General features: G+C 35.1%; 48 protein-coding genes, 1 tRNA gene, 1 riboswitch and 1 other annotated feature (1 of these 51 running past the window's edge). Of the genes, 44 read left to right on the top strand and 5 right to left on the bottom strand.

What is annotated here, in order from left to right:
* Positions 1–52 precede the first annotated feature (52 nt).
* Positions 53–125: transfer RNA gene (locus tag GF867_RS02075), tRNA-Asp, on the top strand.
* Between the two features lie 148 nt (positions 126–273).
* The gene (locus GF867_RS02080) at positions 274–861 is read left to right on the top strand and encodes an acetate uptake transporter (RefSeq protein ID WP_153831468.1); all 588 of its coding nucleotides are present in this window, start codon (positions 274–276) and stop codon (positions 859–861) included.
* Between the two features lie 87 nt (positions 862–948).
* Here GF867_RS02080 and GF867_RS02085 read toward each other — a convergent pair whose 3' ends face one another.
* Positions 949–1,653: a hypothetical protein gene (locus GF867_RS02085; protein WP_153831469.1), complete on the bottom strand. Its 705-nt coding sequence runs from the start codon at positions 1,651–1,653 to the stop codon at positions 949–951.
* A gap of 193 nt (positions 1,654–1,846) precedes the next feature.
* Positions 1,847–1,938: riboswitch (SMK box riboswitch) on the top strand.
* On the opposite strand from GF867_RS02085, the gene metK reads away from it, so the two are divergent.
* Positions 1,936–3,126, top strand: a complete 1,191-nt coding sequence (gene metK, locus GF867_RS02090) for a methionine adenosyltransferase (RefSeq protein WP_153831470.1) — start codon at positions 1,936–1,938, stop codon at positions 3,124–3,126. (Overlaps the previous riboswitch by 3 nt.)
* Before the next feature lie 59 nt (positions 3,127–3,185).
* On the opposite strand, the gene mnmM is transcribed toward metK, so the two are convergent.
* On the bottom strand, positions 3,186–3,752 hold the full coding sequence (gene mnmM, locus GF867_RS02095; protein ID WP_153831471.1) for a tRNA 5-(aminomethyl)-2-thiouridylate-methyltransferase MnmM: 567 nt from the start codon (positions 3,750–3,752) through the stop codon (positions 3,186–3,188).
* Positions 3,753–4,018: 266 nt separating this feature from the next.
* Here mnmM and GF867_RS02100 point away from each other — a divergent pair, with 266 nt between their 5' ends.
* The 18 genes from GF867_RS02100 (at position 4,019) to GF867_RS02185 (ending at position 29,313) form a co-directional block, all read left to right on the top strand.
* On the top strand, positions 4,019–5,866 hold the full coding sequence (locus GF867_RS02100) for a muramidase family protein (RefSeq protein ID WP_153831472.1): 1,848 nt from the start codon (positions 4,019–4,021) through the stop codon (positions 5,864–5,866).
* A 32-nt stretch (positions 5,867–5,898) separates the two neighbouring features.
* Positions 5,899–6,109 (top strand) — a binding site (T-box leader).
* A 63-nt stretch (positions 6,110–6,172) separates the two neighbouring features.
* Positions 6,173–8,590 (top strand): leucine--tRNA ligase, encoded by a 2,418-nt coding sequence (gene leuS / locus GF867_RS02105; protein ID WP_366927723.1) that lies wholly within the window; start codon positions 6,173–6,175, stop codon positions 8,588–8,590.
* 98 nt (positions 8,591–8,688) lie between these two features.
* Positions 8,689–11,550, top strand: a complete 2,862-nt coding sequence (locus GF867_RS02110) for a putative polysaccharide biosynthesis protein (protein ID WP_172973931.1) — start codon at positions 8,689–8,691, stop codon at positions 11,548–11,550.
* Between the two features lie 4 nt (positions 11,551–11,554).
* A complete protein-coding gene (locus GF867_RS02115; RefSeq protein WP_153831475.1) occupies positions 11,555–12,280 on the top strand; it encodes a pseudouridine synthase in 726 nt (241 codons plus the stop codon).
* 25 nt (positions 12,281–12,305) lie between these two features.
* Positions 12,306–13,709 carry a dipeptidase PepV gene (gene pepV, locus GF867_RS02120; protein ID WP_153831476.1) on the top strand — a complete coding sequence of 468 codons (1,404 nt, stop codon included), beginning with the start codon at positions 12,306–12,308 and terminating at the stop codon, positions 13,707–13,709.
* Between the two features lies 1 nt (position 13,710).
* A complete protein-coding gene (locus GF867_RS02125; RefSeq protein WP_153831477.1) occupies positions 13,711–14,499 on the top strand; it encodes a TrmH family RNA methyltransferase in 789 nt (262 codons plus the stop codon).
* Positions 14,500–15,234: 735 nt separating this feature from the next.
* On the top strand, positions 15,235–15,804 hold the full coding sequence (locus tag GF867_RS02130) for an HD domain-containing protein (RefSeq protein ID WP_153831478.1): 570 nt from the start codon (positions 15,235–15,237) through the stop codon (positions 15,802–15,804).
* Between the two features lie 312 nt (positions 15,805–16,116).
* On the top strand, positions 16,117–17,184 hold the full coding sequence (gene pheS, locus GF867_RS02135; RefSeq protein WP_153831479.1) for a phenylalanine--tRNA ligase subunit alpha: 1,068 nt from the start codon (positions 16,117–16,119) through the stop codon (positions 17,182–17,184).
* The gene (pheT, locus tag GF867_RS02140; protein ID WP_153831480.1) at positions 17,184–19,607 is read left to right on the top strand and encodes a phenylalanine--tRNA ligase subunit beta; all 2,424 of its coding nucleotides are present in this window, start codon (positions 17,184–17,186) and stop codon (positions 19,605–19,607) included. The genes pheS and pheT overlap by 1 nt, the downstream gene beginning before the upstream one ends.
* A gap of 80 nt (positions 19,608–19,687) precedes the next feature.
* Positions 19,688–20,380 (top strand): HAD family hydrolase, encoded by a 693-nt coding sequence (locus tag GF867_RS02145; protein WP_153831481.1) that lies wholly within the window; start codon positions 19,688–19,690, stop codon positions 20,378–20,380.
* A 445-nt stretch (positions 20,381–20,825) separates the two neighbouring features.
* Positions 20,826–21,260 (top strand): cell division protein ZapA, encoded by a 435-nt coding sequence (locus tag GF867_RS02150; RefSeq protein ID WP_153831482.1) that lies wholly within the window; start codon positions 20,826–20,828, stop codon positions 21,258–21,260.
* 9 nt (positions 21,261–21,269) lie between these two features.
* Entirely contained in the window at positions 21,270–21,821 is a 552-nt protein-coding gene (locus tag GF867_RS02155) for a CvpA family protein (RefSeq protein WP_153831483.1), read from the top strand.
* A gap of 108 nt (positions 21,822–21,929) precedes the next feature.
* The gene (locus GF867_RS02160) at positions 21,930–24,287 is read left to right on the top strand and encodes an endonuclease MutS2 (RefSeq protein WP_366927725.1); all 2,358 of its coding nucleotides are present in this window, start codon (positions 21,930–21,932) and stop codon (positions 24,285–24,287) included.
* Between the two features lie 95 nt (positions 24,288–24,382).
* Positions 24,383–24,694, top strand: coding sequence for a thioredoxin (gene trxA / locus GF867_RS02165; RefSeq protein WP_153831484.1), 312 nt, complete (start codon positions 24,383–24,385; stop codon positions 24,692–24,694).
* A gap of 191 nt (positions 24,695–24,885) precedes the next feature.
* Positions 24,886–25,995 (top strand): alanine dehydrogenase, encoded by a 1,110-nt coding sequence (gene ald / locus GF867_RS02170; protein WP_153831485.1) that lies wholly within the window; start codon positions 24,886–24,888, stop codon positions 25,993–25,995.
* Positions 25,996–26,135: 140 nt separating this feature from the next.
* Positions 26,136–26,831, top strand: coding sequence for an MgtC/SapB family protein (locus GF867_RS02175; protein ID WP_153831486.1), 696 nt, complete (start codon positions 26,136–26,138; stop codon positions 26,829–26,831).
* 205 nt (positions 26,832–27,036) lie between these two features.
* On the top strand, positions 27,037–28,128 hold the full coding sequence (gene serC / locus GF867_RS02180) for a 3-phosphoserine/phosphohydroxythreonine transaminase (protein ID WP_153831487.1): 1,092 nt from the start codon (positions 27,037–27,039) through the stop codon (positions 28,126–28,128).
* On the top strand, positions 28,129–29,313 hold the full coding sequence (locus tag GF867_RS02185) for a 3-phosphoglycerate dehydrogenase family protein (protein ID WP_153831488.1): 1,185 nt from the start codon (positions 28,129–28,131) through the stop codon (positions 29,311–29,313).
* 826 nt (positions 29,314–30,139) lie between these two features.
* Here GF867_RS02185 and pdxR read toward each other — a convergent pair.
* Complete coding sequence (pdxR, locus tag GF867_RS02190; RefSeq protein ID WP_153831489.1) at positions 30,140–31,552, bottom strand: MocR-like pyridoxine biosynthesis transcription factor PdxR; 1,413 nt, start codon at positions 31,550–31,552, stop codon at positions 30,140–30,142.
* A 114-nt stretch (positions 31,553–31,666) separates the two neighbouring features.
* On the opposite strand from pdxR, the gene GF867_RS02195 reads away from it, so the two are divergent.
* The 8 genes from GF867_RS02195 (at position 31,667) to GF867_RS02230 (ending at position 40,769) form a co-directional block, all read left to right on the top strand.
* Positions 31,667–32,524 (top strand): bifunctional hydroxymethylpyrimidine kinase/phosphomethylpyrimidine kinase, encoded by an 858-nt coding sequence (locus GF867_RS02195; protein WP_153831490.1) that lies wholly within the window; start codon positions 31,667–31,669, stop codon positions 32,522–32,524.
* 1 nt (position 32,525) lies between these two features.
* Positions 32,526–33,071 (top strand): ECF transporter S component, encoded by a 546-nt coding sequence (locus tag GF867_RS02200; protein ID WP_153831491.1) that lies wholly within the window; start codon positions 32,526–32,528, stop codon positions 33,069–33,071.
* Between the two features lie 90 nt (positions 33,072–33,161).
* Entirely contained in the window at positions 33,162–33,851 is a 690-nt protein-coding gene (locus tag GF867_RS02205; RefSeq protein ID WP_153831492.1) for a hypothetical protein, read from the top strand.
* Between the two features lie 138 nt (positions 33,852–33,989).
* Entirely contained in the window at positions 33,990–35,651 is a 1,662-nt protein-coding gene (locus GF867_RS02210) for a hypothetical protein (RefSeq protein ID WP_153831493.1), read from the top strand.
* A gap of 442 nt (positions 35,652–36,093) precedes the next feature.
* Positions 36,094–37,119, top strand: a complete 1,026-nt coding sequence (locus GF867_RS02215; protein ID WP_153831494.1) for a TPM domain-containing protein — start codon at positions 36,094–36,096, stop codon at positions 37,117–37,119.
* Positions 37,120–37,143: 24 nt separating this feature from the next.
* The gene (locus tag GF867_RS02220) at positions 37,144–37,821 is read left to right on the top strand and encodes a PspA/IM30 family protein (RefSeq protein ID WP_153831495.1); all 678 of its coding nucleotides are present in this window, start codon (positions 37,144–37,146) and stop codon (positions 37,819–37,821) included.
* Between the two features lie 763 nt (positions 37,822–38,584).
* The gene (locus GF867_RS02225; protein WP_153831496.1) at positions 38,585–39,493 is read left to right on the top strand and encodes an ABC transporter ATP-binding protein; all 909 of its coding nucleotides are present in this window, start codon (positions 38,585–38,587) and stop codon (positions 39,491–39,493) included.
* Positions 39,486–40,769, top strand: coding sequence for an ABC transporter permease (locus GF867_RS02230; protein ID WP_153831497.1), 1,284 nt, complete (start codon positions 39,486–39,488; stop codon positions 40,767–40,769). Before GF867_RS02225 ends, GF867_RS02230 begins: the two co-directional genes overlap by 8 nt.
* A 58-nt stretch (positions 40,770–40,827) precedes the next feature.
* Here the strand turns inward: GF867_RS02230 and GF867_RS02235 are convergent, their stop codons facing one another.
* Positions 40,828–41,220: a type II toxin-antitoxin system HicB family antitoxin gene (locus tag GF867_RS02235; protein ID WP_153831498.1), complete on the bottom strand. Its 393-nt coding sequence runs from the start codon at positions 41,218–41,220 to the stop codon at positions 40,828–40,830.
* Positions 41,221–41,435: 215 nt separating this feature from the next.
* On the opposite strand from GF867_RS02235, the gene racE reads away from it, so the two are divergent.
* Genes racE through cbpB form a run of 4 tightly spaced genes read left to right on the top strand, consistent with a single transcriptional unit; the run spans position 41,436 to position 43,894 of the window.
* On the top strand, positions 41,436–42,284 hold the full coding sequence (gene racE, locus GF867_RS02240) for a glutamate racemase (protein WP_153831499.1): 849 nt from the start codon (positions 41,436–41,438) through the stop codon (positions 42,282–42,284).
* Positions 42,265–42,867: an XTP/dITP diphosphatase gene (locus tag GF867_RS02245; protein WP_343030466.1), complete on the top strand. Its 603-nt coding sequence runs from the start codon at positions 42,265–42,267 to the stop codon at positions 42,865–42,867. The genes racE and GF867_RS02245 overlap by 20 nt, the downstream gene beginning before the upstream one ends.
* Complete coding sequence (locus GF867_RS02250; protein ID WP_366927726.1) at positions 42,864–43,379, top strand: YfcE family phosphodiesterase; 516 nt, start codon at positions 42,864–42,866, stop codon at positions 43,377–43,379. The genes GF867_RS02245 and GF867_RS02250 overlap by 4 nt, the downstream gene beginning before the upstream one ends.
* 14 nt (positions 43,380–43,393) lie before the next feature.
* Entirely contained in the window at positions 43,394–43,894 is a 501-nt protein-coding gene (gene cbpB / locus GF867_RS02255) for a cyclic-di-AMP-binding protein CbpB (protein ID WP_153831501.1), read from the top strand.
* Between the two features lie 79 nt (positions 43,895–43,973).
* On the opposite strand, the gene GF867_RS02260 is transcribed toward cbpB, so the two are convergent.
* Complete coding sequence (locus GF867_RS02260) at positions 43,974–44,819, bottom strand: mechanosensitive ion channel family protein (protein ID WP_153831502.1); 846 nt, start codon at positions 44,817–44,819, stop codon at positions 43,974–43,976.
* Between the two features lie 269 nt (positions 44,820–45,088).
* Between GF867_RS02260 and GF867_RS02265 the strand changes: the two genes are divergently transcribed.
* The 11 genes from GF867_RS02265 to GF867_RS02315 form a co-directional block, all read left to right on the top strand.
* Entirely contained in the window at positions 45,089–47,329 is a 2,241-nt protein-coding gene (locus tag GF867_RS02265) for an alpha-galactosidase (RefSeq protein WP_153831683.1), read from the top strand.
* Between the two features lie 18 nt (positions 47,330–47,347).
* Entirely contained in the window at positions 47,348–48,223 is an 876-nt protein-coding gene (locus GF867_RS02270) for an ROK family protein (protein ID WP_153831503.1), read from the top strand.
* A 452-nt stretch (positions 48,224–48,675) separates the two neighbouring features.
* Positions 48,676–49,857 (top strand): AGE family epimerase/isomerase, encoded by a 1,182-nt coding sequence (locus GF867_RS02275; RefSeq protein ID WP_153831504.1) that lies wholly within the window; start codon positions 48,676–48,678, stop codon positions 49,855–49,857.
* An 11-nt stretch (positions 49,858–49,868) separates the two neighbouring features.
* On the top strand, positions 49,869–50,795 hold the full coding sequence (locus tag GF867_RS02280; protein WP_153831505.1) for a glycoside hydrolase family 113: 927 nt from the start codon (positions 49,869–49,871) through the stop codon (positions 50,793–50,795).
* Positions 50,796–50,856: 61 nt separating this feature from the next.
* Entirely contained in the window at positions 50,857–52,107 is a 1,251-nt protein-coding gene (locus GF867_RS02285) for an ABC transporter substrate-binding protein (protein ID WP_253940714.1), read from the top strand.
* Between the two features lie 71 nt (positions 52,108–52,178).
* The gene (locus GF867_RS02290) at positions 52,179–53,051 is read left to right on the top strand and encodes a carbohydrate ABC transporter permease (protein ID WP_153831507.1); all 873 of its coding nucleotides are present in this window, start codon (positions 52,179–52,181) and stop codon (positions 53,049–53,051) included.
* Positions 53,052–53,055: 4 nt separating this feature from the next.
* Entirely contained in the window at positions 53,056–53,910 is an 855-nt protein-coding gene (locus GF867_RS02295; protein WP_153831508.1) for a carbohydrate ABC transporter permease, read from the top strand.
* Positions 53,911–53,916: 6 nt separating this feature from the next.
* The gene (locus GF867_RS02300; protein ID WP_153831509.1) at positions 53,917–54,486 is read left to right on the top strand and encodes a hypothetical protein; all 570 of its coding nucleotides are present in this window, start codon (positions 53,917–53,919) and stop codon (positions 54,484–54,486) included.
* A 13-nt stretch (positions 54,487–54,499) separates the two neighbouring features.
* On the top strand, positions 54,500–55,897 hold the full coding sequence (locus tag GF867_RS02305; RefSeq protein ID WP_153831510.1) for a glycoside hydrolase family 1 protein: 1,398 nt from the start codon (positions 54,500–54,502) through the stop codon (positions 55,895–55,897).
* A gap of 12 nt (positions 55,898–55,909) precedes the next feature.
* Positions 55,910–56,878, top strand: a complete 969-nt coding sequence (locus GF867_RS02310; protein ID WP_153831511.1) for an acetylxylan esterase — start codon at positions 55,910–55,912, stop codon at positions 56,876–56,878.
* Positions 56,879–56,972: 94 nt separating this feature from the next.
* A protein-coding gene (locus GF867_RS02315; protein WP_153831512.1) for a GntR family transcriptional regulator crosses the window boundary here: on the top strand, positions 56,973–57,671 show its 5' portion. It continues 15 nt past the right edge of the window; only the first 699 of its 714 coding nucleotides appear in the window; it begins with the start codon at positions 56,973–56,975; its stop codon lies off the right edge, out of view.

The raw sequence follows: 57,671 nt of genomic DNA on the forward strand, positions 1-57,671 counted from the left end.
TCGTCGGGCTCATAACCCGAAGGTCGTAGGTTCGAGTCCTACCTCCGCAATTGGTCCGGTGGTGTAGGGGTTAACATGCTTGCCTGTCACGCAGGAGATCGCGGGTTCAAATCCCGTCCGGACCGTAGTCGAACTCACGTAAAGTGAGTTCTTTTTTTATTCAATATTTAAAACGTTTACATTCTTGTTTGTATTTGAATGTCATTGACTAATCGAACTACTCCTAGGTATAATTAAAAGCGTTGTATATAATATTTTGAATGGAGAATTGGAATGGAAAAGAATGTTTTAGTTACTGAGAATACGGCAAACCCAGCGCCGTTAGGTTTAATGGGGTTTGGTATGACGACTATATTACTAAATATCCATAATGCTGGTTTTTTCCCGATGGACGCTATGATTTTAGGGATGGGGATATTCTTTGGTGGTATGGCTCAAGTAATCGCAGGTATGATGGAGTTTAAAAAGAACAATACATTTGGAACGACTGCATTTACTTCTTATGGATTTTTCTGGCTAGCTCTTGTTGCTTTAAATGTGATGCCTGCAGTTGGATTAGGTGCAGCACCAAGCTCTTTATCTATGGCGGCATTCTTGTTTATGTGGGGATTATTTACTTTCTTTATGTTTATCGCAACTTTACGTATTAGTAAAGCTTTACAAGTTGTGTTTGGAACATTAGCTATCTTATTCTTTTTATTGGCAGCAGGTAACTTTACAGGATCGACTGCAATTTTAACTTTTGCTGGATACGAAGGTATTTTATGTGGTTTCACTGCAATCTATGCAGCAATGGGGCAAGTTATAAATGAGTCTTATGGTAAAGAAATTCTGCCACTAGGAGTTATTGGCGAACATTAATAAATAAAAGCGCTGACGGTTAATCTGTCAGCGCTATTTTTTTGTTTTTTGACAAAAAAACCAGTGAAATAATCACTGGTAGTTATTTTAGTAGATATAACTTAATGCGTATAAAACTGTAAAAATAAGCGTAATACTACTATAGTAATTAATTTTGTTCTGTGCTTGCTCAATCTGATTGGTTATTACTAAAGTAGGTAAGATACTTAACAATGAAAAGAGTATAAACGTAATTTGTACTAAGTAATAAGATGAACTTGGAATCGAGTAATATACACCTAGAACGATTGCAATTAGAGCGAAAATAAATGATATAACTACGCTACTTTTTAACCAAACAGAAATATTTGCTTTAGCTAAGAGTTGCTTTAATCTTGTTAGTTCAAGTTGACTACCTAAATTAAACAGTACCACAGGTACAATTGCGTAAAGTATCGGAGAAGTAATTCCATTAGTTTGAGTATAAAATGCTATAACATTAAGAATGAAGCCATGGAAAAAAACATTTAATAGATAATGATAGAATGTTCCTGTCATGTTATAAGGAAACCATTGTAAATGAATAAAAATCAAATACATTGACAATAGTATATTAATTATTAAATGTTGTTGTAAGAAAAACATTACAGCACTTGCGAGCATAATTACTTCACAAAAATATAGTAGTGCAGCTGGAGCTGCGTTTGACTGCTTTCGTGAGTACTTAATAAAGAAAAAATGCTCAATCAGATGAGCCATTGTGACGATTAGATATAGTAATCCAATATTTAACCATTGGATCTCTGAGGTCATGGTTATTCCAGTAATAAGTCCAAAACTTATAAAAGAAAATGGAAAAACTATTATTTTTATAAGTGGGTGTTGCAAAAACTTAATTAATTGTTTCATTCTGACTAATACCTTTCATTTGAACTTCAGTTTTAAAAAACACATTGAAATTCTTCAATAAAAACTACCTATAATCACTATATTAATGTATAATTAGTAACGTTACAACCAAAAGTTCCCGATAGGGTTCACTTGTCCATCAAGTGAAATTGCCTTGTAACCAAAATTTAATATGGGGGAAAAGGAATGAAAGAGAAAAAGTTATTTACGTCGGAATCAGTTACAGAAGGGCATCCAGATAAAATTGCTGACCAAATTAGTGATGCAATATTAGATGCAATTCTTGAACAAGATCCTTATGCTCGAGTAGCTTGTGAAACTGCTGTAAATACGGGATTAGTGCTAGTTTTTGGTGAAATTACCACAACCGCTTATGTAGATATCCAACAAATTGTGAGAAAGAAAATTGCTGAAATTGGTTATGTAGGTCGTAAATACGGCTTTGATGCTGATAATGTTGCAGTGCTTGTTTCACTAGATGAACAGTCTCCAGACATTGCGCAAGGTGTCGATGATGCTATTGAAACTCGTGGTTCTGATAGTGTTGAAAAGGAAATTGGTGCTGGTGATCAAGGATTAATGTTTGGTTATGCAAATGATGAAACACCGGAATTAATGCCATTACCAATTGCTTTAAGTCACCGTTTGGCAGAGCGTTTGACAGCTATTCGTAAAGATGGCACAGTCGCTTATTTAGGACCAGATGGTAAAACTCAAATTACTGTTGAGTATAATGAGGATGAAACAATTAAACGATTAGATACGATTGTAATTAGTACTCAACATGATGAAGGTATTGAATTAGAACAACTTCGCGCAGATGTTATTGAACATGTTATAAAACCGATAATTCCAAGTGAGTGGATTGATGATGAGACAATTATTTACATTAATCCAACGGGTAAATTTGTAATTGGAGGTCCAGTAGGAGACTCTGGTTTAACTGGTCGTAAAATTATCGTAGATACTTATGGTGGTTTTGCACGTCATGGTGGAGGGGCATTTAGTGGAAAAGATGCTACGAAGGTAGACCGTTCTGCAAGTTATGCTGCTCGTTATATTGCAAAAAACATTGTAGCTGCTGGCTTTGCTAAGCGCTGTGAAATACAGTTATCTTATGCAATTGGAGTAGCTGAGCCTTTATCAATTTCTGTTGATACATTCGGTACTGGAACAATTGATGAAATGTCGCTAGTAAGTGCTATTCGACAAGTCTTTAATTTAACTCCAAGTGGAATTATTAATATGCTTGAATTACGTCGTCCAGTATACAGTAAAACTGCTGCATATGGTCATTTTGGCCGTTTAGAGCAAGGATTTACTTGGGAAAAACTTGACAAAGTTGATGAATTAAAAGCCGTTTTAGCAAGTAAATAATAAAAAGCCTATCAGAGAATTATTGAAATTGCTGATAGGCTTATTTTTTGTATTATGTGTCAACGTTTCTCAACGATTAATACCATTGGTGGATTATTGCGTTGATTAATAAACTCATACTGTAATACTTGAAATTCTTCTTGCGGGAACTCAGTAAGGAAATTGAAAAGTTCTTCTTTCTCCAACTTTCCAGCAGGGTGGCCAGAGTACACGACAATAATAATTTGTCCATGTTGAACTAAACGACGTCTAATTTCCAAGATAGCTTTTTTTGTAGATGATGCTTGTGTAGTAATGTCATGATCGCCACCTGGCAAGTATCCCAGATTGAAGATAGCACCATGAATTTCTACGGTGTCTGGCAAGTAACTAGCTAGGTTTTCATGAGAGTCATTAATGAGTTGATAACTACCGGCGAAGTTATGCGTATTGATTGCGTTCTGACTTAATTCAATCGCTTCTTTCTGTATATCGAATCCATAAACTTTTCCAGTGAAAACAGGATTTAATAGTATCGAAATTAAATCATTTCCTTTTCCAAGTGTTGCATCAATAAAGGTACCGCTTGAAAAACGATTTGTGAGTGTACGTAGTAATTCTTTACTGTAATGTAGGGCTTTTAACATGATAAACTCCTTGATTCATAATTGTTTATAAAAATCTTTTATAAATTTAGTCCTATAATAATTAATATAATATGTTTTGGATAATCACAAAAGTGACTATAATGGCTTAAAACCGCAATGTTACATTAATATTACATTTATTAAGACTAAACAAAAAGAGCGATTTTTTCAAGTAATTTCTGTGAAGTTTTACTATAATAACGAGTGTAGTTACAAATTTTAGGATAAGTTTGTAGAAATTATTTGGAAACTGGGAGGTAAAATGAGTGAATAAAACTAGACAATCAGTCATCGAACGCCGAAATGCAATTAAGCGTTTAGATTCATCAAAAAAACTCATTATTAGAATCAATACAGGACTTGTATTGTTTGCGGCAAGTGCTGTATTAAACCAGTTGGCTCCAGAATCACAGTCAACTACAGTTAATGCTCAAAGCGAAAGATTAAGTCCATCAGACTTTTTAAAGAACATAACGGGATATGCGAAAGACATTGCTGCAAAGAATGATTTATATGCTTCTGTTATGATCGCACAAGCAGCATTAGAATCTGCTTGGGGTAACAGTACATTAGCTCAATCACCAAACTATAACTTGTTTGGAATTAAAGGTGAATACAACGGCAACTCTGTTCACGTTGAAACACAAGAAGATGATGGTTCTGGAAATTATTATACAATTACAGATGATTTCAGAAAATATGACGATTATGATCAATCACTAGAAGATTATGCATCGCTATTAACAGGTGACGATGATCCGTCAAACTGGCGTTATGAGTTTTATTCAGGAACTCGCGTAAGTAATACTTCAACATATCAAGATGCGACAGCATACTTAACTGGACGTTATGCGACAGATACTTCTTATTCATCAAAATTAAACCGTATTATTGAACAATATGGTTTAACTCAATATGATGCAAATGGTAATGTAGTAGAAGAGAAACCAGCGGAAGAAGCTGTACCAGGTGAGACGGTTAAACCAGAAACGCCTTCTACATCAGTTGGTAATTACATTGTAAAAGCAGGGGATTCATTATATAGAATCGCAACTAATCATGGAATTACTTTAAATGCGTTGATGGAGGCTAATAACTTAAGTTCTTACTTTATTGCACCAAACCAAACGTTATTAATACCTGGTGGTACATCAAATAACAATGCAGGTAATACAGTAGAAGAAGAAGAAAATAATTCAGGTTCAGATGAGTCTGGTAATACAGATACTAAGCCATCAACTGGTGGTTCATATGTGGTTAAAGCTGGAGACAGTTACTGGGGAATTGCTAATAAACATGGCATTTCAATTGCTGAATTGCAAAAATTAAATGGAACAACAAGCTATTTAATCCACCCAGGTCAAACATTAATTGTCCCAGGAACATCTAGCGTAACTAATCCAGATTCAAACAATAATAATGATTCAACAAATGGAACTGATTCAACAGAATCAAATACTTCATCTGGCTCTTATACTGTTAAAGCTGGCGAAAGTTTATATGCGATTGCAACTAAACATGGCATGACAGTTAATCAGTTGAGAGAATTAAATAATCTTTCAGGTAGTTTAATTCACCCAGGGCAATCATTAAAAGTAAGTGGTAGCTCAGTTGTATCAAATGAAACAACACAAGAGAATACAACAGACTCTTCGTCATCTGATAATACAAGTACGAACACGCCAAGTAGTACATCTGGAACATACACAGTTCAAAGAGGCGATTCATTATATGCAATCGCAACTAAACATGGTATGACATTGTCTCAATTACAATCATTAAATGGTTTATCAAGTAATTTAATTCATCCAGGTCAAGTATTAAATGTTTCAGGTTCTACTGCAACTGCAACTTCAACTGCTGTTGTTGAAACTCCAGTTGAATCAATTGAATCAACTGTAACACCGACTTCAGAAGTTTCAAATGAAGCTGTTAGTGAAACACCGGTTACAGAAGCGACACCAACCGAAACAGTTGCAACTGGTACACACGTAGTACAAGCCGGCGAAACTTTATACTCTATCGCACAAAAATATGGTGTGGATGTTTATAAGTTAATCGAAGCAAATGGTGGATCTAATGTATTAGTTGGACAAGTAATCAGCTTGAATTAATGCAGTGAATTTGATATATTATTAGTATATAAAAAATGACTTCGTTGGAAGTAGTAGAGTTAGAGACTGTGTAGAGAGCTTATGGTTGGTGGAAATAAGTCAGTAAACTAATTTGAACTCGTCTAACTTGTTTCCTGTTTGAAAAAACTCAGTAGAACAGGACGTATAACTGCGTTAAAGTGAGAGGTTATTGTTACGACAATAACAAATTTAGGTGGTACCGCGATAAAATTCGCCCTATATTGTTTAGTTATGCTAAATAATATAGGGCTTTTGTTTTGAAGAAAATAAATGGAGGCAATTAAAGTGACATATCAACATCGAATAATTGAAAAAAAATGGCAAGAATATTGGGATGCTAATAAAACGTTCCAAACAAAAGAAAGAGAAAATAATCCAAAGTTTTATGCATTAGACATGTTTCCTTATCCTTCTGGACAAGGATTACACGTTGGTCATCCGGAAGGTTATACGGCTACTGACGCTATTGCACGTATGAAAAGAGCTCAAGGCTATGATGTATTACATCCAATGGGATGGGATGCATTTGGTTTGCCAGCAGAGCAATATGCATTAGATACAGGTAATCCACCTGCAGAATTTACTGCTAAAAACGTTGCGACTTTTAAACGTCAAATTAAATCTTTAGGATTTAGCTATGATTGGGATCGTGAAATCAATACAACGAGTCCAGAATATTATAAATGGACGCAATGGATTTTCTCTAAATTGTTTGAAAAAGGTTTGGCATATGAAGAAGAAGTGGCAGTAAACTGGTGTCCAGCTTTAGGAACTGTTTTGTCTAACGAAGAGGTAATCGATGGCGTAAGTGAACGTGGGGGACACCCTGTATTCCGCCGCCCTATGCGACAATGGGTTTTAAAAATTACAGCATATGCAGAACGTTTATTGGAAGATTTGGAAGATTTGGACTGGCCTGAGAGCTTAAAAGCAATGCAAAGAAACTGGATTGGTAAATCAGAAGGTGCAATTGTTAAGTTTAAAGTTTCAGGACATGATGCTACGCTTCAATCTTATACGACACGCCCTGATACATTATTTGGTGCGACTTACTTTGTACTAGCACCTGAGCATGATCTAGTTAAAGTTGTTACAACAGATGAACAACGTGAAGCTGTTGAATCATATGTGAGAGCGGTAGAGACTAAGAGCGAGTTAGAGCGTACTTCTTTAAACAAAGATAAAACTGGAGTATTTACAGGTGGGTATGTAGAGCATCCTATTACAGGAGAATTGCTACCTATCTGGATTGCCGATTATGTACTAGCTTCTTATGGAACCGGTGCTGTAATGGCGGTTCCAGCCCATGATGAGCGAGATTTTGAGTTCGCTTCAGCGCATGATTTACCAATTATCAAAGTATTAGAAGGCGAATCACAAGAGGGTGGAGCTTTTACTGGTGATGGTCCACACATTAATTCTGATTTTATAAATGGACTAAATACCCAAGATGCAATTGAAAAAATGGTTGAATGGTTAAGTTCAAACGATAAGGGATCTCACGAAGTGAATTATCGCTTACGTGATTGGTTATTCTCTCGTCAACGTTATTGGGGAGAACCAATTCCAGTAATTCACTGGGAAGATGGTACGACTACTTTAGTTCCAGAAACCCAATTGCCTGTAACTTTGCCAGAGGCAACTGAAATTAAGCCGAGTGGTACAGGTGAGTCACCTCTAGCGAAAATCGAAGAATGGGTTAACGTTGTTGATCCGGTTACTGGGCTAAAAGGTAAGCGTGAAACACATACAATGCCACAATGGGCAGGAAGCTCTTGGTATTTCTTACGTTTTATTGATCCTGATAATACAGAAGCCATTGCCGATCCAGAAAAATTAGCTAAATGGTTACCAGTTGATTTGTATATAGGTGGAGCAGAACATGCGGTTCTGCATTTACTATACGCTAGATTCTGGCACAAATTCTTATATGATTTAGGCGTAGTTCCTACTAAAGAACCATTCCAAAAACTATTTAACCAAGGTATGATTTTGGGTGAAAATAATGAGAAAATGTCTAAATCTAAAGGTAATGTTGTAAACCCAGATGATGTAGTTAACCAATACGGGGCAGATACATTGCGTGTTTATGAGATGTTTATGGGTCCACTAGATGCTTCGATTGCTTGGAGCGAGAATGGATTGGAAGGAAGTCGTCGCTTCTTAGATCGCGTATGGCGTCTATTAGTTGATGAAGATAAACATACCGTGAAAGAAACTGTACAAAATACAACAAATGATGAATTGACTCGTGTTTATCATCAAACAGTTAAAAAAGTGACAGAAGATTTTGAAAACTTACACTTTAATACTGCAATTTCTCAATTAATGATATTCTTAAATGCCGCTAAAGACCAAAGTGTATTACCAATTGAGTATGCTGAAGGTTTTGTTAAGTTATTAGCGCCATTAGCACCTCATTTGATGGAAGAAATTTGGGAATTACTTGGACATACTGAAAGTTTATCAGAAGCAGAGTGGCCAACATTTAAAGAAGAACTTACTGTTGAAAGTACTATTGAAATTGTGTTGCAAGTAAATGGTAAAGTTAAAACTAAACGAGAAATCGAATTAGATATGTCTAAGGAAGATTTAGAACAATTGGCATTAGCAGATGAAACGATTCAAGCTGAAATTTCAGGAAAAACGGTTCGTAAAATCATCGCAATTCCTAATAGACTTGTAAATATCGTAGCAAATTAAATATAAAGCTACAGCTCTTGTTTAGCATCTTTGAAGATTTATCGTTATAATATGATTAAATCTCAAAGATGCTAAAAAAGCGTAAAGGAGTTGAGAAAATGCGTGATAATTTTAATTCGCAGAAAGAAAAAAGGGATTTAAAAAATCCACCATTATATAAAACTGATGATAACTCATTGTTTGAAACAATTGAATTTACGGCTGAAGATTTGAAAAAGATCCGACAACCAAATAATCAACCGTTAGATAATGATTATTTTGATAGTGATTCAGTAGAACAAGTTATTGATAATAATCAGCATTCATTTAAAGAGGCTGATCAAGATTTGATAACAAGAGAACAAGAGGACGACTCATTATCATCCCAAAAGAAGAAGGGGCTATTAGAGGCGCCAGAAGACAATGAATTTCGATATAAAAGTCCAATCAAAGCGAAGTTAGAAGAAGAGTCTAAACAAGCGATTGAACAAGAAAATGTTGAGTATTGGGATGAGTATGAACGCCAAGAAATGGATTTCTGGGAGCATTCTAGTCCAGTTGAGACCACTGGTCAGAGTGGGGATAAGAAACAACAAACTGAAGCACGAAATAAAGGACAGAAAGATAATCCGTTAAAAAGATTGAAACGTAAGAACGAGATTGATTCAGATACACAACCAACCATTGTTGAACGTGTCAAATCTTTGATTGATGCTAAAGACGCCGTGGAGTTCGATCAATTTCTACAAGATGACCAAGATACTATCGAAAATGATGTAGATTTAGTGGATGAAAGTCTATCGGAAAAGAAAACATCACTTTTTAATCGTGCCAAAAACAAAATAAATCAAAGACGTACACAGTTAAATAAAGAATCTTCATCAACTGAGTTACAAGAAGAAGTATTCAAACAAAACTTTTCGTCAGATTCATTTGTTACGGAACGAGAAATTACAGCTGCACTGGACAAGAATGAAACAAGAAAACTACAATTAGCACAAGAAACTGAAGCAAGTGCAGAGAGTTTTAATAGTAATAAAGATGAGAATGAACTTGTTTTAGATGCTGATAACTCGCCTAAAGAGTCGGAAACACTTCCTGCAATAGAGGTTGCACCAGTTAACAAATTATTTGAAGAGGATTTAAAAACAAGTTCAATTACTTCACCTGAAGAAGAGCTTGTCTTTAATGAAATCGTGACGGAACAGATAGAAAATGAGTCTATTCGTGACGAAGAAGTAGATAGGTTAAGTGAACAAGCAAGTCAGGAGACTCGACGTTTTTCAGAGCCTATTCTAACCGATCAAGTATTAGAAGAAGTATTAGGTAATGATGACTTAACAATTGATGATGCGTTAGAGCAACAATCAGACGGTTTTGTCAAAGGAGCAGCTTGGCTGACAATCGGTAGTGTATTCTCTAGAATATTGGGCGCTCTTTATATTATTCCTTGGAGTACTTGGTTAGGTGCTGAGTATACACAAGCGAATACACTATATAGTGCGGGATATAAACCCTATTCTTTATTTTTGGCGATTGCAACCGCAGGTTTCCCAAGTGCTATCGCGAAGCAAATGGCATTCTATCATTCAAAGAAAGAATACCGTGTAGCGGATAAATTATTTAAAAATAGTATTATTTTAATGCTTGTGAGTGGCGTTATTTCTGGAGGTCTTTTATACTTATTGGCTCCCTCCTTAGCTGCTATGACTTCAACTGATAATCCAGTTGGGGCTACAATGGTAATACGTTCATTAGTGCCCGCGTTATTCATTTTACCGCTTATGAGTATTCTTAGAGGATACTTCCAGGGATTCAATGATATGGTTCCGTCCGCAATTTCACAAATAATTGAACAAATTGCTCGTGTTGTTTATTTACTTGCGGCGACCTATGCAATTATGATGGTCTATCGTGGTGAAGTTACTCAAGCAGTTGTTCACTCAACATTTGCTGCTTTTGTCGGCGCATTAGCTTCCTTAGTTTATCTGGGCTTTTTATACTTTAAACGCTTGCCTATTATTAATCGTCTGAAAGAGCGCTCTGTGGATGCAATCCAGATTGATTTTAAAGAAAGCATGAAAATCATGATGATGGATAGTGTACCATTCATTCTATTGGGGTCTGGGATAATCCTTGCCCAATTAATTGATACCTACACATTCAAACAAATTTTATTACCAACAACAGTGATGCTATTGAGAGAAATTAGTGAACTGTATGGTGCGATGAGTTTAGACGTTGATAAACTTGTGATGATCGTTGTATCGTTAGCAGTTGCTTTAGCGACATCAGTCGTTCCATTAATTACAAGTAAATTTGCGGCAAAAGATGTTCAGGGAACAGGTAATTTAGTTGAACAAATTATTGAATTATTTAGTTTTGTGATGTTACCAGCAGCCATTGGCATGATGGGTGTGTCTAATAATCTTTATGCAATGTTTTATCCGCAAGGACATGTAAGTGGACCAGCTTTATTAGTTACCGGTTCTATCATGAGTATTGCATTAGGTTTATATACGGTATTATCTACTGTATTACAATCGATGAATTTTCGTCGTTTAGCTGTTCGCTTCTTAATGATTGGCTTATTGGTTAAGTTGCTACTTCAAGTGCCATTTGTAGCCTTTTTTCACGCACACGGAGCGATGATTTCAACGACCATTGCATTCCTTGTATCTTCAATTTTTATGTGGATTAAAATTAAACGTGAAGTTAAAATTGATACGGCTAGCTTAATAAATAAAATCGTTAAAATATTAATAGGAACAGTCATTATGGGAATTGCAGTGGCTCAATGGAATAGCTTACTTGACCTAATTATGGGTGATGTAGGCCGCTTATTAACCTTTGTGAAAGTAATGCTAGGTGTCGGTGTCGGTATCTTTGTTTATATGGGAATTATGGGCTTGTTTGGTCAATTATCAATTTTAATTGGAGATAAGTATAAGGATTTACAAGAAAAAATGAGGTTATTTTAACGAGATGAGATTAGATAAGTTACTTTCTCATACTGGATACGGAACGAGAAAAGAAGTTAAAAAATTAATATCAAGTGGTGCTATTAGGGTAAATGACATAATCTGCAAGAAATCAGGGCAAATTATTAATTTGAACGATGACTTGGTGACTGTAATGGGTGAGCCAGTTGTTTATCAGGAATATTATTATTATATTTTAAATAAGCCTGCAGGTATTATCAGTGCTACCGAAGATAATTTTCATGAAACTGTTATTAATTGGTTAGGTCCGGATTATGCACATATGGAATTGTTTCCAGTTGGTCGTTTAGATATAGATACAACGGGTCTTCTGTTATTATCTAACAACGGTCAACTTGCACATCAACTACTTTCCCCTAAAAAGAAAGTGCCTAAAAGGTATGTTGCAACGATTGATGGCATTGTGACTCAAGAAGACATTGAAGCTTTTAAAGCCGGCTTGGATTTAGGTGATTTTATTGCTCAGTCAGCTGAACTTATCATTCATGCTACAGATATAGAAGCAGTCCAATCAGAGATTGAGGTAGAAATCTGGGAAGGCAAATTCCACCAAGTAAAACGAATGTTTGAAAAGGTAGGTAAAGAAGTATTAACGCTACAGCGAATCTCAATGGGACCGTTATGGTTAGATGAGGACTTGGCTGAAGGCGATTGGCGAGAGTTGACGGAAGAAGAAGCACAAGCGCTCGAACCGTATGGTTTTGAGTAGGAATATTTTGGAGGGAGTTTTTTAGATGGTAAATTGGTTAGCAGAAGTAGAACAAAGAAAAGACGCTTTAATTGAGGATTTATTCCGTTTGTTAAAAATTCCTTCAGTAAGAGAAGATGAATTAGCAACTGTAGAAGCACCTGTTGGACCTGGTCCGTTAGCTGCTTTAGAAGAGTTCATGCGTATGGCTGAAGAAGATGGCTTTACAACGAAACAATTCGGACCGTGGGCGGGAAGAATTGAAATTGGTCAAGGTGAACAATTACTGGGTATACTTGGACATGTGGATGTTGTTCCAGTAGGTACAGGATGGGATACTGATCCTTTTGAACCTGTTATTATCGATAACAAAATTTTTGCACGTGGATCAAGTGATGATAAAGGTCCTACTGTAGCAGCGTATTTCGCGATTAAGATTCTAAGAGAACTAGGGATTGAATTTAATCAAAGAATTCATTTGATTATTGGTACTGACGAAGAGAGTGGTTGGCAATGTATGGATTACTATTTCGCCAATGCTGAAATGCCAGACTTTGGTTTTTCTCCAGATGCTGTATTCCCCATTATTAATGGTGAAAAAGGAAATGTTTCAGCGACCTTTACTTTTGACAGTGGTGAATTTTCAACGGGTGATCTACGGTTAGCAAGTTTTAACGCTGGTCTACGTCCTAACATGGTACCACAAGACGCTACTGCTATTGTTAAAGGTGAAAACTTAGAGGCAATTAATGAAGCTTTTAAGGCTTTTGTTAAAGAAGCACAGTTAAAAGGATCGACAGTTACAGTTGGCGATACATTGGAGTTAGAATTAATTGGTAAAGCTGCTCACGGATCTACGCCTGATAAAGGAGTAAATGCAGCTACATACTTAGCTAATTTCCTGAAACAATATAATTATGATCAACAAAGTGCTCAAGACTTCTTACAGATTTTAGGTGATAAACTACACTTAGATTTTGCTGGAGAGAAAATTGGTGTGAATGCGAAACACGAAGTAATGGGTGAATTATCAATGAACGTTGGGATTGCTAACTATTCTATGACAGATGGTGGTAGCATTGACGCTAACTTCCGTTACCCAGTCGGAACAGATCCTGAAACAATTCTAGCAGCGATTGAACGCAATGTTGCAGATTTTGTTGTGTCGGTTACGACAGATGAAGGTAAAGAACCTCATTATGTACCAGCTGATGATCCATTGGTTAAAACTTTACTTGAAGTGTACGAAAATCAAACTGGCGAAAAAGGTTTTGAAATGACAATTGGTGGCGGAACTTATGGTCGTTTGATGCCACGTGGTGTTGCATATGGTGCGTTATTCCCAGATTCAGTCGATACGATGCATCAAGCTAATGAGTTTTTAGCTGTGGATGACTTATTACGTGCGACAGCAATTTATGCTGAAGCGATCTACCGTTTAACGCGTTAATATGGTAGAACACGAAATCATTCAGTCTCGTCAGAATACTAAAATCAAGTTATGGCGAAAACTGTTAACAGCTAAAGGACGAAAGCAACAAGGACATTTTCTGATTGAAGGTACTCATTTAGTGGAAGAAGCTTTAAAATATGCTCAACGTTTTGTTGAATTGCTTGTGACACCTGAGTATCTAGAGTCATCAGAATGGTCTTTATTGGCAAAATATTTGCCAGTAAATCTTCAACCAGTTCTAGTAGCTGCTGATGTATTAAAATCATTAAGTGCTACTGAAACACATCAAGGAGTCATTGCTGTGTTGGATTTACCGAAAAAAATTGAGTCTTGGCAACCTAATGGAAGTAAATATTTACTTTTAGATAGTGTACAAGATCCAGGTAATTTAGGGACCATGATTCGAACTGCTGATGCAGCTGGTTTTGATGGTGTTTTACTAGGACAAGGAACCGTTGATGTGTATAATGATAAAGTTTTGAGAGCAACACAAGGGTCTATTTGGCACTTAGAAGTTATTAGCATCTCATTAGATAAAGCTTACGATGCACTAAAAGCAGTAGCTATTCCTATTTATGCGACTGCACTGCATCAAACTGCAATTGAATATCAATCAATTACAGAGACTTCTAAAGCCGCTATAGTAATGGGGAATGAAGGTGCTGGTGTGGCCCAAAAGTGGATTGAATTAGCTGATCAAGCGATTTATATTCCGATGCCTGGTCAAGCAGAATCATTAAATGTTGCTGTAGCAGCAGGGATTCTTATGTTTAAATTTGCAAGTTAAAGGTTAGGGAAGATATCTTATGGATATCTTCTTTTTTTGATGTAAAGGGCTTTTAATTAGTTGAAGAATCATCAGAAGTAATTGTATTTTAGGTTTAGCTTCGCTCACCGGGTTTGCTTGCCATGGCGGCGGTCGCTTTCAAATCCTCACTGACGTTCGTGCTTTTCCAGCTCAATCGGCTAGGCTCTGTCTACTTCGCTTTGCTTATAGTCAGAGCAAGCTGCGCCGATTACCCTACATGCCGCTATAGGCAAGCAACCCGGTGAGCTCCGCTTATAGAGTTTTAAGGGTTTGCTTGCCATGGCGGTGGTCGCTTTCAAATCCTCACTGACGTTCGTGCTTTTCCAGCTCAATCGGCTAGGCTCTGTCTACTTCGCTTTGCTTATAGTCAGAGCAAGCTGCGCCGATTGCCCTACATGCCACTATAGGCAAGCAAACATGTGATTGCCTATAGGTTTTGTGTGGTGGTGAGAATACAGATTTATATCGTATTACTGACTGTTGAAGAGTATACGATTATTTTACATTTTTAATCACTGCTCAAAATTGTTTTCAAAGTTTCAAAGGAATTATTAAAAATGGTTTAAAATGTACTGATTACACTATTTTAGATGCATGAGTGTGTTATTATTGGAAACAGTTAGACAAAAGTCTGTATTTTGAAAAAATAATCGGACTTATCAATTTGAACGAATAAAATTATAATAAAATCAAATTCTGGGGGAATACACGGTAATGGCATTAAAGTGGCAAGAGGATAAAGAATATCTTGAATTAATCGAAGATTTAATTGAACATGAAGATGTAAAGAGCCTAGAAAAATTCGTACATCATAAAGTGACAAATCGTTTAGCACATTCTATTTCAGTATCATATAGTAGTTTTTGTTGGGCTAGACGTTTGAATTTGAATACTAGAGCAATCGCACGTGCGGGCTTGTTACATGATTTGTTTTTCTATGAATCAGAAACTAAGAATGAAGTTGGCGGACGTGGCCATAACTATGAACATCCAAGAATTGCTTGTGAGAATGCCATGAAAATTACGGAGTTATCTGAATTAGAACAAGATATCATTTTGAAGCATATGGCGGGTACTACTTTAGATGTTCCGAAATATCCAGAAAGTTTAATTGTTACATTAATGGATAAACAATGTGCAATTCAAGAGTGTGCAGGTGGATTTAAGAAGTTTATTGCAAAACATGTTAATCGAACAAAAGAATTGGCTTTACAATTGGTAGCAATTCAACCTAATTATGAGTCTTATTTAACGTATCAAGGCGTTGACGAACGTGAAATGTAAGGTTATACTTAGAGTTCAATACAATAATCACGTAATTATAAAGCGATGATGAAATCAATACTAAATGCAGTAAACAGGGAAATTTAGCTAGACTGAAACTAAATTATGTAAGTCATTTATTATGTTCAATTTCGGAGCTTATCTGTTAAGAAAATTATATTTTCGAAAAGGATACCGCAAGCCACGGTTAATGGCGCTGAGTGCTTATTTAGGGGGAACTTTATTTAAGAACGAGGGTGGTACCACGATGATTCGTCCCTTTTTTAGGGGCGTTTTTTTGTATTTAAAAATGAATAAATAAGGAGATATACAATGACAGTTTCAATACAAGATTTACAAGCAACTATTGAAGCAATTATCACAGATGCCCAAGCAGATATTGCTGTGGCTAACTCGACAAAAGAGTTAAACGATGTACGTGTTAAATTCACTGGTAAAAAAGGTGCTTTAACGAGTGTTTCAAAAGAAATGCGTAATTTATCACCAGAAGACAAGCCAAAATTAGGTGAATTCATTAAAGAATTCCATAATGTGTTTAATAAGTATTTTGAAGAGAAGAAAAATGATTTAGCCACTAAAGAATTAGAGGCTAAGTTAGCTGCGGAAACCATCGATATTTCGTTGCCGGGGCGTAAACAAGTAACAGGTGCTCGTCATATTATTACACAAACGATGGATGAGATTGAAGACCTATTCCTTGGGATGGGTTACCAAATTATTGAAGGTCCAGAAGTTGAATTGGATTCTTATAACTTCGAGAAAATGAACTTGCCTAAGAATCACCCGGCTCGTGATATGCAAGATACGTTCTATATTACAGAGGATATCTTACTAAGAACACATACGTCACCTGTTCAGGCGCGTACAATGGAACAACACGATTTTGCGTCACAAGGACCATTAAAAATGATCAGTCCGGGGAAAGTGTTCCGTCGTGATAGCGATGATGCGACACATTCTCATCAATTTCATCAAATTGAAGGGTTAGTAGTTGATGAGCATATTACGTTAGCTGACTTAAAAGGTACTTTACTACAATTTGCGCAATCCTTATTTGGTAAAGAACGCGAGATTCGTTTACGTCCAAGCTACTTCCCATTTACTGAACCATCTGTTGAGGTAGACGTAAGCTGCTTTAAATGTGGTGGTAATGGCTGTAACGTTTGTAAGCAGACAGGTTGGATTGAAATCTTGGGTGCGGGTGTAGTACATCCGAATGTATTAGAAATGTCTGGGATTGATTCTTCTAAATACAGTGGTTTTGCATTTGGTTTAGGTCCAGATCGAGTAGCCATGTTGAAGTATAATATCGATGACATCCGTCATTTCTACCAAAATGATTTACGTTTTCTAACGCAATTTAAAGGAGGCCAAAATTAATGTTTTTATCTTATGAATGGCTCAATGATTTTCTAGATTTAAGTGATTGGTCAGCAGAAGTGATTGCTGATAAAATGTCACGTACTGGTATTGAAATTGAAGGTGTCGAAAATATTGGTGCTTCATTATCTAACTTAGTAATTGGTCAAATTGCTAAATTAGAAGCAATGCCTGATAGTGATCATTTAAGTATTACACAAATTGATCTTGGTAATGGTGAGTTAACACAAATCGTATGTGGTGCGCCAAACGTTGAAGTGGGTGCTAAGGTAATTGTTGCAGTACCAGGTGCAGTATTACCAGGGGACTTTAAAATTAAGAAAGCTAAAATGCGTGGTCATGAATCAAATGGTATGCTATGCGCCTTACAAGAACTAGGTTTTTCAGATAGTGTTGTTCCTAAAAAATATGCCGACGGAATCTATTTGTTACCAGCAGATGCACCAGTGGGAGCAGATGCGATTGAGTATCTAAAATTAGACGATCCTATTTTAGAATTATCGATTACGCCTAACAGAGCGGATGCTTTAAGTATGCGCGGTTCAGCCCATGAAATTGCGGCAATTATTGGACAAACACCTAAGTTTGATTTGACTACTGAATATCCAAGCGTTACGGATCAAAGTCTGTTAGACGCTATTAAAATTGAAGTGGCAGATGCTACTTTATCACCACATTATCAATTGAGATTAATTAAAGATGTAAAAATTAAAGAAAGCCCAGTTTGGCTACAAATGCGTTTAATGAAAGCTAATGTAAGACCAATTAACAACATTGTAGACTTAACGAACTACTTTATGATGTTATATGGACAACCGTTTCACGCTTTTGACTTTGATACATTGGAAAGTTCTACAATTAAAGTTAAAGCAGCGGTTGATGGCTCTAAATTTACAACATTAGATGGTACAGAAAGAACTCTATCTGAAACAGATACATTAATCTGGGGCGGAAATCAACCAATTGCCTTAGCAGGTGTTATGGGTGGTTTGGACTCAGAAGTAACAGACTCAACGACGAACGTTTTACTTGAAGCAGCTATTTTTGACCCACAAAGAGTACGCATGACGTCGAATAAATTTAACTTGCGCTCTGAATCAAGCTCTAGATTTGAAAAAGGAATTAACCAATCAACTGTTGAAGAAGCAAGTGAACAAGCTGCAGCTTTAATGGCAATTCTTGGTGAGGGTCAAGTGGTTCAAGGCTTTGTAGAAGAGAAAAACATTAAAGTAACAGATACCCAAGTACGTGTACCATTTGCGTTAATCGCTGACAAAATAGGCATCACAATCGATCAAGCTGAGCTACAAGAAATAATGGACCGACTAGGTTTTGAACTAGCTTTCGAAGGCGATGATTTCATTGTAACTGTACCTCCACGTCGTTGGGATATCAGTATAGAAGCGGATGTTTTAGAAGAAGTTGCGCGCATTTATGGCTATGACAGAATTCCAACAACTCTACCAACTGTACCAAGCACACCAGGATTATTAACGGATCGTCAGCGCTTGATCCGACAAACACGTTCAATCAGCGAAAGTTTTGGTTTAAATCAAGTAATTAGTTATGTCTTAACTTCACCTAAAGAAGCTAATTTAATTAAATCTGAAGATAAACCTTTAGTTGAGTTATCTTTACCAATGAGTGAAGATCGTTCTGTGTTACGTCAAAGTATGTTCCCAGCATTATTAGAAATTACTAAGTATAATAATGCTCGTCAGAATAAACCTTTAGCCTTTTATGAAACTGGGAAAGTGTTCTTTGGACAAGCAGATGGATCTCTACCTACTGAATCAGAACGTTATGCGATTATGATATCTGGACAAGCTCAGACAGCGTCTTGGTATGAATCAGCAGCTCAATATGATTTTTATACCTTGAAAGGCATGGTTGAAGGTTATTTTGATGCAATTCGCTTAGGTGATGCTATATCATTTGAAGCAAATTCAGACATTGATGTAATGCATCCAGGGCGTACGGCTAAAATCTACCTAGGATCTCAAGAAATTGGATTCTTAGGTCAGGTTCATCCTACAATTGCGAAAGAATATGATTTAGATAATGCGACTTTCTATGCTGAAATTGATTTGAGTTATGTCGTATCAATCGATCGTGAAGCATTAGTTCAAACGACGATACCTAAATTCCCTGCGACATCTCGTGATTTAGCGCTGTTAGTTTCAACCGAAGAAAAACATGCTGACTTAATGGAGATTATCGAAGCAAATGCGGGTGAATACTTAAAAGAAGTAGCTTTGTTTGACTTATATAAAGGTCAGAATATTGCTGAAGGTAAACAATCATTAGCTTACCATCTAACTTTCCAAAATCCAAATGCAACATTAACGGATGTAGAAGTAAATGAAGCGATGGACCGAGTGACTAATGCATTAAAAGAAATCGATGATTTAGAAATAAGATAATAGTTATTAACCATAGGTGTTAGTGAGTCTCAAGCTTGCTAGCACCTTTTCATTTAAAACTACAATGAGGAGTGATAGTGGTGTCTTATCAAGCGATTGGATTTGACTTAGATGATACACTTTATGATCGTTGCGAGATTTATCGTAAAATATTTACGGTGATGCAAGCAGCAGTGACTCATTTAGAAGTAGATTTTGAGACATTTTATCCTATATATTTAGATTATTCAGATGCTGAATATGAACTGTTTATTCGTCATGGAAAAGAAAAAGAAGCTTACAGAAACGACCGAGTGATTGCTACTTATAAATACTTCGGAAAGAGCATCAATCAAGATGCAGCGATTACGTTTAATGCATTATATTTGTACTTTAGAGATGAATTAGAGCTAAGACCAGGTGTCAAGATGCTGTTAAATTATCTTAAACAGCAAGAGATTAAAATGTTTATTTTGACGAATGGACCGAGTGTTGAACAAAGAAATAAATTGCATCAGTTAAAACTGGAAGAATGGATTCCAGCATCTTGTTGGTATATTTCGGATGAGCTAGGTTACAGTAAACCCGATGTAGATATATTTAAATTAGTAGAACGAGATTTGGATGTTGAGAACATATTATATATCGGGGATGACTATCACAATGACATTATCGGGGCTCAGAGTGTAGGGTGGAAAAGTTTTCATTTAGCTAAACAAGTAACTAAATATTCATTGGCTACTCAAACTGTAGGAAATTTTGACGAAATTCTTTCAGTGTTGAATAGAGTCTAAAGTAATCTTTAAATTATGTTTAGCATTGATTTAACGAGGTTTATAATTCGATCAGCTTATTGCCTTTCCAAGGTGGTGCTCGCTTTCAAAGCCTCACTGATGTTCGTGCTTTTCCAGCTCAATCGGATATGATCTGTCTACTTCGCATTCTTTATTGATAGTCAGAGCAAGTGATTCTATTCTTAGCGATGGGTTGTCCTTTATACCGCTGTGGAAACTAATTCGCTAAGTATTCCAACTCAAGTAAAGCGGTATAATCAAGTTAAAACTGCTAAGCAGAATTTATTGGCCTAGGATAAAAGTCTGATGTTATCTTATACAAATGATTTATGAAAAATATATGAATAATTAAAGCGAAATTACACCAAAAGATGCAAGCTTTCATCTTTTTTGGTAAAATATACAAGAATCGTTGAATTTGAATTGAAGATAGTGAGGGAAGTCAATGGATAAAAAACGAAGATTTAAAGCAAAAATTGCGGGTAAAGATTATACAATTGTTGGATCACTTTCAGCAACACAATTGAATACTGTCGTTGATCTAGTTAACCAACAAATTGAACAATTGACGGAACTTGCACCTGAACTTACTAACGCAGATCGCTGTGTCTTAATGGCTGTAAATGCAATTTCTGACCAATTAACCAAAGAGAAACGCATAGTAGAACTTGAAGAAGAGATAGCTAAACTAAAGAATGAACCTGGTCCAGATAGCAACGTAAAGGATAGTAGGTCGAGACCAACACTTAATGGGCGTTCTACAAAAGGGATGATTGCTGAAAGTAATCAGCAAACTCAAACTACTGCCTCATTGGAAAATTCAAATCAACCATCACAAGGCAGAATGGAGCAAGTAGAGTTTCCATTTAGACGAAAGTAGGGATTTTCAATGTTAACAATTTTAATTATTATTGCACTCGCGATAGGCTTTTATATGGGGTATCGACGTGGTTTAATTATGCAAGGTATTCGTTTGGTCGGCTATATTATAACCTTTATATTAGCAACTAAATATTATGAGACAATTTCAAATTATATTGAAATGTTAATACCTTTTCCGGCCGTATCTCAGGGAAGTAATTTAGCATTCTATACAGAGTCTGAAAGCTTCTTACTAGATAGAGCTTTCTACAATGCCATTACCTTCTTATTAATTGGTTTAGTAGGTTGGCTAGTGACTAACTTTTTAGCAATGTTTTTTACAAGAGTTACCTATTATGAAGTTTTAAAACACGTTAACTATGTTGGAGGCGGTTTAATTAATGCCTTAGTAACGTATGTTATTATTTTTATTTTTCTGTACATATTATCCTTAATTCCAATTGAATTCATACAACAACAGTTTGTTGATAATCCGATTGCATTCTGGATAGTCGATCGAACACCATTTCTTGCTGATTTCGCGAAAGATATGTGGATGCAAGTGGGAATGGGGAGTTAAAAAATTTACCTAAAGAAACGTTATCATTGATACATGATGACGTTTCTTTTGTTATAATAAAGAGTGTACTTTTTATTACTAGATTTTATAGAAAGGAGCTTAGCTCGCGTGAATAACGAAAAAATATATGAAACACTAGAATTCGATAAAGTATTGCAGGCAGTTCAAATATTTGCTCAGACTGAATTGGCAAAGCACTTGATTGCTAAAATGCGCCCAAGTTCTGATCGAGAACGATTAGAGCAGTGGCAAGCAGAAACAGAACAATCTTTATCAATCTTAAATCAAAAAAAATCGATGCCAATCCCTCGTTTGAATAATCTAGGCAATGCCTTGAAACGTTTAGAATTAGGTGCAAGTTTAAATGGACTTGAGATTGCACAAATTGGCCGGTTATTGATTACGACCCAACAAATCATTAACTTCTTCGATGCATTAGCAGAAGAGGATAAATATTTCCCAGCTTTAACACATTGGGCTCATCAAGCAATTAGTTTGCCAGATTTGATGAAATTAATCGAACAATCCGTTACGGAAGAAGGATCAGTTTTATCTTCTGCTTCAATCAAATTAGCAGGTATCCGTAGAGGGCAGCAACAGGCAGAACAACAGATTCGTAATCAATTAAGTCAAATGCTTAAAAGCAAAGCTAATCAATTGTCTGATAGTTTGATAACTGTGAGAAATGGTCGTTATGTATTGCCGGTGAAAGCAGAATATCGCCATCAGTTTGGTGGAACAATTCATGATCAGAGTAGTACTGGACAAACTTTATTTATTGAACCACAAGCGGTGATGCAACTAAATAATAAATTAGCTGAATTGCAAGTCGAGGAAAGGCAAGAAATTGAACGAATTTTACAAGAAATTACAGAGAGTTTAATGCCATATCATCAAGAAATTTCTCAAAATCAAGCAGTTATTGCGCAACTTGATTTTATACAAGCCAGGGCAGAATATGCACGTTCGCTTGAGGCAACTAAACCTGTATTCTCGGATAATCGTCACGTAGCGATGTGGCAGGCTAGACATCCGTTGCTTGATCAAACACAAGTTATCGCAAACGATATAATTTTAGGTGAAAACTATCAAGCGTTGATTATTACCGGGCCTAATACGGGTGGGAAAACAATTTTATTAAAATCCTTAGGCCTTATTCAATTGATGGGGCAATCAGGTTTACATATTCCTTGTGATAAAGGCAGTCAATTAGGCATATTTGATCAAGTATTTGCCGATATTGGTGATGAACAATCGATTGAACAAAGTCTAAGTACTTTCTCTAGCCATATGACCAATACGGTGAGAATTTTAGACAATATGACTTATGAGTCATTATTGTTATTTGATGAGTTAGGTTCAGGGACAGACCCTCAAGAAGGCGCAGCATTAGCAATGGCAATTTTAAGTTATATCAATAAAGTTGGTTCAACTGTAATGGCTACAACGCATTATCCAGAGTTAAAAGTTTATGCTCATGATGCACCGAATACGATTAACGCGAGTATGGAATTTGATAGTAATACGTTATCTCCTACTTATCGTTTATTAATCGGCATCCCTGGTCGCAGTAATGCATTAGATATCTCAAAACGTTTAGGCTTGCGTGACGATATTCTTCAAGAAGCGCGTCAAGGCATCTCGCAAGATACTCAATCGGTTAATGAAATGGTGGCCAATTTAGAGAGAGAACGTCGTGAAGCAGAACTAAACCACGCTGAAGCATTAGAGCAATTAGCAGCAGCGGAACAACTTCATCAAGATTTAAGAACTGAATATAATCGTTGGTTAGAACAAAAGAATGAAATCGTTGAAAAAGCTAAACGAGAAGCAAATGAAAGAGTCATTGCATCACAAGAAGAAGCAGCTAAGATATTACAAGAAATACGTGATTTACAATTAGAACAAGGGCAAAATAAGACAATTAAGGAACATATCTTAATTGACAAGAAGAAAGCCTTTGACGATCTAAAATTACCTGAAAATTTGAAAAAGAATAAAGTATTAAAACGTGCCAAACTAGAGCAGCAATTAAACGTGGGAGAAGATGTAGAAGTTTTATCTTACGGTCAAAGGGGAACCATCATTGAACAAGTTACTAAAGACGAATATATTGTTCAAATGGGCATATTAAAAATGAAAATTGACGTTAAAGACTTATCACCAATTAAAAAAGTTGAAAGTAAAGCAAAAGTTAATGTTCAAAGAAATGCCGGGACTAAAGTTAGTACAACACTTGATATCCGTGGCGAACGTTATGATCAAGGGATTCGTCGATTAAACCAATATCTTGATTCAGCTCTTTTGTCGAATCATCCAATGGTAACGATTATTCATGGAAAAGGCACGGGTGCACTTAGAGAAGGTGTGCAATCTGTATTGAAAAGACATTCACAGGTAGATAGATTTGAGTATTCGGCTCCTAATGCGGGAGGGGATGGGTCAACTGTGGTGTATTTCAAATAGATTCAAATATATATTTGATTGTCGGGCGATTTTGTGGTAACATGTTCTTAAGCATGGTATGATATCAATATTAATAAAAGAGAGGGTTTTTTATAATGGCAAATATTATTACAGATAAAGATTTCGCAACAAAAACATCAGAAGGAGTAACTTTAGTAGACTTTTGGGCACCATGGTGTGGTCCTTGTCGTATGCAATCTCCAATCGTTGATGAGTTAGCAGAAGAAATGGAAGGTCAAGTTGCGGTATATAAAATGAACGTTGACGAAGAACCTCAAACAGCTCAAGGATTTGGGATCATGTCAATCCCAACATTATTAGTTAAAAAAGATGGCGAAGTTGTTGAAAAATTAGTTGGTTTCCACGACAAAGCTCGTCTACAAGAAGTATTAAATCGTCACATATAATCATCAATTCATAAAATTTTAAGAATTCTTATGCCTCATATAATCGCCTATAGCATAGTCTTTGGTGTATTATTATGAGGCTTTTTTGTATGCATTATTTGAAAAATGAGTGATTTATGCTAAAAAAATGAGAAATGCATGGTATAATAGTCGGTAGCCACAAAGTCACAAATATCAAGGAGGATTATATTTTGATAATCGGAGTACCTAGAGAGATTAAAACAAGTGAGAATAGAGTGGGCTTAACACCAGGTAATGTCGCTACCTTAGTAGCTGAAGGGCATACAGTTTTTGTTGAAGAAGACGCCGGTTTAGGTTCAAATTTCACAAATGATGAGTATTCAAAAGCTGGTGCTGAAATTAAAAATAATATTGCAGATGTTTGGTCTGCTGAAATGATCATTAAAGTTAAAGAACCTTTAAAAGAAGAGTTTCAATATTTCCGTGAAGGACTAATATTATTCGCATATTTACACTTAGCTCCAGAATATGAATTAACACAAGAGTTATTAAATAGTGGTGTCATTGCTATTGCCTATGAAACGATGGAATACCAAGGAACATTACCATTGTTAACACCAATGAGTGAAGTAGCTGGAAGAATGGCTATTCAAATTGGAGCTAATTTATTAGAACAGCCCAATGGTGGAAAAGGGATTTTATTAGGTGGAATTCCAGGAGTATCAAGCGGTAAAGTTGTTATTATTGGTGGTGGTACAGTAGGATATAATGCTGCGAAAATGGCGTTAGGTATGGGAGCTCAAGTTTCAATACTTGATTTAAATCCAATTCGCTTAGCTGAATTAGAAAATTTATTAGGTGACCAAATCGAAACATTGATGTCTAATACTGAAAATATTGAACGTTCAGTGGCTGAAGCAGATCTTGTTATTGGATCTGTTCTAATACCAGGTGCCAAAGCCCCCGTTTTAGTTACTGAAGAAATGATTAAACAAATGTCTGAGGGATCTGTTGTGATTGATATTGCGGTAGACCAAGGTGGAAACTTTGAGACAACCACGCATGCAACTACTCATTCAGACCCAACCTATGTTAAACACGGGGTAGTTCATTATGCAGTCGCTAACGTACCAGGGGCAGTTCCAAGAACTGCTACTTTTGGTTTAACCAATGTTACGTTAAGATATGCACAATTGATTGCTTCTAAAGGAGTACGTTCTGCAGCTTTGAATAATAGTACTGTACTAACAGGAATTAATACATATAAAGGTAAATTAACTAATAAAGGTGTTGCTAGTTCTCAAGACCGAGACTACACAGAAATATCTGATTTAATCTAACTCTTGAAGTAGCACAATTTTATGTTAAATGACAAGACCCGTCTATTTATTAGCCGGGTCTTTATTTAGCTATCGTTAGCTGATTTAGAGATAAAACGGTACAATTAATAATATATTATTAGTATTTGGGAGTGATAGCGATGGAATTAATAAAATCATTGATAGACAATTTGAATACATTGAGTCTACTCACCATATTAACGCGTGTTATTTTGGCAGTGATAATCGGTGGAATTATTGGTTTAGAAAGAGGAATTAAAAGCAAATCTGCAGGTCTGCGTACTAATATATTAGTTTGTTTAGGCTCTACAATGGTGATGATGACGAACCAGTATATTTACGAGACGTTCGGTAGTGTTGATCCAACTCGAATGGGAGCTCAAGTAGTGAGTGGTATTGGTTTTTTAGGCGCTGGGACGATATTAGTAACGAGAGGCAAGCAAATAAGGGGCTTAACGACAGCAGCAGGTCTATGGGTAGCAGCTTGTCTAGGTTTAGCAATAGGAATTGGTTTTTATTCGGGAGCGATTATTGGAGGCATTTCAGTCTTGTTAACTTTAACCTTATTTGATAGCATAAATGAATATTTCATAAATCGACCCTATACAATTGATTGCTATATTATATTTGAAACGACGAATGATTTTTATACTTTATTGAAGAAAGCTAAAAATGATTCTTGGTCAATTATAGAAATTGAAACGAATCATTCGGTTATTGATGCGCCACATTATACATATGAAATTACATTTCAGTTAGCATCAAAAAAATCAGTAGATGGTTTTATAGAAGAATTAAACCATCAAACAGGAATATTGTTTATTAAAGAAGTCTGAAAATATTGAAATAATCAGATTAACAAGAACTTTAGATGGTGAATAATATTGATTGTATTGTTTTTACGAATGATAGTATTTTGTAAAATAATAAATACGAACTTATACTTTCAATTTGCCAAATCTAATGTATAATAGGTTTTGTTAATCTAATTCTAATTTTATTAGTTGATTTTAACAAAAATATTTTAAGGAGCGATATCGAATGACAGTCTATAACTTTTCTGCAGGACCGGCAATACTACCAAAACCTGTGCTAGAACAAGCGAAAAATGAATTATTAAATTACAGAGGTAGCGAAATGTCCGTAATGGAGTTGAGTCATCGTTCCTCCCTATATGATAATATCATTAAAGAAGCAGAGGCTCTATTAAGAGAGGTAATGGAGATTCCGGATAATTATCATGTGCTATTTCTTCAAGGTGGAGCTAGTTTGCAATTTAGCATGGTTCCTTTAAATTTAGCTGTAGGGAAAAAAGTTTTGTTCGTCAATACCGGTGCATGGGCAAAAAAAGCCATTGCGGCAGCAAAGAATGTAGCTGGAGTTGAAGTAGAAGTCATTGCTTCAAGCGAAGACAAAAACTTCTCATACATACCTGAAATTAATCCAGAAATGATTGATCAAGATGCGGCTTATTTACATATTACAACAAATGAAACAATTGGCGGTATTGCATTTAAGGAATTACCTACTACTGGAAAAGTTCCAATTGTAGCTGATATGTCTTCAAATATTTTGTCGAATGATTATAAAGTTGAAGATTTCGGTGTGATATACGCTGGAGCTCAAAAGAATATAGGGCCGGCCGGCTTAACAATCGTCATTATTCGTGATGATTTATTAAATGCTGAACCTGTTTTCGCACCCATGTTAGATTATCGTGTACAAGTAGAAAATGAATCAATGTATAACACACCCGCAACATATAGCATTTACATTGCTAAATTAGTGTTTGAATGGTTAAAAAATTTAGGTGGACAAGCTGAAATGTACCGCTTGAATCAATTAAAAGCAAAAATTCTCTATGATAAAATTGAAGCATCTCCATTGTTTAAGAGTCCTGTTTCAAAAGAAAATCGTTCAATTACGAATATTCCTTTTATTACTGGCGATAGTGAACTTGATAAACTCTTTTGTACTCAAGCTGAAGCGGCAGGTTTTAAGAATATTAAGGGCCATCGCTCTGTTGGGGGTATGCGAGCGAGCATTTATAATGCCTTTCCGATTGAAGGAGTAGAGGCTTTGGTTGAATTTATGACACAGTTTGAACTTGAAAATGGAAATGGAGCGAAGTAAATGTTTCAAATTAAAACGTTTAATGCAATTGCATCAGAAGGTATGAATCGCTTTGGGAAAGATAAATATGCAATTAATGAATCAGATCAACCAGATGGTATTATTCTAAGAAGTCAGAATTTACATGATTTTACTTTACCAGAATCACTTCTAGCAATCGCACGTGCGGGTGCAGGAACCAATAATATCCCAGTACCGTTATGTACAGAAAAGGGTATTGTTGTGTTCAATACTCCTGGTGCGAATGCAAACGCAGTTAAGGAACTTGTTTTAACAAGTTTATTAACGAGTGTGAGACCTGTATTAGCAGGTGTAAATTGGGTGAAAACTCTTGAAGGTTCTGATATTGATACGCAAGTAGAAGCAAATAAGAAACAATTTGCTGGTAATGAACTCGTGGGTAAGAAACTGGGCGTTATTGGTTTAGGTTCAATTGGAGCGATGGTTGCCAATGATGCTTACCGTTTAGGCATGGAAGTAATGGGCTATGATCCGTATGTATCAGTAGATACTGCTTGGAGTATTTCACGTCGGGTGCAACGTGCAACTGATCGTGATGAAGTATTCAAAAACTGTGACTTTATCACAGTTCATGTGCCACTAACAGATGAAACCCGCAATTTAATTGGCGCAAATGAAATTTCAATGATGAAATCTACAGCCAAACTATTCAATTTTGCTAGAGGGGAAATCGTCGATACTGAGGCAGTCATTGCTGCTTTAAAAGAGGGACGTATTGGAGGCTATACTACTGATTTTCCAGAAGAAAAATTGTTAGATTGTCCAAATGTTACAATGTTTCCTCACTTAGGTGCTTCTACTGAAGAAGCAGAGATTAACTGTGCGAAAATGGCAGCCAGAAATTTAAAACGATATTTAGAAACGGGTAATATTAAGAACTCTGTCAATTTTCCTATGGTTGATATGGTATTTAATTCACCTTATCGAATTACCGTGGTGAATAAAAATGTTCCGAATGTATTGGGACAATTATCAACTAAAATCGCAAATGGTGGCATAAACATCGACAATATGATTAATCGAGGTAGAGGTGACTATGCGTATACACTATTCGATATCAATGAGACAGATGTTGATAAAATAACAACTGTAGCTCAAACATTACACGATATTGATGAAGTAGTGCGCGTAAGAGTTATCCCACAACCTACAAGTCAATATTAATAAAAAAAACAGTAGCCTTTATTTGTGCTACTGTTTTTTCGTATTGTAAGGTATTTTAAGTTTTATGTTGATTTACAAAGCTTATTGTTTTCAAAGGCGTTGGTCGCTTTCAAAGACTTACGGTTGTGAGGACTTTTCCAGCTCAATCGGTTAGGCTCTGTCTATTTCACTTTGCTCTTAGGCAAAGCAAGTGATTCTATTAGTAGCGATGGATTGCAATTTTTTCCGATTTGGAAAACAAGTTGCTGAGCTACTCTTAATGGACTAAATAGAATTATTGAGGAGCATGGTCGAGATTTTATTCTGTAGTTCAGAAAATCCAATTCAATGTTCAAACTTGCTGTTTGAGTTTGAACATTGAGGGCTTCAATCATCAAACTCAGACGCCGAGTTAACCCATTGAAAGATAAACATCACATGTAGGGTGGTACCTAGCACATATTTTTACCCTTGAAGTGTAATATTTCATCAGTTTTCATGGCTAAATCAGTTAAAATCCAATTCAATGTTCAAACTTGCTGTTTGAGTTTGAACATTGAGGGCTTCAATCATCAAACTCAGACGCCGAGTTAACACATTGAAAAAGAAACATCATTTGTAAAATGATGTCCAATTCATTTTTTATATTCTAGTTTAAGGGGATATACGTTTAGCGCTGATTTAAGAGGTCTTGTGCTTTCTTTAAGGATAAATATTTGTACCACTTTTCCAAACTGAAACTCGTGGTAGTTCAGCGAAAAAGATCGAAATATATTAAGGATAATGAAGCTAGGCAAGCCATAAATGCTCAGAGTGTAGCTCGAGATTTTCAATTTGAAAAGTATATTTACTGAAAACTTTGTTGCATCAATTGATAAAGTAATCGGATTGCTTTATCAATCTCTGTTTCTGGAATTGAAGAAAAACTAAGAAATAGCGCTTTTCCTTGAGGATACTGTTGGTCCAACATGTAATCTGATAGCATCGTAATTTTAATCCCTTCGAGTTGACAGAGCTGTTTGAATTGTTTCTCATGATAAGGTTTAGAAGGGATAAGCAATATATATAAACCAGCTTCCTCACCCAATATATCTGCATTAGAATCATTAACAAGAATACTTTTGATTAATTTTTCACGCTTTCTTTTATAGAAGCTTCTTGAACGATTAAGATGACTATCAAACTGACCAGAAGCCATAAATTTATAAATTGCCCATTGATTAAGTGTGTTCAGACTACTAGTTAGGTTGCTTAAGATACTACGGTATAACGTTAGTAAATTTGGAGGTAAAACCATATAGCTAATACGAGTTCCAGGTGAAATAATTCTAGAAAAACTTCCCATATAAATCACTTTATTTTGTTTGTCTAATTGCTTTAAAGGAGGGATAGGTATCCCAGAATATTTAAATTCACTATCATAATCATCCTCTATAATATAATGATTTTCACTTTGAAACGCCCACTCTAGGATGGCACGTCTTCTTTCTAGTGGCATTATATTTCCGGTAGGGAATTGATGATTAGGGGTTAAATACAATAACTGAGCTGGTGAAGTCAATAAAGCTTCTGGTTTCAGCCCCAATTCATCTAATGGAATTGGATGGATTGTATAGCCGAGTCCCTTTAATAATTGACTAGCACCTAAGTATCCGGGAGATTCAGTACCAATATGTTTAATTGCTGGTAATAACTGGGTTACTAATTGAATTAGATACTGGCTACTAGGTCCAAGAATGATTTGATTGGCCTGACAAGGAATGCCTCGAGAATTATTTAAGTATTTTTGTAAAGTATAGCGCAATTCGAAAAGACCTTGAGGATGAGTTTGAAATAACAAATCTTCTGTATGTGTGTTTAACAAATCTTGATATATTTTCTTAAAACTTTTGAATGGATATAGGCTTTGATCAGGTATAGATTCAGTAAAATTATACCGATAAGAAGTTTGAATAATAGGTAACGAACAATCTTTTGTAATGTTAAGGGAATCTTCAGTTGGTTCACTTTGAAAGAGATACTTTACATCAGCGACAAAATATCCACTTCTCTCAATCGCTAGAATATAGCCCTCTGTTAATAATTGGTCATATGCATTGAGGACAGTGTTCTGACTAACCCCATTTAATTTTGCCATTTGTCTTTTGCTCATCAGCTTTTGCCCAGTTGTTAATTTTCCATTTTGAATTGCATCTTTAAGTTGCTTGTAAATTTGCAAGTATAAGGGTACCTCTGATTGATTTTGTAAATTCAACAACATATAAAAAGACCTCCATCCATTTTGTTGGTACCATTATACTGTTCTAATCTGGAGCTTTCAATAGATCCAGAAATTAATTAAACTATTAATAGTGAGTGATTGAGGAGGAACATTGTGAATAAGAAGTTGTTATTAGTAAATGATATGCCTGGTGCAGCGAAGGTGGCTGCAAATGTTAATTTTCCAGTTCTTTCTGCTGGTCAAATAGAAGTAGCAATATTACCAACTTTAATATTATCGAACTACGCTGGTAGTCCTGGACCGGTTGTTAAACATCAAATAGGTCAAGATTTTAATGCCATGTTGAATCACTGGGAGTTTTTGGGATTAAAATTCGACGCTATTCTAACAGGATATTTCGGAGAAAGTAATCAAATTGATGAAATTATTTCTTATTATTTGAAGCAAAGCAATCAACCGAAATTATTGGTTGATCCTACAATGGGTGATTTAGGAAAATTGTATAAAGGTTTTGATGCTCATGTAGTTGAGAAAATGACACGACTTATTCAATTTGCGGACTTGGTGATGCCCAATATAACAGAGGCTTGTTATTTAACGAATACACCCTATAAAGAAATCTTTACATTAGAAGAATTGACCGATATTGGAAATAAATTACTTGCACTTGGCGCAAAGAACGTAGCCATCACTGGCGTTTCCGAAGTTGACACAAGTAATGATCAAATAGGATTCTATTTAATAAGAGAGAAACAAAAGCCTGTATTATTATCCCATCAAAGATTTCCAGATCGATTCTTTGGTACGGGAGACTTAGCTGTTAGTTTAATGGCAGTCTTTTACTTAGCAGGTTTTGATATTGAAGCGTCATTGGTTAAAACTGGAAAGTTGATTGAAGAAGTACTAAAAGTAACATTAGAAGTTGGCCAACCTAAAGAAGCAGGTTTGGTGTTTGAACCAATTTTAAGCGAATTATATTCAATGATTTTAAAAGAAAAGGAGTTAAATTAAAATGAAAAAACAAACTAATACTTTTCAATTAATTGAAATTAGTATGTATGCTGCTTTAATTGTAGTAGCAATCTACTTTGTGAGGATTCCAATGCCTACAGCGTTTGTGCATCCAGGGAATGCTTTGGTAATATTGGCAGTTTTACTAATGGGGTTTCGTAGAGGAGTAGTAGCAGCTTTATTAGGCTTATTTATTTTTGATGCTACTGCAGGTTATATCACATCCGTACCCTTTACTTTGTTAGAAAATTTTATCGTCTTAGTGGTTTTAGAAATTATATATAAATATGGTTATCGCCGTGAAGATTATTTCCTATCAATTGTTAGTTTAGGTGTACTTGGAGCACTTACAAAAATAGTCGCTATTTTTATTAAACATACTATAACCCAATTATTACTAGGCAATGCAACGGCTGCAGCTTTAAGTATTGCACTTAGCAAGATGCCAGCATCGTTTATGACTGGTGTCGTGACAGCAGTACTCGTTCCTTTGTTGTATTTTCCGATGAAGAAGGTAGTTGAAAGATTTCATCCAGTGGGCGAATAAGTTTGTTGATGTCTTAACTGCGAATTTTTGTTTTTTGGCGTATAATAGACTAAAGAGGTAGTAAGTGTAGAGGCAAAGGAGGAGTTTTCAATGAGAAATATTAAGTATTTGAAGCAAGTATTCAAAATTCGTCGCATCTTTACTCTAGTTATGATGTTAATAATCGGCTTATTAAGTATCCGTCATTTTATTCACGCTCAAGAATCGGTTGATGGTTTAGATTATGCGCCTAATGTTTTTTATCAAACCTACCAATATGAGGGTGAAGGAAATGAATTTGCTGGCTTTGAAACAACGTTACAGTACTTTCCAGACGAAAATGGTATCTATCAATTTAGTGTGAGTAGCAGTGGAACTACCATTGTGTATATATACCAGATTACGTCGGATGGAATTTATGAATTGGCATATTTCCCAGAAACATATGATAAGCAGGATCTCCGGCAACATGCGGATGCCAACGATGAATTGAAATCGTTGGTATTACCAGCTAAGCTCACAGTAGGACAAAAATTTAATCGTGGTTATCGAAATAATCAAGCTTATCAAGTTGTAGATATCCTTGATACATTCGAACTGCTAGATATTACTTACTATAATGTTGTAGTAATTGAACCCGTGAATCATCCAGAAGGCGCGACACAACGTTTTTATTATGCACCACATATTGGACACATTATGGATGAGTTCATTTTTACTGATGAAGAATCTTACCCGATTACTTCTAGTTTGTACACTTTAAGAGGCCCAACTTATATTTGGCCGACAGATTTTGATTAAATAGGTCAACATCCGATTGAAAGTTCTAGCTGACTTTTGATTGGATGTTTTTTCAAAAATAGGACTTAAGTCCGGATTGCTAAACAAGATGAATATGTTTACAATTAAAGAGTGTAGAATTAAATTAGGAGGTTTTGTATGAAAGATGTAACCAATTCAGCTCAAACAAAAGATAAAAAGACTAAAAAACCTAGTGGACGTGTGCGTCTATTGTATATTATGCTGTTTATTATCATGGTAATTTATTATTATGTGACTTTACCAGCATTTCATTATGCAGCCATTGATTTTTGGTTATTTATTCTAATCTTTTTAGCTGGAGTTTTAGTTATTGAAGTTCTTGCTGATAGCTCTAGTTTTATCTCTGAATTAAAAAGTGGCGATGTAAAGAACATTAATTGGCGTTCAGTACCGAAGAAATATTTAGCAATTATTTTACCATTACCAGTTTTATGGGTAATAGCTATGGTAGGAAATCTTATTTTCTCACCATTTTTCTTCGCTGAAAGTTACGCTAATATGATTCAAATTGAACAAGCAGATTTTGAAACAGAATTCCCAGAAACAGACTTAAACCAGATCACGTTAATTGATCGTGATACAGCAACGCGATTAGGAAACCGTCATCTGGGTGCACTTACGAATTTAGTATCTCAATTCGAAGCTGCAGACGATTATACGCAGATTAACATTGAAAGTTATCCTTATCGTGTTACGCCATTAGAATACGCTGGATTCTTTAAATGGTTGAATAATTTTAGAGAAGGAATCCCTCACTATTTTAAAGTCGATAATGTAACTGGAACCGTAACGGTCGAAACGCCTGAACAACCAATTAAATATAGTTATTCAGATAAATTTGGACGCGACGTCATGCGTAAATTACGATTTAGTAATCCATTTACTTTATTTGAATCACCAAATTTTGAAGTAGATGATGAGGGGAATCCGTATTATATTGCAACAACCTACACACGAAATTTCTTCTTACGAGAACCCGAAGCAAATGGTTTGATTACATTGAATGCGATGACAGGAGAAACAACCAAATATTCGCTTGATGAAGTACCGGAATGGGTTGACCGTGTCCATAGTGCGGATCTAATTTTGCATCAACTTGAAATGAATGGTAAGTTCCAAGGTGGTTTTTGGAACTCAATTTTTTCAAAGGTTGGTGTTACGGAACCAACAGCTGGGTATAACTATTTACCAATCAATGATGATTTATACTTGTATACTGGGATTACTTCTGTTGTGTCAGATGAATCGAACATCGGATTTGTATTAGTTAATATGCGTACCAAAGATACTAAATTTTATCCGTTAAATGCTGCCGAAGAGTTTTCAGCTATGCAATCAGCTGAAGGTAGTGTACAGGAGACAGGATACGTCGCAACTTTTCCATTATTAATAAGTATTGAAGGTCGTCCGATGTATATCTTGAGTTTGAAGGATAGTTCAGGTTTAATTAAAGAATATGCTTTAGTTGATGTTCAAAATTATCAAAAAGTATACATTGAATCAAGTGTAGAACGATTAATGTTGAGTTATGCTGAAGATAACCCAATTAATATTGAGGAAATTGAAACTGAAGAGGCACTTGAAACAATTCAAGGCCAAATTGAAGAAATTCAAGCGGTTGTAGTGGATGGCAATACCATTTATTACTTTATGTTAGATGGTCATGTTTATCGCGCGAATATTAATTTGAACGAAGCTTTACCATTTATTGAAGCTGGTCAAGACGCTGAATTCATTACTACAGAAGATGGTGTGGTAAGAGAAATTCAATTCGATTAACGTATAATCCTTAAGACTCTTTACCTTTATTATTGATAGGTAAGGAGTTTTTAGTATAAGGGATGATAAATTTATAATTGATTTATCGCGCTTTATTACAGGCTCTCATTGGTATGGTGGATTTTCAAGGCGGTGGTCGCTTCCTAGGCTTTATGACATTCGTGCTTATCCAGCTAAAATGTCTAGGTTTTGGCTAATTCGCTTTGCCTATACTCAGAGCTATCTACACCTATTGCCCTTGGTATCGCTTTGGAAAACCACCATGATTAACTACGCTGGATTTTTCAACTTTGAGTAATGGTCTCTAATTAAAAGAAGAATGTTACAAAATCCTAAATATTTCGACCGCAGTTCGAGGGTGTAGTATAAGTGTTTAAAATTGACGTATTTTGAAAGCGTATGATATATTGAATTTGTATTGAACAGGAAGTGGGGTGATGATATGGCAAGAGGAGGCGGTAGAGGTTCACGAGGCGGAGGTGGTTCATTTGGTGGCAGTCGAGGCAGTGGCGGTCGAACTAGTTTCGGCGGTAGTAGAGGAGGCCGGTCCTTCGGGAATAGCAAATCTGGTCGCTCATCTAGCGGAGGAAGCTGGGGCAATAGAACTCCGCGAGTAGGGCCAATTTTTAGCGGGGGTCCTACTTATCGAAATTATGGCAGTGGGCCTGGTTTTGGAAGAGGACTAAGGGGTTCTAGTGGTTGCGGCTGTAGTGTTTTGATAACTGTAATTATCATTATCATTGGTATAATTCTATTTATGTCGTTATTTACTTCATCAAATAATAACTCAAGTGGAAATCCGAATAATATTACAGTTTCTACAATTGAAAGAGAAGCGCTTCCTAAGGGGGCTGTAAATGAAACTAGTTATTTTACAGATCAAGCAGGTTGGATTAGCAATCAGACACAGATGACGCAAGGTTTACGTCATTTTTATCAAGAAACAGGTGTTCAGCCTCATGTTTATATAACAGATTATATCGCTGGCGAGTCAATTGAAACAATTAATGAATTATCAGAATATGCAAATGATTTATATGATGAGTTATTTACAGATGAAGCACATTTACTACTCGTATTTTACGAACCTTCACCAAGTGATTATATGATGGCCTATATAACAGGAACAGCAGCTAAACAAGTGATTGATACAGAAGCAGCCGATATCTTATTAGATTACCTAGATCGAAATTATTACGACAGTAATTTAACAGATGAACAATTCTTTAGTAATTCCTTTAGAGATGCAGCAGATCGTATTATGACAGTTACTACTTCACCATGGATTCCAGTATTTACTATTGGTGGTATTATATTGTTAGTGGGTATTTTATTTGTTTGGTGGAAAAAACGCCAAGAGAAAGTAGCCATAGAGCAGAAAAGAACAGATGAAATACTTAATAGGCCAATCGAAACTTTTGGAAAGAATTCAGAAGCTGATGAATTAGCAAAAAAATATGAAGAATAGTGTTGATTATAAGGAGGATTTATTATGTCAGTATTAGCAAGATTTAGTAAAATTATTAGCGCAAACGTGAATTCAATGATTGATCGGATGGAAGACCCTGAGAAAATGATTGATCAATACTTACGTGACATGATGGAAGATTTAGCTGAAGTTAAAGAAAGTACGGCAGGAGTAATGGCTGAAGAGACACGTTCAAAGCGTGCAGTGGATGAGAATGAAGCCGAGGTAAATAAATATCAACAGTTGGCTAAAAAAGCATTGGAAGCTGGTAATGAAGATGATGCGAGAGTATTCTTGAGTAAGAAACAGGAATTAGAGAACGTAGGTGCTGGCTTATCAACAGCGTATGCTTCTGCTCATGAAAATGCTGCTAAGATGCGTCAAATGCATGATAAATTAGCATCAGATATTGAAACATTACGTAATCGCCGTGCTATGATTAAAGGGAAAATTTCTGTTGCTGAAGCTCAAGGTAAAATTAATGAGGCAACTCAATCTGTATCTAAATCTCAAGGCGCAATGAGTAGTTTTGAACGAATGGAAGAGAAAGCTAACCGCATGTTGGACGAAGCCAATGCAATGTCGGAATTAAATAGTGAGCCTATTGATAAAGCTAAAGATTTAGAAGCGAAATACGCAAGTCAAACAACTGCTTCTGTGGAAGATGAATTAGCTAGAATGAAATCAGATTTAGGCTTGTAATTCGAATAAAAATTATGAACTATGTGATAAAACATAAGGAAATGATCACCACAAATTTGTTTTTACAGATTTATGGTGATCATTTTATTTTATAGTAAAAGGGATTATAAATTTTATGTTGATTTATCAAACTTTGTACTACGCTCAGTTTTTGTTTTCCAAGACGGTGGTCGCTTTCAAAACCTCACAGACGTTCGTGCTTTCCCAGCTCAATCGTTTAAGCTCTGTCTACTTCGCTTTGCTCTTAGGCAGAGCATGCTACGCCGATTGCCCTTTGTACCGCTTTAGGAAACAAGTCATTGAGCTAAGTTAAGAATACCAACAAATAATTAATGTAGTTGAGCTTCGTTTTTGTTAGTAATTAAAAAAATTATATATTTTTTATATTGATTTAACGAGCTTTATTCTTAGTTCAGTCTATTATTTTCCACGGTAGCGGTCTCCTTCAAACCTTTTTTATAAGTTCGATCGGCTAACTTTAATATGAACATGGTAGATTTGTAAGTGGCAATTCAAATGTCCTTTATGTCGCTTTGGCAAACCAGCATAGTGAGTTACGCATTTTTAACTTAATTTTAAGCTATATTACACAACAACGAGACTAGCAAATTTGAATTTTTTAATCTAAACTTTTCCTCATAATTATTAGAAATGAGCTTAGTTTACGTGATATACTGTAAGCAGTCAATAGTATTGTTTGACATAAGAGAAACATATATTGCAAACTGTAATTAGAAGAATATTAAAAATGAGGTGGTTGATTTTGTTAGAAGTTAATAATTTAGTCAAGACATTTGGTGAATTAAGAGCAGTCGATGGCGTATCGTTTAAAATTGAACCCGGGCAAATTATGGGAATGATTGGGCAAAATGGTTCCGGTAAAACAACTGTTTTTAGAATGATTCTTGATTTTTTAACGCCTGAAGAAGGTGGCAAAGTTTTATGGGAAGAGCAAGAATTAGGAAAGCGGTTATATGATATCGTAGGATATCTACCGGAAGAAAGAGGACTTTACGAAAAATTGACAATTGAACAACAAATTTTGTATTTTGCTCGATTAAGAGGAATGAATCGTAATGAAACTTTGAAAAAAATTGATTATTGGATGGAGCGCTTTGCAGTAAAAGGCAAAAGGTCTGATAAAGTGAAAACATTATCTAAAGGCAATCAGCAAAAAGTTCAGCTTATAGCTACTTTAATTCATGAACCTCAGCTAGTTATTTTGGATGAACCATTTAGCGGTTTGGATCCAGTGAATTCAGATTTACTAATGCAGGGAATTTTGGATTTGAAATCTAAAGGTAGTAGTATTATTTTTTCGAGTCACAATATGAACAATGTGGAAGAAATATGTGATAAGTTAGTGATGATTCATAATGGAAAACAGGTTTTATATGGTGGCGTAGAAGAAGTTAGGGAAAGTTTTGGACGCACCAAAATTTTTGTGGATACCGATAATTGGACTGAATCAGATTTAAATGCTTTAGATGGTGTATCTAAAGTTACAAAAAGAGGAGAGCAACGTTTTGTACTGGAACTGCTTAATGCTAATTATGGAGAAGCAATATTTAATCATATTACTAAAGGTAGATATATTTCAACATTCAGTCAGCAACCACCAACTTTAGAAGAAATATTTAAGATGAAAGCGGGGGAAGCAAAAGATGAGTAAAGCATGGATTGTCATAAAAGAAGTTTACCGTAAAAACGTTTTATCTTGGTCATTCTTCTTCATGGTTCTTGGCCCGATTATAATGTTACTTGTTATTACAGGGATTGGATTTTTAATCGCTCAAGACCAAATGTCTTCAACTGCGGGAACGGTTGCGTTAGTCAATGCTGATGACGAAGTAAGAGAGGTTATTCTGGCTGGCGACGTGAATAATGCATTTGTTCTTGATTTAACTGAAGAAGAAGCTAAAAGCGAGTTGAATGAAGAACATATAGATGGTTATTTAGTGATTGAAAGGACTGAAGAAAGTTTATCGGGAAATTTCTATCGTAAACCAACGAGTAAAGATATTAATGTTGGATCAATTCAACAAGCATTAGCGACATTTCATCTAAATAATACAGCAGAACTAATGGGCTTGAATCAAGCGCAATTACTACAAATTCAATCCAGTACTGTTGAAATCGACACAATAATATTACAAACTAGCGATGCTGGATTAACCACAGAAATTTCATCACAAGATCCAACAGTCATAGTTCGACAAGGCGTTGCATATGGTGTAAGTTTTATTGTGTTTATGTTCATTATGACGTATGTGAGCATAATCTCTCAAGAAATCGCAGCTGAAAAAGGGTCTAGAATAATGGAAATTATTTTATCAAGTATTTCAGCCAGTACACATTTTATCGGGAAAATGGTTGGAATAGGTTTGGTAATTTTAACGCAATTGCTGGCTTATGTCATTCTGTTTTTCTTGGCTAGACTTTTTATTCAACAACTAGATTTCTTTAATTTTCTTGAACAATTTAATGTTGGATATTACCTTAATCAAAGTGGGAATGTACTACTATTAGGAGCTTTCTATGCAATTATTGGTATACTTATTTACACAAGTATAGCAGGCTTCCTAGGATCTTTAGTCTCAACAACAGAAGATGTCAATAAAATGATTACACCAATAGTTTTTACGGCTTTAGCTGGATTTTATATTGGTTTGTATGCGAATGTTTCAACAAATAATCCAGTGGTACGAATTGGTTCACAGATACCGTTATTTACGCCTTTTGTTATGCCTTTTAGAATTGCTGCTGAAACAGTAGGTAATACGGAGATTGTTATATCCTTCATTGTTTCAATCATATTTATGGTTATCTGCTTATGGGTGTCTATTATATTCTACAAGAGCAATGTCTTGGTTTATAGTGATAAAGGTTTAATCAATACTTTTAAACGTTCTTTTGCGCTTTGGAAATCAGAGCGAGAAGCATCCTAGAAGTTAAAGTTCATAAAAATAAAGATCCAATTCAAATTAATTGAATTGGATTTTTTTTTTACATAAAGAGTTTTTCTTCTAAGGCTTCCGTTAAAGTAGCAGAAAAATTTATTTTTTTCTGTTCAGCTAAGACAGCTAAATACTCAGGGATTAACGTATTCTTTTTAACTTTTTTATGACTTTTTTTCGCTCTGAAGTCATTTAAATCAATATTAATCAGTACAATTTTATCACTTGATTTTAAATCTATGTGGGTAAAATCTAAAGTAGCTTCAGGTAAATTTGCTTGATCATATAATGCTTCGCCTAATAATTGTTGAGCATACTTAAAGGCCTCGGATAAATTCTCTCCAAATGTTACGGCACCCGGAACATCTAGAAATTGTACAGTGTAAGCTCCTTCTTTATCTTGAAAAAATATGGCAGGGTAAAACACTTCTTTTTGTGACAAATCTGAACACCTCACTTTATTTAACAACTAATGTCTAACTTTCCTTAATTCTACCAAACTTATAATCAGCTTAATAGTCCGACTTATCAAATTCTTATAAAAAAATAATGTGATAATGATTCTATTTTAGGTTAGAATTCGGTAAAATTAGAAGGATAGCTCCTATTAGGGGCTATAATATGGTAGAATTATTGTATTAATAAGTGAGGTTTTTTATGAAAAATTTACCAATAGGATTCATCGATTCGGGTGTAGGCGGTTTAACTGTGGTTAAACAAAGTTTACGTCAATTACCTAATGAATCGATTATTTATTTAGGCGATAATGCGAGATGTCCATATGGACCTAGACCTTTAGAAGAAGTAAAAAAATATATCTGGCAATTAACTAATTTTCTCAGAGAAAAAGGTATTAAAATGTTAGTGATTGCTTGTAATACGGGTACTGCAGCTGCCTTAGATGATATTCGAGCGACTTTAGCTATTCCTGTAGTCGGTGTTATTCATCCGGGAAGCCGTGCTGCCATTAAACATACTGTTAATAATCGTATAGGTATAATTGGAACACAAGGAACAATTAATAGTGAATTATATGAACTAGTATTAAAGGAGAAAGTAGAACACTTGTCAGTTACAAGTGTAGCTTGTCCAGAATTTGTTGAAATAGCTGAAAGTACGATGTTTAATGATTCTGATATTCAAACAATCGTTGAAAAAAGACTAAAAGCTTTTGAGCAAACGGACATTGATACCCTAGTACTAGGATGTACTCATTACCCATTGTTAAGTGAGACGATTCAGTCAACTATTGGAGACAAGGTACATTTAATTGATTCTGGTAAAGAAACAATCAATGAGGTCAGTACATTACTGGATTATTTTAATTTAAGTCGCTCAGCAGATGATGCGATCAATGAACCTGCGACTCAGGAATATTATACTACGGGGAATACCGAACAATTCTCTAAAATTGCGAGTCAATGGTTAGAACAAGCAAAACCTAATGTTAAACAAGCGTTTATTAAAGGAGAGATTGTAGTTGAAAGTGATTATAGCCAGCCATAACAAAGGTAAAATTAATGAATTTAAAGCAATGTTTGCACCACTGAAGATTGAAGTTCAATCTTTATTAGATTTTCCAGAATTATCAGAAGTTGAAGAGACAGGTGTTACCTTCGAAGAAAATGCTCGTTTAAAAGCAGAACAAATCGCTGAAACGTTAAATTGCATAACTTTATCAGATGATTCTGGTTTAGTTGTTAATGCATTAAATGGAGAGCCTGGCGTGTATAGTGCACGTTATTCAGGCGAACCTAAAGATGACAATCGAAATAATTTAAAATTACTTGCGCGCTTAAAAGAAGTGGAGGCAACTGATCGCTCAGCGTATTTTGTCTCATGTATTGTGGTTGCTCATCCTAAAATGGACAGCTTAGTTGTAGAGGGGCGCGCATTCGGTGAAATTTTACCAGAACTTCGTGGAGTTGAAGGGTTTGGATATGACCCTTTATTTTATGTTGAAGCTGAAGGTAGCACATTTGCTGAAATTCCATTAGAAAGAAAAAATCAAATTAGTCATCGTGCTAACGCAACTAAACAATTATTAGAAGCATTACCAGCATGGTTAGAGGAGTTGAAGACTAAGTGAAGTTTTTAGTTATGAGCGATAACCATGGTAGATGGCAAAAAGTTCAAGAAATTATTAATATATTAAAAGAACAAGTTGACTTTATTTTTCATTGTGGAGATTCTGAATTTCCGTCAGATGATCCGATTTGGGAAGATGTAGATAGTGTTGTTTCAGGTAATATGGATTATGATCCACAATATCGTAAAATCCAAACTTTAGAAACACCAGCTGGTAAAGTTCTAGTTCTGCACGGTCATCGTCATGGCGTCAATCATTCAAATACACAAGTCTTAGATTTAGCACAAGAAATGGGAGCTCAATTTGCATTTCATGGTCATACACATCGTTTGTATGCAGAATACAAAAATAATGTATTGTTGTTAAATCCAGGAAGTTTGAATCATTCAAGAGGACCAATAGAAGAGAAAACTTTTGCGATTATTACACTTGAATCGGATGCAATTTTAGTTGATTTTTATGATGATTTATTAAATAAAATACCGCGATTAAGCCAATCGTTTAACCGCTAGAAAGAAGATTAAAGATGATACATCCAACTATTGAAAGTTTTATCTGTTCTGATGTTAGCAGTCTGATGATTCCAGCTGACGATGTAGCGAGTGTCATTTCAACTCATACGTTGAGTCATGGTTTATTGGTACTTTCACAAGTGAAATATTCAATGATTCCGGTATTATCACCTAAGTCTCAGCTTGTCGGTCTCATTAGCATGCCGCTAATTTTTAATGCTGCTGTAACAATTGATTCAATCGATATCGAGCGACTTGATACGTTGAAAATTTCAGATGTGATGCGCACAGATGTCAAAATGTTACCATTGGATACACCGTTTGAATTAATTTTAAGAGATTTAATTAATCATAACTTTATTTGTGTGATTGATCCATGTCAAAATAACGAATTTTTGGGGTTAATAACACGTCGAGAAATTTTAAAACGTCTTAATCATTTGGTTCATAAACTATCAACTGATTCGACTATCATAGAGCAAATTGAACAATTACAACATGCGCTAAGTCTTTAAAGTAAAGAATAAAAGCTCCGCACCTGTTAACAACTTAGTTAACAGCTGTGGAGCTTTATTTTGTTTAAATTATGTGATTCTAAGGTGTAAAGGTACTAATTGGAAATTGAATATTGTGTTCCTGCAAAGCTATGAAATATCGTTCATAGAACACACTATTTAAGCGATACTGCTCTCCATTTTTGACATAGAAAGTAATTCGATACATAAAAGTTTGGTATTCTCCTCGAATCATTCCGGTAATCGAAGGTTCTTGAGTTAAGTATTCTGCAAATTCACCCTTAATCTCTCTTGTAATTTTACCGATAACCTCTTTAAATAAATTAAGATCCATATCATCATCTAAAGGTAAATCAATTAAAACTCTCATGGCTTGGCGACTTTGATTGTTTACTATCGTAATATAACTATTGGGTATATAGTAAATGTCACCATTTGCAGCTTTTACAGTTGTTGTTCTTACACCAGTACTTAAAACCGTTCCAGTAATGCCTTCTTGAGGAATTGTGACTACATCACCAGTTTCAAATTGATTCTCAGTGATTATGAATATACCATTCAATAAATCTTTGACAAAATTTTGTGCCCCTAAACCAAAAGCTACACCAACTATACCAGCACTTGCAATTAAAGTTTCGACTGGAAAGCCCAGTAACTTCAACAGCGCATAGGCATAAATGAAATAGAGTGCATAAGTTGCGGCATTATGCATTAAATTATTGATGGTCTCAATTCTTTGTGGGGATGTTTTCTTGTTTATAAGGCTAATACGAGAATTATAGCGATTTTTGAATATGATTCCAATTGCTTTTTTAGCTAATATGAATATCGCAGTAATCATTGCGAATGTAAGGATGAAAGACAAGGTATCAATCGCAATTGTGTCCCATTCTTGTCGTAGAATTTGATTAATCCAGTTGTTCAAATTAAAACCTCCTATTATTTTTTACAACTTTCATTTTATAGGAAAATCAATCGGATTTTCAAGTTATTAATAGTGGCGAAATGGCTTACAAACTATGCATTAGTATAGGACAATTGAATAAATGTCTAGTTTTAACCTGTATAAACCCTAATTTTCAAGTTGACTAAAATTGATGGGAAATATAGAATAACATAGAAAACGATTACACAAGTGACGTTGAGTAATCTATAAGTTTAATCATTGATTAAAGGAGAAAATATATGACACAAATGATTTTTGTAAACGAAAGTTCAACGCCGAGTTTTCATTTAACGAATGGTAAAATTAGTTACATTTTTCATGTTTTAAAAGGAAGCAAAATCTTAGAACATTTACATTATGGGGCTGCGATTCGTCCAAGAGACAACTATGATTATTTGATTGAACGAGAAGTGAGACCCTCTAATAATTTGTATGCCGATACACACACGACCTCATTGGAACATATTAAACAAGAATACCCAGTTTATGGAACGACTGACTTCCGATACCCTGCAATAGATATTGAGTATCCTGATGGAGATCGTATTTCACACTTTTCTTATACGGGTTACTCCTTAATCAGTGGGAAATTATCATCTGATAAACAGCCCATGCTTAGAGCTAATGTATTGGAAGATGAAACGTTAATTATCCACTTAAAAGACATTTATTCAGAAATTAGTATTGACTTACATTATACAATTTATAAATCACACAATGTAATTGTCCGCCGTTCGGTTATTCATAACAAAGATGCAAAACCCTATAAGTTAAATCGAGTTTTAAGCGCATCGATTGACTTTTCACATACTAATTTTGAAGTAGTTCATTTATACGGTGCTTGGGCTAGAGAAACACATATGGAAAGAAGCCCACTATTAAAAGGTGTGCAAAATTTTTCAAGTACAAGAGGTGCCAGCAGTCATGCTCATAATCCTTTTTTTGCTTTAGTTGATCCAAACACTACAGAACAAATAGGGGAAGCGTATGGCTTTAGTTTAGTTTATAGTGGTAATTTCTTAAGTCAAATTGAAGTGGATACTTATAACGTTACACGTGCTTCAATGGGGATTAATCCTTATCACTTTGCTTGGGATTTACAACCTGGAACGAGCTTTCAAACACCAGAAGTTGTCATGGCATATAGTAAAGACGGTTTAAATGGTATGAGCCAACAGTTTCATAATGTTTATCGTGAGCACTTATTGCACAATCAAACACCATTTAAGAAAGCCCCTGTATTGATTAACAGTTGGGAAGCAAACTATTTTGATTTTGATGACGCCAAAATACTTGAACAAGCGCAATTAGCGAAAGATTTAGGTTTTGATCTATTTGTTCTGGATGATGGATGGTTTGGTTCGCGTGATTCTGACAATGGTTCACTTGGAAATTGGACAAGCGACTTGCGTAAGATTCCTCAAGGAATTGCCGATTTGTCGGAAAAAATTCAAGCAATGGGTATTCATTTTGGTCTATGGTTCGAGCCAGAAATGTTATCTGTGGATACACCTTTATTTAAAGCACATCCAAATTGGATTATTGGTAATCCAGATAAGAATATTTCCCATGGTCGTAACCAATTTGTATTAGATTTTAGCAATCCAGACGTTGTAGATAATATATTTGAGCAAATGTCTGAAGTTTTATCGACATCTAATATCGACTATATTAAATGGGATATGAATCGCTATATTTCTGAACCGTTTTCTAATTTCTTACAACGTCATCAACAAGGTGAAGTATTCCATCGCTATATTTTAGGTGTTTATGATTTATTAGATCGTATTCGCAAAGAGTTTCCAGAAGTGTTCATTGAAACGTGTGCTGGTGGAGGTGGACGTTATGATCCTGCGATGCTTTATTATGCCAATCAAAATTGGATAAGTGATGACACGGATGCAGTCGAAAGGTTAAAAATACAATACGGTGCATCGATGGTCTACCCAATTTCAACTATGGGAAGCCACGTTTCAGAAATACCTAATCATCAAGTAGGAAGAATTACTAGCTTAAAAATGCGCAAAGATGTTGCATTATTTGGCACATTTGGTTATGAATTAGATATTGTAAAATTATCAGAACATGATCGTGATGAGATTCGTGAACAAATCAAACAATTTAATCTATACCAAACATTAATCCATCAAGGTGATTTCTATCGTTTAAGAAGTCCTTTTGAAATTGGTTTAACTGCTTGGATGGTTGTAAGTAAGGATAAGAAAGAAGCATTGGTAGGTGTCTTCCAAAGTCAAGCAAGTGTGAACCCTGCATATGACAGAATGAAGTTAGCTGGCTTAAACACTGATCTAGAATACTCGATAAAAGAGCTAGACAGTGACATGAAAGAATTTTCATCTCGATATGGTGATGACCTAATGGAAATTGGTCTATTATTAAATGAAAACTTCACAGGTCGTGCAGATGAATATTGGGGACGAGAAAAACCAGGCGAGTATAATAGTCGCGTATTTTATTTGAAAGCCTAAGAAAAGGAGTAAAAATTTATGAGTTTATTAGTATTTGATATAGGTGGACAAGGCGTTAAATATGCCATATGGCAAAATAATGAATTAATTGAAAAATCATCATTCAAAACTCCTGATAATTGGGAAAGCTTGCAAGAAGAATTATTCAACGTCTACGAACAACTGAAAAACAAAGCGGAAATTACTGGAGTTGCATTTAGCTGTCCAGGTAGCGTTGATAATAAAGCGGGAGTCATTAATGGAATTAGTGCAGTCCCTTATGTTCATGGATTTAAAATAGTTGAAGCTTGGGAAAAACTATTCAATTTACCTGTCACAATGGAGAATGATGCAAACGCAGCGGCGTTAGCTGAATTAGGTTATGGGGTGGCTAAAGATTATCAAAACGTTGCCTTCATGATTATTGGTTCAGGCATTGGAGGAGCTGTTGCGATGAACGGAGAATTGGTTAAAGGCCGTCATTTGTTTGCTGGAGAGTTTGGTTATATGCTAATGGATGACACGAATACATTAAGTAATTTAGCAAGTAGTCTCTTACAAATTTCACGTTACAATGAAAATAATTCAGAAGATAGAATTGAAAATGGATTGGAATTGTTTAATTTGGCCGAGAGTGGTCACGCAGAAGCTCAAGCAATCGTAGAATATATATTTGATTCTTTAGCTCGTGGAATATACAACTTATCTCTAGTGATTGACCCAGAGTTAATTGCAATTGGGGGAGGAATTTCTGTTCGGGAAGATATCGTTGATCAGTTAACTAAACGCACGAAACTGTTATTAGAAAAGCAAGGTGCAAGTGAAATTAAGCCGAATATTCAGGTGTGTCATTTCTTCAATGATGCTAACTTGATTGGAGCGGCTGTAAATTTTGAACGAACAATTACATTATAATCTTAGTACTCCTTTGTATGTCTATTGACCTACAGGGGAGTTTTTTGAATTATAAGTTTTCTGTTGATTTATCAAACTTTGTGCTTTGCTCAGCTTATTATTTCCCAAGGCAGTGGTCGCTTCCACAGCCTTACTGACGTTCGGACTTGGCTGGGCTTTGTCTAATTCGCTGTGCACATATTCAGAGCAAGCTGTGCCAATCGCCCCTAATACCGCATTAGGAAAACTAGTCGCTGAGCTACGCATAGTATCGCAGTATTATCGAGCTCATACTGCTAAAAACAAATTTAAAAGAATAATATACTTTAAAACAAACTAAAGTATATACTTTATAAAAAGGATGTGGTATTATGTTCTTGTAATCGTTTTCCAATTCAGAATTATTTCTAAAGGGGTGACGCACATAAGAATTCATAACTAAGTTGAAGTCGGAAGAGGAAGGTATAGAGCAAATGGAGTTTACATATGAAGGTGTTAAAGCACAATTAATTGAAGATATATTACCATTTTGGTTAAAACAAGTAGATACTACACATGGTGGTTTTTATGGTTTAGTTGATGAGAATTTAATAGTTGATGAGAAAGCAGATAAAAGTGGAGTATTAATGTCACGGTATTTATGGGCTTTATCAGCAGCTTATCCATACGTAAAAGATTCAGAAATTCTGAATGCAGCCCGTAATGTTTTTGATTTTATCGTCAATCACATGGAGGATAAAGAGCATGAAGGGATTTATTGGTCAGTAACATATGATGGCAAACCATCAGTAACTCAAAAACATGTTTATGTCCAAAGTTTTACTATTTATGCATTAAGTGAGTACTATAAGATTTCTCAAGACCCAGAAAGTCTTTCTTTAGCCGTTCGTTTATTTAACTTAATAGAAGAAAAAGCCTATTTAAGTGATAAGAACGGCTATCATGAAGAATTTTCAAAAGAATGGAAATCCTCACCAGCGACTTTAATGGGTCCTAAAGGTACGGATGAATACTTTTCTACCAATACGGTATTGCACTTAATTGAAGCTTATACAAATTTATATACAGTTTTTGCTGATGACCAACTTTTAGCGTTAATAAAAAGGTTATTGGATAATATATCACAATATATTATTTCACCTTTAGGCCATTGTCGATCTGAATTCCATCGTAATTGGACTGCCTTAAACGAAAATATATCTTACGCGCACGATATTGAAACTGCTTGGTTACTTTATCGTACGTTAGAAGTTATTAATCAAACAGATGAGACCTACTACACACATAAAATCAATCAAATTGTTGAATCTGTTGTAGAAGAGGGCTTAGATAAAAACGGAATAATTATTGACCAACTTAAAGAAGGAAAAAAAACAACAACCAAACAGTGGTGGAGTTTAGCTGAAAGTGTTATTGGATTCTATGATGCTTTTATGCGAACTAGCAATAAAGATTATGAAGAAATGGCAGAAAAACATTGGTGTTTTATTCAAAATTACTTGCTTAATCCTGTTGAACTAAGCGAATGGTATCCACATGTTGATGAAGACGGAAAAATTGTTCAAGATAAATCAACTAATATATCAGATGCTTGGAAAGGACCATATCATACCGTCAGAATGTACGTTGAAATGATTGACCGATTTTCACGATAAGGAGTGAGCGCATGGAATTTATTAAAGGTATAACCTTTGGCTATATGAGTCAACGCGGTGACTGGGACACAGTAGCTGCCAAGGAGTCTTTAGTTCTGCTTAAAGAAAAATGTGCTGCGAATACAATTATTTTAACGGTGGTCGTAGAACAAGCTAATCCGCAATCGACAACCATAGATTGGCAATCAGAAACCGTTCTTTCTGATACTGAAGTGAAACAAATGATTCATTATGCCAAGAGTTTAGATTTAAACGTTATTTTAAAACCTATGGTAAATGTTTCAGACGGGACATGGCGAGCACATATCAACTTTTTTGATATGGATGTCCCTTGTGAACCTAAATGGTCAGATTGGTTTAAAAGTTATAATGACTTTATACTTCATTATGCCGATATTGCGGAAGAGACCGGATGTGAAATGTTTGTAATTGGTTGTGAGCTGGTTAATGCCGATCGACGAGAATTTGAATGGCGCCAACTAATACACTTGGTTAGAAATCAGTATAAAGGATTGATTACGTATAATTGTGATAAATATCAAGAAGACCATCTAAAATGGTGGGATGCATTGGATGTTATTTCTAGTTCAGGTTATTATCCAATTGATCGATGGCAACAAGAATTAGATCGAATTGAGAAAGTTGTTGATAAACATCAAAAACCATTCTTTTTTTGCGAAGTAGGTTGTCCAAGTCGATCAGGAAGTGAATATTTACCGAACGATTGGACAAAAGCCGGCGAATTGGATTTAAACGCTCAAGCTAATTGGTATAAAGCGATGTTTGCTGCTTGTGAAGGTAGGGAATGGGTAGAAGGTTTTGGTTTATGGGATTGGAAAGCTCATTTACATGGTAATGAAAGCGCATTAACCAATGAGGATTACGCTATATATGGTAAACCTGCGGAAAAAGTAATCTATAAAAATTATAAAAAATAGAGAGGAATAAATTAAAATGAAATTATTTAAAAAAGCGACGTTATTATTAGGATCAGCATTAATGTTGGCAGCTGTAGGAGCTATCACAAGTACTACAACAGTTAGTGCTCAAGAGGGAACTATTACATTTATTAACCATAAAACTGACTGGGAAGGTAATGGTAAATGGGATGAATACATTGCTGAATTTAACGAAATTTATCCAGATGTAGAAGTTAAAATTGAAACAATCACAGATTATGCAGGTCAAATTAAAACTCGTATGAACACTGAACAATACGGTGATGTTTTAATGTTACCAGCAGACATCAACCCAGAAGATTTCCATTATTTCTTCGAACCATTAGGGGATAAGGAAGAATTATCCGAAACATATCTAGGTTTAAATGACCGTTCATTTGATGGCGTACAATATGGTATCCCAACTCAATTAAATGCGACAGGTATGGTAGTAAACTTTAAAGTGTTTGAAGATGCAGGTATTACAGAGTTTCCAACAAATACAGAAGATTTTATTGCAGCTTTAGCAACGATTAAAGAAAATAACCCAGAAGTAACACCGCTTTATACTAACTATGCAGCGGGTTGGACATTATCAAACTGGGATTTTGCACGTTCAGGTGTATCAGGTAATCCAGATTTTACAAATGAATTAACAACAGATGTTGCACCTTTTGAAGAAGGTAAAACGATGAATGAAATTTATAAATTGTTATTCGACGTGGCTAATCAAGGTTTAATCGAGGCCGACCCAACAACAACAGATTGGGAGCAATCAAAAGTTGATTTAGCTAACGGAAAGATTGCAGTAATGGTATTAGGAAGCTGGGCAGTACCTCAAATTCAAGAGATTAACCCTGATACAGCAGAAAACATTGCGTTCTTCCCATTCCCAATGACAGCGGAAGATGGTAATCAATATTTAGCAGTTGGCGGGGATTACAACTTAGCAATTAATGTTCACAGTGAAAATAAAGAAGCAGCGCGTGCATTCTTAGATTGGTTAATCAACGATTCTAATTATGCAGAAGAAAACGGTGGTATTTCACCAGTTATCGGCGCTGAAATGCCAGCTTCATTAGCGAACGCAGAAGCGGCAGGCGTTTTATTATTAGAAGAAAATCCAGCTGAGCCTGGAAAAGAAGCTTTATTCAGTACAATTAACGACTATTCTCAATTAGGTGTGGGTTCAACCGATAACGAGAAACAACGCATTATTGATGCAGCAGTTGGTAATACAAACGAAACGTTTGAAGACATGATGGCAGAATTTAATGCACGTTGGGCAGAAGCAATCGAAGCAGCTCAATAAGCAATAACTGGATTAAATTAATTAAGTAGCGCTCTTTCATGGGCGCTACTATTTGATAGAAGGAGTAGTATATGAAAAAGCTCAACGCAAATACTGAGAAGAAGATTTTAATCTTCACCTTTACAATTGTACCAATAGCATTATTGATTTTATTTTCTTATTATCCTCTTGTTAAAATGTTTGAATACAGTTTAACAGACTGGAATGGCTATAGCCCAAATCAAAAATTTGTTGGTTTAGATAATTATAAAACAGTCTTAACAAATCCACGTTATTTTTCTGTATTTAAAACTAGTCTTTATTATTTTATCGCGACATTCTTCCAATTAGGTATAGCACTTTTATTTGCGACGATTTTAACGTTTAAAGTAAAATTTGCAAACTTTTGGAAAGGTATATTATTTTTCCCATACTTACTTAATGGTGTAGCTATTGGTTTTATCTTCCTTTACTTCTATAAAGGCGGTGGGACTTTAGATACTTTATTAACAGCTATAGGTTTAGAAGATCAAATTCAATTATGGTTAGGTAACCGTTCAATCAATAATATATCGTTAGCTTTCACATCTGTGTGGCGTTATACAGGCTTTAACTTTTTAATTTTCTTAGGAGCAATTCAATCGATTAATCCGGAAGTTTACGAAGCAGCTGAAATAGATGGTGCAAACAATTGGCATAAATTCAAATACATCATCATCCCAAGTATAAAGAATATAGTTTTCTTAAATATTATTCTAGGAGTTTCTGGATCTTTAAGTGTATTCGATATTCCTTATATTATGACTGGTGGATCAAATGGAACAACGACATTCGTTATTCAAACGATTGAAACAGCATTTCAATATAACCGCGTTGGATTAGCTTCAGCTATGGCCGTTATCTTATTAATAATTGTCTTAACTGTAACCGCGATTCAGAAATGGCTAATACGCGAAAAGGAGTAAGCAGATGGAACAATCAATCAAGAAAAAAACATTTTTAGAAACAATTAAAATAGGCAGTGTATTCAAATACGGTACACTATTAATCGGATCCCTAGTGGCAATTTTGCCTGTCTTAGTTGTTTTTATCGGATCATTTAAAACAAACGATGAATTTCTTAATAGTGGCGTACTGAGTTTACCAGAAACATGGACGATTGAAAATTATACTCGTGCTTTTGTTGAAGGCGATATGTTAGTTGGTTTCAAGAATACTTTAATAATTTTTATTATTAGTATGATTGGAAAATTAATTCTAGGCGCTATGTTTGCGTATGCTATTCACCGTTTTGATTTCAAACTGAAAAAAATTATTATGGGTCTCTATATGGCTGCGATGCTTATACCAAGCATTACTAGCCAGGTTGCTACATTTCAAATTATTAACTCATTAGGTTTATTTAATACGATGTGGTCAGTAATCATTCTGAGTTTAGGTACAGATGTTATTTCAATCTATATATTCTTACAATATTTAGATGAAATTTCTGTGAGTTTGGATGAATCAGCGATTATTGATGGGGCATCCTATTTTACAGTATTTTGGCGTGTTATATTGCCAAACTTAAAAGCACCTATGGTAACAATTTTGGTTATTAGTGGTGTTGCAATTTATAACGATTTCTATAATCCATTTTTATATATGCCAAGCCGTGAATTAAAAGTTATCTCGACTGCTTTATTCGCCTTTAAAGGTCCTTATGGAACAAACTGGCCGGTGATTTTGGCAGGAGTTGTGATTGTTATCGTACCAATCTTAATTTTATTCTTGTTGTTACAAAAACATATTTATAATGGAGTTTCAGGGTCAGTGAAAGGGTAAGTAATCATGAAAAAAAATTTAGTGAAATGGATAAATAAATTATATACGTTGATTCATCAATCTATTTATTTTTGGTTTAGTATCCTGACTAAAGGGTTCGTTCAAACGTCTTTTGATAACTATGTAGAAGAGGGTAAGAACGAGAAGAAATACAAAATGTTATATGATAAGGCACTATCGTTTGTCTGGTTCATTTTGTTAGTAAATATCATTTTAGCCAGTACATATTATGTAACTGTCAATCAGCCCTTGCTAAATTTTCTAACTTATATTTGCTTGCTCGTTTTTATCGTCATCACAGTTTTTATTAGTTGGTTAAGTTATCTAAGGGGGAATTTAAATAATAATTCTGATATGGAGACGACTATTTTAGCTTTTCATAGTATGGTGAGGTTTTGGTCAATTTCCTTAAGCTTAGCATTATTTATATTTATCAGCATTATTATAGGTTACAGTAACTTGATTGTGCTCATATGTATTTTACCAGGGATATACTTTCAACTAAGCAAACTGTTGATGGAACGATTTATTGAAAAAATTAAAGAGATTCAAACACTATTAAATACAAAATATTAAGGAGTATTACACTATGAATTTACAATTTCCAAACGGCTTCTCATGGGGAGCAGCTACATCAGGACCACAAAGCGAAGGGCGCTTCAACAAGAAACATGCAAACGTATTTGATCATTGGTTTGAAGTAGAACCAGAAAGTTTCCACAATCAAGTTGGACCAGATGTCGCATCTAACTTTTATAATAGTTATAAAGAAGATATTAAATTAATGAAAGAAGTTGGCTTAAATAGTGTTCGAACTTCCATTCAATGGACTCGGTTAATTGATGATTTTGAAACAGCAACTTTAAATCAAGACGGTGTTGATTTCTATAATAATGTTATTGATGAATTACTCGCTAATGATATTAAACCATTCATAAATTTACATCATTTTGACTTACCAGTCGAATTGTATGATAAATATGGTGGCTGGGAATCTAAGCATGTTGTCGATTTGTTTGTGAAATTTGCGGAACAATGTTTTAAATTATTTGGAGATCGTGTTTCAGAATGGTTTACACACAATGAACCAATGGTTGTAGTAGATGGACAATATCTGTATCAGTTCCACTATCCAAAAGTAGTTGATGGAAAAAAAGCTGTTCAAGTAGCGTTTAACTTACAGTTGGCTTCATCAAAAGCAGTTGCCAAATTCAAGGAAGTGAATACTAATCCTGATGGACGAATCGGAATCATCCTTAATTTAACCCCTTCATATCCAGCATCAGATGATCCTGCAGATCAAAAGGCTGCAAATTTTGCGAATCTATGGTTTAATCAAATTTTCTTAGACCCTTCAATTTTAGGTGAATATCCAGCTGAATTAGTTGAGATATTAGAAAATGACGGTGTATTGTTTGAGGCAACAAAAGAAGAACTAGCAATTATTAAAGAGAATACGATTGATATTCTAGGGGTAAACTTTTACCATCCTCATCGCGTGAAACAACCAGATGTTTCGCCAGATAGTTTAAGATTCAATTGGATGCCTGTTAAATATTTTGATAATTATGATATGCCTGGCCGTCGCATGAATATTGATCGAGGATGGGAAATTTATCCAAAAGCTTTATATGATATCGCAATTAACGTAAAAGAAAACTATGGGAACATTGCCTGGTTCGTTGCAGAAAATGGAATGGGTGTATCGAATGAAGAGTTATTTCAGGATGAAACAGGCGTAGTCCAAGATGATTATCGTATTAACTTTATTAAAGAGCATTTAACTGAATTGCATAAAGGTATTGAAGAAGGTTCGAATTGTATTGGCTACCATTTATGGACACCAATTGATTGTTGGTCATGGTCAAATGCTTACAAAAACCGTTATGGTTTCATTGCGAATAATATCCATACACAAGTTAAAACAATTAAGAAATCTGGACATTGGTTTAAAGATGTCGCTGATAATAACACTTTAGAAATCTAAACGAGGGATTGTATGTTAAAAGAAGTTGCACTTGAAACATGGGGATCTTTTCATTCGAATAATAGAAAACCTCATGATTTTGAAAGTTTTTGGCTCAAAGGTAAAGAGGAAGTTGAAGCACTGGGGTTAGATTATCGCTTGGTTGAACATGAACTATATTCGACAGTGGCTGAAGCCTTTGACTTGTATTTCATCGGGGTGAATAATGCTTGTGTGCATGCACAAATTGTTCGACCTAAGAATATCACTAAAAAAATGCCTGTTCTTTTTCAATTTCATGGTTATCATACAAATGCTGGCGATTGGGGAGACAAAATTGCAAATGCCGCTGAGGGAATTTTGACAGTTGCATTGAACGTCCGAGGGCAAGGCGGACCTTCACAAGATACGACAGTTACTAAAGGTGGAACGCTAAAAGGTCACATTATTCGCGGTGTTGAAGATGGACCAGAACAGTTATTATTTAGACAAGCGTACTTAGATATCTATCAATTAACACGTATTGTAACTAATATGGATCAAATTGATTTAAATAATATGTATGCATATGGTGCGTCTCAAGGTGGGGCTTTGGCCTTAATCTGTGGACATTTTGAACAAAGAATCAAAAAAATCTTTACTTTGTATCCTTTTTTAAGCATCTTCCGAGAAGCTTACCGATTGGATGTTGAAAATTCAGCATACGAAGAGTTAGCTTATTGGTTCAGATTTAGAGATCCACAACATAAGAATGAGCAAGTATTTTTTGAAACTTTAGATTATATTGATATACAGTATTTTGTTCCAAGTATAAAGTCTGATGTAATTTGGGGGATTGGATTAGAAGATCGTATTTGCCATCCTAAACTTCAAATGGGTGTTTATAATGCAATCAAATCAACGAAAGAAATGTTGTTTTATCCTGAATATGCACATGAATATATTCCAGAATTTTCTGATATAATGAGAAAGCAAATGTTTTTAGATTTGAACACGAAATAAACAAGATTTGAATGATAAACTATGATAAAGTAATAGAGTAACATTAAATGTACACACAAGTTTCATATGATTATTTTAAATGGGAGTGAACTGAATGCCTAAATATATGCATATCGCAAATGTTTTACGAAATCAAATTATGTCGGGTGAATATGTTGCTAATCAGCAACTCCCATTAGAAAAAGAGTTCTGTGAAGTGTTTTCGGTTAGTAAAATGACTGTAAAAAAAGCATTGGATATACTTGTTAGCGAGGGTTTGATAATCAAACGAAGAGGTTACGGAACGTTTGTTAAAGATTTAACTCAAGTAGAAATTCAAAGATTGATGATGTCTCGTCAATTTATCGGAACGTCAGCGTTGTATACTAAAAGTGAAGTGCGTAGTAAAGTGATTAATTTTACGGTTGATGCGGCGCCCGCTGACATAGCTGAGCACTTAAATATTGAAGAAGGAAGCTTCGTGTACAATATTTATCGTGTCCGCATTGTTGACGGTGAACCATTAGCGATTGAGCAAACTTACATGCCGATTGATGTCATTCCAGGTTTAAAAATAGAAAACGTCCAAGGTTCAATTTACGAGTATATTGAAGTGAAGTTAAATTCTGCAATCCAAAGTGCTCATAGAAAAATTAGAGTCCGAAAAGCGACTGATTTTGAAGCGAATGAATTAGGGCTAGAATTAGGTGATCCAGTAGGAATAGTTGAACAAACAGGTTATCTAAATACAGGTGAATTATTTGAATATTCTTTTTCAATTCATAAATATGACTCTTTTCAAATTGAATTTGTC

It is taken from the genome of Fundicoccus ignavus (genome assembly GCF_009659375.1).
GTDB lineage: Bacteria > Bacillota > Bacilli > Lactobacillales > Aerococcaceae > Fundicoccus > Fundicoccus ignavus.

Bases quoted from the DNA above. Each gene is read 5' to 3' on its own strand.
- GF867_RS02080 (WP_153831468.1), top strand. From the start codon at position 274: ATGGAAAAGAATGTTTTAGTTACTGAGAATACGGCAAACCCAGCGCCG.
- GF867_RS02085 (WP_153831469.1), bottom strand. From the start codon at position 1,653: ATGACCTCAGAGATCCAATGGTTAAATATTGGATTACTATATCTAATC.
- metK (WP_153831470.1), top strand. From the start codon at position 1,936: ATGAAAGAGAAAAAGTTATTTACGTCGGAATCAGTTACAGAAGGGCAT.
- mnmM (WP_153831471.1), bottom strand. From the start codon at position 3,752: ATGTTAAAAGCCCTACATTACAGTAAAGAATTACTACGTACACTCACA.
- GF867_RS02110 (WP_172973931.1), top strand. From the start codon at position 8,689: ATGCGTGATAATTTTAATTCGCAGAAAGAAAAAAGGGATTTAAAAAAT.
- GF867_RS02115 (WP_153831475.1), top strand. From the start codon at position 11,555: ATGAGATTAGATAAGTTACTTTCTCATACTGGATACGGAACGAGAAAA.
- pepV (WP_153831476.1), top strand. From the start codon at position 12,306: ATGGTAAATTGGTTAGCAGAAGTAGAACAAAGAAAAGACGCTTTAATT.
- GF867_RS02125 (WP_153831477.1), top strand. From the start codon at position 13,711: ATGGTAGAACACGAAATCATTCAGTCTCGTCAGAATACTAAAATCAAG.
- GF867_RS02130 (WP_153831478.1), top strand. From the start codon at position 15,235: ATGGCATTAAAGTGGCAAGAGGATAAAGAATATCTTGAATTAATCGAA.
- pheS (WP_153831479.1), top strand. From the start codon at position 16,117: ATGACAGTTTCAATACAAGATTTACAAGCAACTATTGAAGCAATTATC.
- pheT (WP_153831480.1), top strand. From the start codon at position 17,184: ATGTTTTTATCTTATGAATGGCTCAATGATTTTCTAGATTTAAGTGAT.
- GF867_RS02150 (WP_153831482.1), top strand. From the start codon at position 20,826: ATGGATAAAAAACGAAGATTTAAAGCAAAAATTGCGGGTAAAGATTAT.
- GF867_RS02155 (WP_153831483.1), top strand. From the start codon at position 21,270: ATGTTAACAATTTTAATTATTATTGCACTCGCGATAGGCTTTTATATG.
- trxA (WP_153831484.1), top strand. From the start codon at position 24,383: ATGGCAAATATTATTACAGATAAAGATTTCGCAACAAAAACATCAGAA.
- GF867_RS02175 (WP_153831486.1), top strand. From the start codon at position 26,136: ATGGAATTAATAAAATCATTGATAGACAATTTGAATACATTGAGTCTA.
- serC (WP_153831487.1), top strand. From the start codon at position 27,037: ATGACAGTCTATAACTTTTCTGCAGGACCGGCAATACTACCAAAACCT.
- GF867_RS02185 (WP_153831488.1), top strand. From the start codon at position 28,129: ATGTTTCAAATTAAAACGTTTAATGCAATTGCATCAGAAGGTATGAAT.
- pdxR (WP_153831489.1), bottom strand. From the start codon at position 31,552: ATGTTGTTGAATTTACAAAATCAATCAGAGGTACCCTTATACTTGCAA.
- GF867_RS02200 (WP_153831491.1), top strand. From the start codon at position 32,526: ATGAAAAAACAAACTAATACTTTTCAATTAATTGAAATTAGTATGTAT.
- GF867_RS02205 (WP_153831492.1), top strand. From the start codon at position 33,162: ATGAGAAATATTAAGTATTTGAAGCAAGTATTCAAAATTCGTCGCATC.
- GF867_RS02210 (WP_153831493.1), top strand. From the start codon at position 33,990: ATGAAAGATGTAACCAATTCAGCTCAAACAAAAGATAAAAAGACTAAA.
- GF867_RS02215 (WP_153831494.1), top strand. From the start codon at position 36,094: ATGGCAAGAGGAGGCGGTAGAGGTTCACGAGGCGGAGGTGGTTCATTT.
- GF867_RS02220 (WP_153831495.1), top strand. From the start codon at position 37,144: ATGTCAGTATTAGCAAGATTTAGTAAAATTATTAGCGCAAACGTGAAT.
- GF867_RS02230 (WP_153831497.1), top strand. From the start codon at position 39,486: ATGAGTAAAGCATGGATTGTCATAAAAGAAGTTTACCGTAAAAACGTT.
- racE (WP_153831499.1), top strand. From the start codon at position 41,436: ATGAAAAATTTACCAATAGGATTCATCGATTCGGGTGTAGGCGGTTTA.
- cbpB (WP_153831501.1), top strand. From the start codon at position 43,394: ATGATACATCCAACTATTGAAAGTTTTATCTGTTCTGATGTTAGCAGT.
- GF867_RS02265 (WP_153831683.1), top strand. From the start codon at position 45,089: ATGATTTTTGTAAACGAAAGTTCAACGCCGAGTTTTCATTTAACGAAT.
- GF867_RS02270 (WP_153831503.1), top strand. From the start codon at position 47,348: ATGAGTTTATTAGTATTTGATATAGGTGGACAAGGCGTTAAATATGCC.
- GF867_RS02275 (WP_153831504.1), top strand. From the start codon at position 48,676: ATGGAGTTTACATATGAAGGTGTTAAAGCACAATTAATTGAAGATATA.
- GF867_RS02280 (WP_153831505.1), top strand. From the start codon at position 49,869: ATGGAATTTATTAAAGGTATAACCTTTGGCTATATGAGTCAACGCGGT.
- GF867_RS02285 (WP_253940714.1), top strand. From the start codon at position 50,857: ATGTTGGCAGCTGTAGGAGCTATCACAAGTACTACAACAGTTAGTGCT.
- GF867_RS02290 (WP_153831507.1), top strand. From the start codon at position 52,179: ATGAAAAAGCTCAACGCAAATACTGAGAAGAAGATTTTAATCTTCACC.
- GF867_RS02295 (WP_153831508.1), top strand. From the start codon at position 53,056: ATGGAACAATCAATCAAGAAAAAAACATTTTTAGAAACAATTAAAATA.
- GF867_RS02300 (WP_153831509.1), top strand. From the start codon at position 53,917: ATGAAAAAAAATTTAGTGAAATGGATAAATAAATTATATACGTTGATT.
- GF867_RS02305 (WP_153831510.1), top strand. From the start codon at position 54,500: ATGAATTTACAATTTCCAAACGGCTTCTCATGGGGAGCAGCTACATCA.
- GF867_RS02310 (WP_153831511.1), top strand. From the start codon at position 55,910: ATGTTAAAAGAAGTTGCACTTGAAACATGGGGATCTTTTCATTCGAAT.